Annotated in this window: 54 protein-coding genes and 1 pseudogene; 27 read left to right on the top strand and 28 right to left on the bottom strand. The window is 60.1% G+C overall.

Features of this window, described 5'->3' with window-relative positions; genetic code table 11:
• From BMZ91_RS21845 to BMZ91_RS17300, 3 genes are all read right to left on the bottom strand, one after another.
• On the bottom strand, positions 1-260 hold a 260-nt coding region (locus tag BMZ91_RS21845; RefSeq protein WP_143076381.1), incomplete at its 3' end, for a transposase.
• A gap of 194 nt (positions 261-454) precedes the next feature.
• Positions 455-1,876 carry a site-specific integrase gene (locus BMZ91_RS17295; protein WP_092841544.1) on the bottom strand — a complete coding sequence of 474 codons (1,422 nt, stop codon included), beginning with the start codon at positions 1,874-1,876 and terminating at the stop codon, positions 455-457.
• Between the two features lie 270 nt (positions 1,877-2,146).
• The gene (locus BMZ91_RS17300; RefSeq protein WP_092841546.1) at positions 2,147-2,605 is read right to left on the bottom strand and encodes a hypothetical protein; all 459 of its coding nucleotides are present in this window, start codon (positions 2,603-2,605) and stop codon (positions 2,147-2,149) included.
• Positions 2,606-2,631: 26 nt separating this feature from the next.
• Here BMZ91_RS17300 and BMZ91_RS17305 point away from each other — a divergent pair, with 26 nt between their 5' ends.
• The gene (locus BMZ91_RS17305) at positions 2,632-2,883 is read left to right on the top strand and encodes a hypothetical protein (protein WP_092841548.1); all 252 of its coding nucleotides are present in this window, start codon (positions 2,632-2,634) and stop codon (positions 2,881-2,883) included.
• A gap of 18 nt (positions 2,884-2,901) precedes the next feature.
• On the opposite strand, the gene BMZ91_RS17310 is transcribed toward BMZ91_RS17305, so the two are convergent.
• Positions 2,902-3,081, bottom strand: a complete 180-nt coding sequence (locus BMZ91_RS17310) for a helix-turn-helix transcriptional regulator (RefSeq protein WP_092841550.1) — start codon at positions 3,079-3,081, stop codon at positions 2,902-2,904.
• 50 nt (positions 3,082-3,131) lie between these two features.
• Positions 3,132-4,316 carry a tyrosine-type recombinase/integrase gene (locus BMZ91_RS17315; RefSeq protein WP_092841552.1) on the bottom strand — a complete coding sequence of 395 codons (1,185 nt, stop codon included), beginning with the start codon at positions 4,314-4,316 and terminating at the stop codon, positions 3,132-3,134.
• A gap of 262 nt (positions 4,317-4,578) precedes the next feature.
• On the opposite strand from BMZ91_RS17315, the gene BMZ91_RS17320 reads away from it, so the two are divergent.
• The 11 genes from BMZ91_RS17320 (at position 4,579) to BMZ91_RS17375 (ending at position 16,251) form a co-directional block, all read left to right on the top strand.
• Positions 4,579-5,151 (top strand): helix-turn-helix domain-containing protein, encoded by a 573-nt coding sequence (locus BMZ91_RS17320; RefSeq protein ID WP_092841637.1) that lies wholly within the window; start codon positions 4,579-4,581, stop codon positions 5,149-5,151.
• 12 nt (positions 5,152-5,163) lie between these two features.
• Entirely contained in the window at positions 5,164-5,625 is a 462-nt protein-coding gene (locus BMZ91_RS17325) for a hypothetical protein (RefSeq protein WP_092841554.1), read from the top strand.
• Positions 5,622-6,242: a LysE family translocator gene (locus BMZ91_RS17330; RefSeq protein WP_092841557.1), complete on the top strand. Its 621-nt coding sequence runs from the start codon at positions 5,622-5,624 to the stop codon at positions 6,240-6,242. The genes BMZ91_RS17325 and BMZ91_RS17330 overlap by 4 nt, the downstream gene beginning before the upstream one ends.
• Positions 6,243-6,614 carry a GFA family protein gene (locus BMZ91_RS17335; protein WP_092841558.1) on the top strand — a complete coding sequence of 124 codons (372 nt, stop codon included), beginning with the start codon at positions 6,243-6,245 and terminating at the stop codon, positions 6,612-6,614.
• A gap of 15 nt (positions 6,615-6,629) precedes the next feature.
• Complete coding sequence (locus BMZ91_RS17340; RefSeq protein WP_092841560.1) at positions 6,630-9,077, top strand: GcvT family protein; 2,448 nt, start codon at positions 6,630-6,632, stop codon at positions 9,075-9,077.
• Positions 9,074-9,700: a LysE family translocator gene (locus BMZ91_RS17345; RefSeq protein WP_092841563.1), complete on the top strand. Its 627-nt coding sequence runs from the start codon at positions 9,074-9,076 to the stop codon at positions 9,698-9,700. The genes BMZ91_RS17340 and BMZ91_RS17345 overlap by 4 nt, the downstream gene beginning before the upstream one ends.
• Entirely contained in the window at positions 9,697-10,776 is a 1,080-nt protein-coding gene (locus tag BMZ91_RS17350; RefSeq protein WP_092841565.1) for an alcohol dehydrogenase catalytic domain-containing protein, read from the top strand. Before BMZ91_RS17345 ends, BMZ91_RS17350 begins: the two co-directional genes overlap by 4 nt.
• A gap of 198 nt (positions 10,777-10,974) precedes the next feature.
• Positions 10,975-11,871, top strand: coding sequence for a homocysteine S-methyltransferase family protein (locus BMZ91_RS17360; RefSeq protein ID WP_092841568.1), 897 nt, complete (start codon positions 10,975-10,977; stop codon positions 11,869-11,871).
• Positions 11,872-11,981: 110 nt separating this feature from the next.
• Positions 11,982-14,429, top strand: a complete 2,448-nt coding sequence (locus tag BMZ91_RS17365) for a GcvT family protein (protein WP_092841569.1) — start codon at positions 11,982-11,984, stop codon at positions 14,427-14,429.
• Positions 14,430-14,598: 169 nt separating this feature from the next.
• A complete protein-coding gene (dapD, locus tag BMZ91_RS17370; protein ID WP_092841639.1) occupies positions 14,599-15,426 on the top strand; it encodes a 2,3,4,5-tetrahydropyridine-2,6-dicarboxylate N-succinyltransferase in 828 nt (275 codons plus the stop codon).
• Positions 15,427-15,576: 150 nt separating this feature from the next.
• Positions 15,577-16,251 carry a hypothetical protein gene (locus tag BMZ91_RS17375; RefSeq protein ID WP_092841571.1) on the top strand — a complete coding sequence of 225 codons (675 nt, stop codon included), beginning with the start codon at positions 15,577-15,579 and terminating at the stop codon, positions 16,249-16,251.
• 16 nt (positions 16,252-16,267) lie between these two features.
• Here the strand turns inward: BMZ91_RS17375 and BMZ91_RS17380 are convergent, their stop codons facing one another.
• On the bottom strand, positions 16,268-16,666 hold the full coding sequence (locus BMZ91_RS17380; protein ID WP_092841573.1) for a rhodanese-like domain-containing protein: 399 nt from the start codon (positions 16,664-16,666) through the stop codon (positions 16,268-16,270).
• A gap of 167 nt (positions 16,667-16,833) precedes the next feature.
• Here BMZ91_RS17380 and BMZ91_RS17385 point away from each other — a divergent pair, with 167 nt between their 5' ends.
• Positions 16,834-17,163, top strand: a complete 330-nt coding sequence (locus BMZ91_RS17385; RefSeq protein ID WP_092841575.1) for a hypothetical protein — start codon at positions 16,834-16,836, stop codon at positions 17,161-17,163.
• A gap of 300 nt (positions 17,164-17,463) precedes the next feature.
• Positions 17,464-18,429 (top strand): DUF6236 family protein, encoded by a 966-nt coding sequence (locus BMZ91_RS17390; RefSeq protein WP_143076382.1) that lies wholly within the window; start codon positions 17,464-17,466, stop codon positions 18,427-18,429.
• A 249-nt stretch (positions 18,430-18,678) separates the two neighbouring features.
• Here the strand turns inward: BMZ91_RS17390 and BMZ91_RS17395 are convergent, their stop codons facing one another.
• Together BMZ91_RS17395 and BMZ91_RS17400 are read right to left on the bottom strand one after the other, a co-directional pair.
• Complete coding sequence (locus BMZ91_RS17395; protein ID WP_092841579.1) at positions 18,679-19,776, bottom strand: Hint domain-containing protein; 1,098 nt, start codon at positions 19,774-19,776, stop codon at positions 18,679-18,681.
• A gap of 1 nt (position 19,777) precedes the next feature.
• Entirely contained in the window at positions 19,778-21,358 is a 1,581-nt protein-coding gene (locus tag BMZ91_RS17400; protein ID WP_092841581.1) for a Hint domain-containing protein, read from the bottom strand.
• 346 nt (positions 21,359-21,704) lie between these two features.
• On the opposite strand from BMZ91_RS17400, the gene dapE reads away from it, so the two are divergent.
• The 4 genes from dapE (at position 21,705) to BMZ91_RS17420 (ending at position 27,253) form a co-directional block, all read left to right on the top strand.
• Positions 21,705-22,856: a succinyl-diaminopimelate desuccinylase gene (dapE, locus tag BMZ91_RS17405; RefSeq protein ID WP_092841641.1), complete on the top strand. Its 1,152-nt coding sequence runs from the start codon at positions 21,705-21,707 to the stop codon at positions 22,854-22,856.
• Positions 22,857-22,859: 3 nt separating this feature from the next.
• The gene (locus BMZ91_RS17410) at positions 22,860-23,483 is read left to right on the top strand and encodes a TIGR04282 family arsenosugar biosynthesis glycosyltransferase (protein ID WP_092841583.1); all 624 of its coding nucleotides are present in this window, start codon (positions 22,860-22,862) and stop codon (positions 23,481-23,483) included.
• A gap of 48 nt (positions 23,484-23,531) precedes the next feature.
• Positions 23,532-25,799: a ribonuclease R gene (gene rnr / locus BMZ91_RS17415; protein WP_092841585.1), complete on the top strand. Its 2,268-nt coding sequence runs from the start codon at positions 23,532-23,534 to the stop codon at positions 25,797-25,799.
• 107 nt (positions 25,800-25,906) lie between these two features.
• Positions 25,907-27,253 carry a lytic murein transglycosylase gene (locus tag BMZ91_RS17420; RefSeq protein WP_092841587.1) on the top strand — a complete coding sequence of 449 codons (1,347 nt, stop codon included), beginning with the start codon at positions 25,907-25,909 and terminating at the stop codon, positions 27,251-27,253.
• Between the two features lie 80 nt (positions 27,254-27,333).
• Here the strand turns inward: BMZ91_RS17420 and BMZ91_RS17425 are convergent, their stop codons facing one another.
• Positions 27,334-28,059, bottom strand: coding sequence for a 2-dehydro-3-deoxygalactonokinase (locus BMZ91_RS17425; RefSeq protein ID WP_092841589.1), 726 nt, complete (start codon positions 28,057-28,059; stop codon positions 27,334-27,336).
• Positions 28,056-28,475, bottom strand: coding sequence for a protein tyrosine phosphatase family protein (locus tag BMZ91_RS17430; RefSeq protein ID WP_092841591.1), 420 nt, complete (start codon positions 28,473-28,475; stop codon positions 28,056-28,058). The genes BMZ91_RS17425 and BMZ91_RS17430 overlap by 4 nt, the downstream gene beginning before the upstream one ends.
• Before the next feature lie 283 nt (positions 28,476-28,758).
• Here BMZ91_RS17430 and BMZ91_RS17435 point away from each other — a divergent pair, with 283 nt between their 5' ends.
• Together BMZ91_RS17435 and BMZ91_RS17440 are read left to right on the top strand one after the other, a co-directional pair.
• A complete protein-coding gene (locus BMZ91_RS17435; RefSeq protein ID WP_092841593.1) occupies positions 28,759-29,193 on the top strand; it encodes a universal stress protein in 435 nt (144 codons plus the stop codon).
• A gap of 27 nt (positions 29,194-29,220) precedes the next feature.
• Positions 29,221-30,762, top strand: coding sequence for an alanine/glycine:cation symporter family protein (locus BMZ91_RS17440; RefSeq protein WP_092841643.1), 1,542 nt, complete (start codon positions 29,221-29,223; stop codon positions 30,760-30,762).
• A 147-nt stretch (positions 30,763-30,909) separates the two neighbouring features.
• On the opposite strand, the gene BMZ91_RS17445 is transcribed toward BMZ91_RS17440, so the two are convergent.
• The 7 genes from BMZ91_RS17445 to BMZ91_RS17475 form a co-directional block, all read right to left on the bottom strand.
• Positions 30,910-32,223: a M16 family metallopeptidase gene (locus tag BMZ91_RS17445; RefSeq protein WP_092841595.1), complete on the bottom strand. Its 1,314-nt coding sequence runs from the start codon at positions 32,221-32,223 to the stop codon at positions 30,910-30,912.
• On the bottom strand, positions 32,220-33,551 hold the full coding sequence (locus BMZ91_RS17450) for a M16 family metallopeptidase (protein WP_092841597.1): 1,332 nt from the start codon (positions 33,549-33,551) through the stop codon (positions 32,220-32,222). The genes BMZ91_RS17445 and BMZ91_RS17450 overlap by 4 nt, the downstream gene beginning before the upstream one ends.
• A gap of 96 nt (positions 33,552-33,647) precedes the next feature.
• Positions 33,648-34,169 (bottom strand): DUF3035 domain-containing protein, encoded by a 522-nt coding sequence (locus BMZ91_RS17455; RefSeq protein WP_342741959.1) that lies wholly within the window; start codon positions 34,167-34,169, stop codon positions 33,648-33,650.
• Between the two features lie 57 nt (positions 34,170-34,226).
• Entirely contained in the window at positions 34,227-34,697 is a 471-nt protein-coding gene (gene lspA / locus BMZ91_RS17460; protein WP_092841601.1) for a signal peptidase II, read from the bottom strand.
• Between the two features lie 10 nt (positions 34,698-34,707).
• Entirely contained in the window at positions 34,708-36,297 is a 1,590-nt protein-coding gene (purH, locus tag BMZ91_RS17465) for a bifunctional phosphoribosylaminoimidazolecarboxamide formyltransferase/IMP cyclohydrolase (RefSeq protein WP_092841603.1), read from the bottom strand.
• 33 nt (positions 36,298-36,330) lie between these two features.
• A complete protein-coding gene (locus BMZ91_RS17470; RefSeq protein ID WP_092841605.1) occupies positions 36,331-38,073 on the bottom strand; it encodes a heparinase II/III family protein in 1,743 nt (580 codons plus the stop codon).
• A gap of 102 nt (positions 38,074-38,175) precedes the next feature.
• Positions 38,176-39,444: an RsmB/NOP family class I SAM-dependent RNA methyltransferase gene (locus tag BMZ91_RS17475; RefSeq protein WP_092841607.1), complete on the bottom strand. Its 1,269-nt coding sequence runs from the start codon at positions 39,442-39,444 to the stop codon at positions 38,176-38,178.
• Between the two features lie 67 nt (positions 39,445-39,511).
• On the opposite strand from BMZ91_RS17475, the gene BMZ91_RS17480 reads away from it, so the two are divergent.
• Positions 39,512-39,688: a DUF1674 domain-containing protein gene (locus BMZ91_RS17480; protein WP_092841609.1), complete on the top strand. Its 177-nt coding sequence runs from the start codon at positions 39,512-39,514 to the stop codon at positions 39,686-39,688.
• 94 nt (positions 39,689-39,782) lie between these two features.
• Here BMZ91_RS17480 and BMZ91_RS17485 read toward each other — a convergent pair whose 3' ends face one another.
• On the bottom strand, positions 39,783-40,136 hold the full coding sequence (locus BMZ91_RS17485; protein ID WP_092841611.1) for a dihydrodipicolinate reductase: 354 nt from the start codon (positions 40,134-40,136) through the stop codon (positions 39,783-39,785).
• A 60-nt stretch (positions 40,137-40,196) separates the two neighbouring features.
• Positions 40,197-41,015, bottom strand: a complete 819-nt coding sequence (dapB, locus tag BMZ91_RS17490; protein ID WP_092841613.1) for a 4-hydroxy-tetrahydrodipicolinate reductase — start codon at positions 41,013-41,015, stop codon at positions 40,197-40,199.
• Between the two features lie 198 nt (positions 41,016-41,213).
• Here dapB and rbfA point away from each other — a divergent pair, with 198 nt between their 5' ends.
• From rbfA to BMZ91_RS17510, 4 genes are all read left to right on the top strand, one after another.
• Positions 41,214-41,609, top strand: a complete 396-nt coding sequence (gene rbfA / locus BMZ91_RS17495) for a 30S ribosome-binding factor RbfA (protein ID WP_092841615.1) — start codon at positions 41,214-41,216, stop codon at positions 41,607-41,609.
• A complete protein-coding gene (locus tag BMZ91_RS17500; protein ID WP_092841617.1) occupies positions 41,596-42,351 on the top strand; it encodes a phosphodiester glycosidase family protein in 756 nt (251 codons plus the stop codon). Before rbfA ends, BMZ91_RS17500 begins: the two co-directional genes overlap by 14 nt.
• 62 nt (positions 42,352-42,413) lie before the next feature.
• A complete protein-coding gene (truB, locus tag BMZ91_RS17505; protein ID WP_092841619.1) occupies positions 42,414-43,319 on the top strand; it encodes a tRNA pseudouridine(55) synthase TruB in 906 nt (301 codons plus the stop codon).
• Entirely contained in the window at positions 43,316-43,885 is a 570-nt protein-coding gene (locus BMZ91_RS17510; protein ID WP_092841621.1) for a DUF1643 domain-containing protein, read from the top strand. The genes truB and BMZ91_RS17510 overlap by 4 nt, the downstream gene beginning before the upstream one ends.
• A 120-nt stretch (positions 43,886-44,005) precedes the next feature.
• On the opposite strand, the gene BMZ91_RS17515 is transcribed toward BMZ91_RS17510, so the two are convergent.
• From BMZ91_RS17515 to BMZ91_RS22090, 7 genes and pseudogenes are all read right to left on the bottom strand, one after another.
• Positions 44,006-45,409, bottom strand: coding sequence for a DegQ family serine endoprotease (locus tag BMZ91_RS17515; RefSeq protein WP_245736451.1), 1,404 nt, complete (start codon positions 45,407-45,409; stop codon positions 44,006-44,008).
• A 213-nt stretch (positions 45,410-45,622) separates the two neighbouring features.
• Positions 45,623-45,820 carry a DUF2065 domain-containing protein gene (locus BMZ91_RS17520; protein ID WP_177193905.1) on the bottom strand — a complete coding sequence of 66 codons (198 nt, stop codon included), beginning with the start codon at positions 45,818-45,820 and terminating at the stop codon, positions 45,623-45,625.
• On the bottom strand, positions 45,817-46,695 hold the full coding sequence (hflC, locus tag BMZ91_RS17525) for a protease modulator HflC (RefSeq protein ID WP_092841625.1): 879 nt from the start codon (positions 46,693-46,695) through the stop codon (positions 45,817-45,819). The genes BMZ91_RS17520 and hflC overlap by 4 nt, the downstream gene beginning before the upstream one ends.
• Positions 46,696-46,699: 4 nt before the next feature.
• The gene (hflK, locus tag BMZ91_RS17530; protein WP_092841627.1) at positions 46,700-47,869 is read right to left on the bottom strand and encodes an FtsH protease activity modulator HflK; all 1,170 of its coding nucleotides are present in this window, start codon (positions 47,867-47,869) and stop codon (positions 46,700-46,702) included.
• Between the two features lie 67 nt (positions 47,870-47,936).
• A complete protein-coding gene (gene gor / locus BMZ91_RS17535) occupies positions 47,937-49,292 on the bottom strand; it encodes a glutathione-disulfide reductase (protein WP_092841629.1) in 1,356 nt (451 codons plus the stop codon).
• Between the two features lie 14 nt (positions 49,293-49,306).
• Entirely contained in the window at positions 49,307-50,095 is a 789-nt protein-coding gene (rpiA, locus tag BMZ91_RS17540) for a ribose-5-phosphate isomerase RpiA (RefSeq protein ID WP_092841631.1), read from the bottom strand.
• A 286-nt stretch (positions 50,096-50,381) separates the two neighbouring features.
• Positions 50,382-50,798, bottom strand: a pseudogene (locus BMZ91_RS22090) (NAD(P)/FAD-dependent oxidoreductase); the annotation flags it as partial.
• Positions 50,799-50,874: 76 nt separating this feature from the next.
• Between BMZ91_RS22090 and BMZ91_RS21660 the strand changes: the two are divergent.
• The gene (locus BMZ91_RS21660) at positions 50,875-51,153 is read left to right on the top strand and encodes a hypothetical protein (protein WP_218145686.1); all 279 of its coding nucleotides are present in this window, start codon (positions 50,875-50,877) and stop codon (positions 51,151-51,153) included.
• Entirely contained in the window at positions 51,150-52,163 is a 1,014-nt protein-coding gene (locus BMZ91_RS17550) for an NAD-dependent epimerase/dehydratase family protein (protein ID WP_092841633.1), read from the top strand. Before BMZ91_RS21660 ends, BMZ91_RS17550 begins: the two co-directional genes overlap by 4 nt.
• Before the next feature lie 259 nt (positions 52,164-52,422).
• Here BMZ91_RS17550 and acdA read toward each other — a convergent pair whose 3' ends face one another.
• Positions 52,423-53,646, bottom strand: a complete 1,224-nt coding sequence (gene acdA / locus BMZ91_RS17555; protein ID WP_245736449.1) for a 3-sulfinopropanoyl-CoA desulfinase — start codon at positions 53,644-53,646, stop codon at positions 52,423-52,425.
• Between the two features lie 865 nt (positions 53,647-54,511).
• Positions 54,512-55,381 carry a LysR family transcriptional regulator gene (locus tag BMZ91_RS17560; RefSeq protein ID WP_092841635.1) on the bottom strand — a complete coding sequence of 290 codons (870 nt, stop codon included), beginning with the start codon at positions 55,379-55,381 and terminating at the stop codon, positions 54,512-54,514.
• Positions 55,382-55,549: the final 168 nt, after the last annotated feature.

Below are 55,549 nucleotides of genomic sequence, written 5' to 3' on the forward strand. Positions count from 1 at the left end.
AAAAAATCCCGTTCCACAACAAGCTGGCCGATCTTGGAATGCAGTTTGTCGACATCAGCGGCACTAACCCGTTCAGGCGCTGAACCTTGGCGCGTAAAGGCCGCCGCCATGTTTTCTATCGCCGCGCGTTTCCACGTCCCAATCTGCGTCGGATGCACGCTGTATTTCTTGGACAGCTCGGCAAGCGTCATCTCCTCACGGATCGCTTCAAGAGCAACCTTGGCCTTAAAATCCGGCGAATGGTTCTTTCGTTTCTTCATTTTGGATCGTCACTTTCATCATGCGATCCACCTTAACGTCTGGTCCGAATTTCCGCGACCACCTCTATGTACGTGAAATCGATGAACAGGAACTTGATGCGATCCGGCGCAGTCTTCCAGGTCGAACGGAGCCACTGCATATCCAATGTGAAGAGGCGGCCTTCTAGGGGCTAATCTGCGTTCCGTTTGCTCCGTTAGCTTTTCAATTGAGGCCGAGGATGTTCCGTTGACGGGTAACTTTGCCGCGCTGGCTGGCGCACAGGCGTCGAAGATCTCACTTCAATGACTTGCAGCATGCGGCTTCCAGCGAGGCCGCGCGCGGTATTTGCGCTTCCATAATGCTGCTGCGTTCGTGCGCTCTGATGCCCCAGTGCCCCGGCGAGGTCGCGCGCATCCATCTCATGTCCTCCAGCCTTGAAATCCGATGTGAATGAATGCCGGAACACATATGGGGTAAGCTTATGTCGTAGATGAGGGAAGGCGATTTTCCCCAATCGGGTTATAAGCTTGCCCAGACTGACGGTCACTCGCCGATGACGTTCAGATGGCATCAACAGCTCGCCGGACTGCTTATGTGCCACGGCCGGGAGCTTCAGGAAAATGGGCTTCTGATCCAGCTTCCCCATATGATCAAAGAGCCAGATGGCTTCATCAGTTTGACAGCGCACGTCAATCTGGCGCCAGATTTGACCCTTGCCGGGATGGCCATCGATTTCATCAGAAACTTTCGCCCCGGCGATTTCAAAATGCAGGCATGGGTGGCCGTCTGTATCCGATGTGTGAATGGCCACGCCTAGATCATCACTGAATTCTGATGGTCGGCACCCCGTCAGCATGAGTGTTGCAATGCAGGCACGTCGGTGATCATCCAGATGGTCATCCGGCAAGACCGCCGTCGCCCAAAAATGCGATCGCCAATCGTAGTTCGGAAAGGTTTTCGCTTTGCGTCGTTGATGCCGGTTGAGCGCAAGGAGGGTTGCTTTCTTGGACGCAAGTGTTCGGGACTCGCGATTGGCATCAGCGTCGCCCTCTTCGGAGGAACGTTCACGCAGTGCGGTATGATGTGGGTCAGGCGGCACCTGTAACAGGAAGAGGACGGCGCGGTTAAGCTTATCCACCTTCTTAAAACAAAGGCGTTCTTTGGCACCTTTTATCTGATTGCGCACGTCTTGGTCGAGATTTGGTTTCAGACTTCGAATAAGATGAATTCGGTGATCTTCATTCATTTCATCAGTGATCACTTGGCGCCAGTAGACCGGGGACAACTCCAATATATCACGAGCAGCCATTCTTATCAGCGCAGACCGATAGCTCTGCCTACTGTTGGGGCTGGTCCATCTATTTGCGTGATCGGTGGAAAGATAGCTGATGAAGGGATCGTGAGACGGATGTTTGCGGGCCAGGGAGGCCGCGCGCTGTTCGTATTTGTGCCAGGTTCCGGTGTGCACCAAGTCTTCAAAAGAATGGAGAGCATTCGATTGAACAGCCAGATCGTAAGCCTCAATGCTTTGTTCAAAAGTGATCTGCTTGGACACCCAGATATGTCTGCCGTCAACATCGGTATCTTGGGGGGCTTTGTCTTGGTCCGTAAATGGGGTGCGATCAATTCGGGTCATGTGGGATATCTCGTTGGTTTGAAAATGTTGAGAAAACGAAGTGTGAATGAATGAGCATCCTGAAAATGGAATCGCCGCGCTGTCCGTAGTGATCACCCTGACTACAGGGGTGAGGACGGCTAATTTGCAGCTCTGAAATGCCCTCGGCCTCGCTACCTGATCGCGCCAAAAGTCGGATGCGCAGGTAACGGTCGGCTCGCATGCCGACGCAGAATTGTGGAAAATGGTAACGTTTTTGTTGAGGTTTCGAAGACGATAAAACCATGCGCTTCAGCCTTCAGGTCGCAGGGTTTCGAGAACGCATATCCAAGGATTGAAGCCATGTGCAGTGTAATGGGGCAGCACAGTCATCACCAGCTGTGTTGCGCCGAGGTCCATCACTCCTTTTAGGCACGCACGTTCATTTTTGGGATTGTGCTCAAAGAGATCGAATGGACCTTGATTCAAAGAAAACCGTAGACCTTGGATCGTTGCCATATATCGGTGTCGGATGTTCTCTTGGTCAACTTCGCGCGCTTCCATCTTCAGACGAATGGTCAGATTGCGTTGATGGCCGTCAAGGATCAGGTCGCAAATGTAGGTCGGTATTTTTGTGCCCGCGAGTCTCTGAAAATCACCGGCGTAAGCGGGCCTTCGCACCCCTGCCAACGCAAGCCCTGCGAAGGCCTGCCTTGCCTGTTCCCTCGATCTACGTCGCAAATCATGGACGTCGCCCGGTGTGAAAGTCATATCTGTCTCCCGTCATTGGGGAAGACATGGGCTGCGCATCTTTTCTAAAAGTTAAAGGGAGACAATTCGACAAGAAAATCTTCTTGGGAAGAGAGCACAAAGCCCTACATCTGCGCCTTCGGCGCCAAGAGGACCTTACTGGTATCAAAATTGAAATGGCCTTCGGCACGCGTCGCGACCAAAAATCAGAAGACGGCGGCACCATTAAAGATGATATGATGCAGAAATTCTGGGCCACAGAAATGTGTTGCCCAGAAAAATTATCAAGAATGTATTGATGAAAGGCCAGCGCCCGCTCAAAGCTCAGCGCGGCTATCCATCCAGCCCGAGATCGCACTCGCCCGCCAGCCAATCAACCGCTCTGTCAGCTTGACGGGCGCCGGAAATGTCCCGGCATTCACGTGGCGATAAATCGTTGATCGGCTCAAACCCGTCAGTTGCTCAACATCCTTGCGTCTTAAAATCCTGTCACTCATGAAAACATCCTCATTTTTATGTTTATGTTTTCATATTAACAGCCAACTATTTAAGCAGCGTTTACGATTTGTTCAGACCTTCCGATTACATGACTTGACCACATGCGCATGTAAACGGACCGCTTCATCAGGTAATCTGTTCGGTTATATGCATACTCAACCTCATCATGTTTGAAGTGGCCAATGCAGGCTTCTGCAACTTCCTGCGCGCAATCGGTTTGCTCCGATAACCAAGTGCGCAGAGAAGACCGAAAACCGTGCGGTCGGGCCGTAATCTGTTTGTTGACCAGGAAATTCCGCATCGCCATTTTATCCAAACTTCCTCCCCGCGCATTGGGAAAGAGATAGCCGTTTCTTTCGACCTTTTTGGCAAGATCAATGACATGCAGTGCCTCCTCGCAGAGTGGAACGCGGAAGCCAGCTGTATTTGTAACCCGCCCTTTGACAAATAGGGGCGGGATCGTCCATGTCTCGCCATCGATCTGCTCAAACCGCATGTTGTTGATCGAGTCTGAGCGTACTCCAGTCAAAATCAGCATCCGCAAGGCAAGCTGGCTTGGGTCCAAGCCATCAAGCGTTGCATAGAATGCTGGCACCTCTTGCCACTTCATGGCCTCGATCCGTTTCGCTGGCTTGTTATTCTTGCCCAAAAGGATGCGCGCCTTTGAAATGGCGCTCATATCTACCATGAACCCGGCAGCTACAGCATACTCGAACACCGTGGTCAGGCGCGACAGTGCCTTTCTGGCGGTCTCATTCTTTTCATGCCAAATGGGTGCCAAGGCTGTCTTGATGTCGCCTTGATCAATCTTGACGATGGGCATCTTGCCAAGCGTGGGCAAAATGTGAAGTTGTAGCGGGCTGTACCAGCGACCGTCACCGCCATTACGCTTCAGCTGTTTTCTGTGTGCTGCAAAGGTGGCTTCCGCAAGATATGTCAGGCGCCCCTCCTTGCGATCGGATTGCTGCCGTTCCAGTTTGCGTGCCTTGATCGGGTCTTCACCCTCTTGGACTTGTTTGCGGGCGCGATCTGCGGCCTGCCGCGCCTCTGCAAGGCCAACTTTGGAAAGCGGGCCCAAGCCCATCTCACGCTGGCGCCCCCAAAGATTGAACCTGAAGAGCCATTGGGCTCCGCCATCAGCTCGCTTGTAGAGCCACAGCCCCCTGCCGTCACAATGCTTTCCCACCGGTAGAGCTTTCACCCCAGCCACAGTAAATGCGTTCGATTTTGCCATTGATATATCTCCTTTATTATCTACGATCTCAATTGACACTGCCCGGAATTTCCCGGAACACTGTGACACCTTAAACCGCTGACATTTAAAGAACTTTAAAGCGGATTGAGACGTCTTGAGAACGCATGACACAAGGAGGATATCCCCCGCGCGGGAGTATTTTGGGAAAGATGAAAGTGCGGGGGTGTGAAATTTTGGTTGATTATTTCACAGAATCGGCGCAGCGTGAAATTAGTTGGAATTTTTTCACGATCCGGTGACCATGCATCAAAGCGATATCAGACAGGCACAAAGCCTTGGCGCCGATCTGCGGGCGCTGCGCAAGGCGCGCGGGCTGACGCTGAGCGACCTCGCCGACAGGCTTGATCGTTCGGTGGGCTGGCTGAGCCAGGTGGAGCGCGATCTGTCCGAGCCTTCGATCAGCGATCTGCGCCAGATTGCAAAGGTGCTTGGCGTGCCGATGTCGCTTTTGTTCAGCCATGCGAGCGCGCCCGCCGAAGAACAGGGATATGTCGTGCGCGCGGGCGCGCGCCGTCCGATGGGGGCCGACGAAGAGGGGCTGGTCGAGGAATTGTTGTCGCCCGATCTGACCGATGACTTTGAGGTCATCCATTCGACCTTTCGCCCCCGCTCGAAAATGCAGAGTCCGGCGCAGCGCCCGACCCAGGAGGTCGGTTATATCATCTCGGGGCAGCTTGAGCTTGCGATTGCAGATCGCCGCTTTAGCCTCGGCCCTGGCGACAGTTTCCGCTTTCGTGGCGAGCCCTATGCCTGGGCCAACCCTTATGATGAACCGGTTGTGGCGATCTGGGTGATCGCCCCGCCGGTCTATTGAGGGGGGGGCGTCATGCGTTTTAGCGTAAAAGGCTTCAGTTGGTTTGCCTTTGTTTTCCTGGTGTTTTGGGCCTTTGGAATGACGACTGGCTTGGCGAGTAGTGCTTGTAGAAATGGGTTGAGTACACCTTTGAAAACAGCGCGAGCCTGCGCCATTAGCCTTACGGGGCTAAAACTGATTCGTGTCGTCGAGAACCAGAAGCCATCGGATGGGTTGCTCTACCTCTCGGCAGTGATAGCGCGATGGCAAAACGGGAACACGAAAGGTGCGGAAAAATATCTTGTTCTGGCATATGACCGTGGGCGCCTGAGCCGACATGACATAACGCTGGTCTCTGGTCATCGCGTTCCCGAAGGGCTGTTTGACGTGATGGCGCGGATTGAACAACCGGATGTTCCCGCACCGTTGAGTGAGATGTGGTGGAACGTGGTCCAAGAGCGCGATCCGGCGTTCATTCATGAGGTGGGCGGATGAACTGGGAAAGCTGGACGGTTTTCGCGCTGTTCTGGGCGGTGTTTGTCACCACGCCGGGGCCGAATGCGGTGAATTGCATCACCAATGGCATGACCATCGGATTTCGCCGCGCCCTTTGGGGGGTGTTGGCGATCCTGACGCAGGCGGTGCTGTTCCTGTCGCTTTCGGCGGCGGGGATAACCGCGCTTATCGTGGCCTCGCCCGAGGCGTTTCATCTGGCCAAACTGGCAGGCGCAGGGGTGCTGATCTATCTTGGCGTTCGCGGCTGGATCAACGCGAGGCGGCCTGTCAGGGCCGATGAGCGCCCCGGCGGATCGGTCTATTGGCGCGCCTTTGCGATTGCCACGATCAACCCCAAATCGGTGGCCGGATATCTTGCCGCCTTCAGCCAGTTCGTGCAGACCGATGTGCCGATCGCAAGCCAGATGTGGGTGATTTTCCCCACTGCGCTTACGCTGACCTGCCTGAGCTATGTCACCTACACCGCGCTTGGCGCCGGAATTGGCCGGGCCGCCCTTGGCGCGGTGTTCAACGTCTGGCTGCGCCGCGCGCTTGCGGGGTGTTTCATCCTCTACGGCGTCCTTCTTGGCAGCGCCGCCACACCGGGGAGAGTGTAGATGCACCAGGGATCATGCCTTTGCGGGGCTGTCCGCTTTGCCATGAATGCAGCCCCCAAGGGCCCGTCGATCTGCCATTGCGGGCAATGTCGCAAGCAATCGGGGCATCTGTGGGCCTCGGCTTATGTGGCCATGGCGGATTTGAGTATTTCAGGAATGGTGAAATGGTATGCGGCGAGCGCGACGGCCAAGCGCGGTTTTTGCCCCAAATGCGGCGCGTTCCTGTTCTGGAAGGCGCACGCCGAGGACACGATAAGCTTTGCCCTTGGCGCGCTGGACGGGCCAACCGGGATCACACTGGAGAAGCACATCTTTGTCGCCGACAAGGGCGATTATTACGACATCGCGGACGGGCTGCCGCAGAAAGACTGACAGGGAGAGAGACGAATGGCGGATTTTCCAACCACGGCAAGGATTGTCATCATCGGGGGCGGAGTGGTTGGCACCTCTGCGCTTTATCATCTGGCCAAGGCGGGCTGGAGCGATTGCGTGCTGCTTGAAAAGAACGAGCTGACGGCCGGCAGCACCTGGCATGCGGCGGGCAATGTGCCCACCTTTTCGACCAGCTGGGGCGTCATGAACATGCAACGCTATTCGACCGAGCTTTATCGCGGGCTGTCCGAGGCGGTGGATTATCCGATGAATTACCATGTCACCGGATCGCTGCGGCTTGCCCATTCACGCGAGCGTATGCAGGAATTCGAGCGCGCCAAAGGCATGGGCCGCTATCAGGGCATCGACATCGAAATGCTGTCGCCAAAAGAGGCGCAAGAGATGTATCCGTTCATGGATCTGCATGACCTCAAGGGGGTGCTCTATGATCCGCATGATGGCGATATCGACCCGAGCCAGCTAACGCAGGCGCTGGCCAAGGGTGCGCGCGACATGGGCGCGCGGATCGAGCGGTTCTGCCCGGCAACCGGGATACGCCGGGACAACGGCGAATGGATTGTCCAGACCGACAAGGGCGATATCCGCTGCGAATTTGTGGTCAATGCGGCGGGCTATTATGCGCAAAAGGTTGGTGAGTGGTTCAAGCCTTTTGGCGGGCGGACGGTGCCGATGATGGTGATGAGCCATCAGTATATGCTGACCGATGAAATCCCAGAGATCGAGGCCTGGTGCAAGGACACCGGCAATCACAAGCTACCGCTGCTGCGCGATGTCGATACTTCGTATTACCTGCGTCAGGAAAAGACCGGTCTGAACCTTGGCCCCTACGAGCGCAACTGCAAGGCGCATTGGATAACCCCGGATGATCCGTTCCCGGAGGATTTCAGCTTTCAGCTTTACCCGGACGATCTTGACCGGTTGGAGTGGTATATCGAGGATGCCATGGCGCGTGTGCCGTTGCTGGGCAAAACCGGCATCAGCAAGGTGATCAACGGCCCAATTCCCTATGCGCCCGATGGTCTTCCGCTGATCGGTCCGATGCCGGGGGTTCCGAATGCCTTCGAGGCCTGTGTCTTTACCTTTGGCATCGCCCAGGGCGGCGGGGCCGGCAAGGTGCTGGCCGAGTGGATCACCGAGGGCCAGACCGAGTGGGATATGTGGAGTTGCGATCCGCGCCGCTATACCGATTACACCGATACCGATTATTGTATCCAGAAGGGGATGGAAGTGTACGGGCACGAATACGCCATGCATTTCCCCTGGCACGAATGGCCCGCCGGGCGCGACAAAAGACTGTCGCCGGTGCATGACCGGGTCAAGGAGCTTGGCGGCGTGCTGGGCGCCTATAATGGCTGGGAGCGGGCGAATTGGTTCGCCAAACCCGGCGATGATACCTCCGAGGAAAGCACCCATACCTGGAACCGCGAGGGGCCGTGGTCGGCGCGCATTCGCGAAGAATGCGAAGCGGTGCGCGATGCCTGCGGCGTGCTGGACCTGCCGGGTTTTACCCGGCTCTGGGTGCAGGGCGCGGGGGCCGATGACTGGCTGCGCGGTTTCGTGACCGGTGGTCTGGCCAAGATCGGGCGGATCAATCTGGTCTATGTCGCCGACGCCCGTGGCCGGATCGTGACCGAGTTTTCCTGTATCCGGCTGGAAGAGGACAGCTTTGTGCTGATCACGGCCGCCACGGCGCAATGGCACGACGGTGAACTGGTGCGCAATGCCGTGCCCGAGGGCGTGACCGTGACCGAAACCACGACCGAGCGGGATGCGCTCCTGGTGGCTGGGCCAACATCGCGCGAGGTGCTTGCGGGCCTCACCGATGCCGATCTGGATATGGGGTGGTTGACGCATCAGCATTGCACCGTGGCGGGGCAAAAGGCGTTTCTGGTGCGGGTTAGTTTCACCGGCGAGCTTGGCTGGGAGGTGCATGCAGAAAATGCCGCGATCCCCGCGATTTATGAGGCGCTCCTGGCAGCAGGCGCAAAACCCTTCGGGATGTATGCGCTTAATTCCCTGCGCATCGAAAAAGGTTATCGCGCATGGAAAGGCGACCTCAGCACCGACTATTCGATGCTTGAGGGCGGGTTGGAGCGGTTCGTGAAATTCGACAAACCGCAGGAGTTCACTGGTAAGGCGGCACTTCTGGCCGAGAAACAGCAGGGCCGCAAAAAGGCCTTTGTTACGCTGATCGTTGACGCAAACGAGGCCGATGCGCCCTATATGTCGACGCTCTGGCATGATGGCGAAATCGTCGGCGAAACCACCAGCGGCGCCTGGGGATATCGGGTCAATGCCTCGGTCGCTCTGGCGATGGTCCGCGCCGATCTTGCGGTGCCGGGCACCGAGATCGAAGTGGAAATCTACGGCGAGCGGTGTCGCGCCGTGGTGCAAGCCGACGCGCCGCTTTGGGACCCTGAGAACGAACGGCTCAGGGGATGAGCATCGACACCTATCTGATCTATCTCGGGGTTTTGGCGGCCTTCTTCGCAACGCCGCCGGACACGAGCCAGCTTCTGGTCATCTCCAACAGCCTGCGCCACGGGTTGCGAAAATCCATGATGACGGTGGTGGGCGATCTGAGCGCCAATACGGTCCAGATGACACTGGCGGCTTTTGGGCTGACCGCAGTGGTGGCCGCCAATGCCGATGCGCTGTGGCTGGTGAAATGGGCGGGGGTGGCCTATCTCGCGTGGATCGGGGCGCGGCTGATGCTCTCGAAACCCCAAAACCGCGAGGCTGTTGCCGCTGCCGGTGGCAGGCTTTTCCGGCGGGGTTTTGTCACCTCTTCCGCCAATCCCTATGCGGTTGTGTTCTTTGCCGCGCTCTTTCCGCAATTCATCCACCCCACACGGCCGGTGATGCCGCAGCTCTTGATCCTTGGGGTCACATATCTGGTTGTGGACGGGGCGATCCTGATCCTTTGGGCCTGGGCTGCGACGCGCACATTGGGTCGCATAAAGCGCCTGTCCGGGGTCTGGATGACCCGCGTGTCGGGGGCGCTGATGATCGCGGCGGCGGTGCTTCTGGGGCTGAAGGATATTGCGCAGGAGCCCGCGAAATGAGCCTGCCCACCACCATGTCCGGCGTCACCCTGACCCGCCACGGCGGGCCAGAGGCGTTGGAATGGCGTGACGACCTGCCGGTGCCGGTGCCGGGGGTCGGCGAGGTTCTGGTCAAGGTTCTGGCGGCAGGGGTCAACAACACCGATATCAACACGCGCATCGGCTGGTACGCGCCCGAGGTGACCGGGGCCACCGCCGAGACCGGCGATGAGGTCGAGGTCGGCGGTTGGTCGGGGGTACTGAAATTTCCGCTGATACAGGGCGGTGATGTCTGCGGGCGGGTGGTGGCCGTTGGGCCGGATGTGACCGCATTTGCACCCGGCCAGCGGGTGACCTGCCCGATCAACCAGCCGCGGCCCACCGCCGACAATCCGGTCGACTTTATCGCGCTCGGCTCGGAATATGACGGGGCCTTTGCGCAATATTGTCTGGTCTTCGCGCGTGATCTTTATGACGTGACGCCCTCGCCCCTGAGCGACGTTGAAATCGCCGCCATCCCCTGCGCCTTTGGCACTGCGGCGGGGCTTTTGCATCGCGCGGGTGTTGCCTCTGGCGTGCAGGTTCTGATCACCGGCGCCTCGGGCGGGGTGGGTCTGGCGGCGGTGAAACTTGCCGCTAAAATGGGCGCAGAGGTGACCGGCATCGCCTCGGCCAGCAAGGCCATGATAGTGCGCGATCAGGGCGCCGCAGCGGTGATAGAGCGCGGCGCACCAATCCCCGAGGGCCGGTTCGATTGCGTGATCGACGTGGTCGCGGGCGCGATCTGGCCCGCGCTGATCGAGGCGCTCAAACCGGGCGGTCACTACGCCGTGGCGGGGGCGATTGGCGGTGCGATGGTTGAGGCCGATCTGCGCCGCATCTATCTGCGCGACATCACCATCCATGGCTGTACCTTTCAGCCGCCTGAGGTCTTTGCCGACCTGATTGCCCGCGTCAATGCCGGACAGCTTCGCCCGCTGGTGTCAAAGACCTATCCAATGACAGAGATCAAAGCGGCGCAGGCCGACTTTCAGAGCAAACGCTATGTCGGCAAGCTGGTCTTGCTGCCCCCGGAGGACTGCCGCGATGGTTCTTAATGATGCCGCCAAAGAGACGATTGCCCACTTTCCCCTTGGGGTTGTGGCCACGGTCATGCCCAAAGCCACGTTTCCAGTGCGTGACGACGCGACCACCGGATTTGGCGAAATCCGCTCGCGAGGCCCCCGTTCTGGTGATGGGGTGAGCGCGGCCAGGATGATCGCATTTTATAAACTCAAACTCGCGGAGATTTACCCATGACCGCAATCACCCTTCTGGACGGGTCCATCGGACAGGAACTTGTCAAACGCTCGGGCGATCGGGCGACGCCACTCTGGTCGACACAGGTGATGATGGAGCACCCCGAGCTGGTGCGCGAGGTGCACGACAGCTATTTCGCCGCCGGCGCCAGCGTCGCGACGACCAACACCTATGCGGTGCTGCGTGACCGGCTGGCGCGGGTTGATATGGAGCATCGGACCGCCGAGCTGAGCGATGTGGCGATCACCGCCGCCTGCGCGGCACGCGATGCGCATGGCGGTGGCCGTGTGGCGGGGGCGCTTGGACCGCTGATCGCCTCCTATCGGCCTGATATCTGCCCGCCCGCCGAAAAGGCCGCCGCGCTTTATGCCGAGCCGGTGCGCCTGATGGCCAATCGGGTCGATCTGTTGCTCTTGGAAACCATGTCATCCGTCGATCAGGCCGAAGGTGCGTTGCGCGCGGCCATGGGGCAGGGCGTGCCGGTCTGGCTCGCGGTGACGGTCATGGACGGCGATGGCACACGCCTGCGCTCCGGCGAAGCACTGGCCGATCTTGCCCCGGTGGTGGCGCGCCATGCCCCGGATGCGGTCTTGATCAACTGCACCCGCCCCGAGGCGGTCGCGCTCGCCCTGGATATCATCGCCGCCTTTGGCAAACCCATTGGGGCCTATGCCAATGGTTTTACCCGGATCAGCGATGGCTTTCTGCAAGACGCCCCGACCGTCGATGCCCTGGAACAGCGCGACGATATGAGCCCTGCGGCCTATGCCGATATCGCCATGGGCTGGCTTGATCAGGGCGCCACGATCTTGGGCGGCTGCTGCGAGATCGGCCCTGACCATATCGCCGAACTGGCGCGGCGCCTTACAACGGCGGGTCATACGATTGTCTGACACCCGGTCTTCTTCTTGGCTCAAATACTCAATCGCGAGGGGCAAAGCCCCTCGCCCCGGTCGGACGCGCCAGCGTTCGAAACTTTAACCCTTGAAACGCGAGGTTGATCATGACTGACATTCCGCAAAAGGCCCGTGTGGTCATCATCGGCGGCGGCGTGGTGGGCTGTTCGGTGGCCTATCACCTGACCAAACTGGGCTGGCAGGATGTCGTTCTGCTGGAACGCAAACAGCTGACTTCGGGCACCACCTGGCATGCCGCCGGCCTGATCGCTCAGCTCCGCGCAACCGCCAATATGACCAGGCTGGCGAAATACAGCCAGGAACTCTACGGTGCTCTCGAAGAGGAAACCGGTGTCGCCACCGGCTTCAAGCGGGTTGGCTCGATCACCGTTGCCCTGACCGACGAGCGGCGCGAAGAGATATTCCGCTCCGCCGCCATGGCCCGCGCCTTCGGCGTTGATGTCGAAGAAATCAGCCCCGCCGAGGTCAAGGCAAAATACCCCCATCTCAACACCGACGACGTGATTGCGGGGGTCTACCTCGACAAGGACGGCCAGGGCGACCCGGCCAATATCGCGCTTGCCCTGGCCAAGGGCGCGCGGATGCGCGGTGCGCTGATCAAGGAGCGCGTCAAGGTCACCGGCCTTGCGCGCAAGGATCGTCGCGTGACCGGCGTCGACTGGGCCGCAGAGGACGGCAGTTTGGGCCATATCGAGGCCGAGATGATCGTCAATTGCGCCGGCATGTGGGGTCATGAGGTGGGCCGCATGGCGGGCATCAATGTGCCGCTTCAGGCCTGCGAACATTTCTATATTGTCAGCGAACCGATTGCCGGGCTGACCCAATTGCCGGTGCTGCGGGTGCCCGATGAATGCGCCTATTACAAGGAAGACGCCGGCAAGATGATGCTTGGCGCCTTCGAGCCGAACGCCAAACCCTGGGGCATGGCGGGCATCCCCGAGAGTTTCGAGTTTGACCAACTCCCCGAGGATTTCGATCATTTCGAGCCGATCCTCGAATGGGCCGTCAACCGGATGCCGATGCTGGGCGAGGCGGGGATTCACACCTTTTTCAACGGCCCCGAAAGCTTTACTCCCGATGATGCCTATCACCTGGGTCTCGCGCCCGAGATGGATAACGTCTGGGTCGCGGCCGGATTCAACTCGGTCGGTATTCAATCGGCGGGCGGGGCCGGCATGGCGCTTGCGCAATGGATGGAGGATGGCGCAAAGCCGTTTGATCTTGGCGATGTCGACATTTCCCGGATGCAGCCGTTTCAGGGCAACAAACGCTATCTCTTTGAGCGCTCCCGCGAAACGCTGGGGCTGCTTTATGCCGATCACTTCCCCTATCGCCAAAAGGCCACCGCGCGCGGTGTGCGGCGCACGCCGTTTCACGCCCAGCTTCTGGAGCAGGGTGCGGTGATGGGCGAGATTGCCGGATGGGAGCGCGCCAACTGGTTCGCCAATCCCGGTCAGGCGCGCGAATACCAGTATTCGTGGAAACGCCAGAACTGGTTTGAAAACGCCGCCGCCGAGCATCACGCGATCCGCAATGGGGTCGGGCTTTATGACATGTCGTCCTTTGGCAAGATCCGGGTGGAGGGCCCGCAGGCCGAGGCGTTCCTGAACCACATCGGAGGCGGCGATTACTCGGTGCCGGTCGGCAAGATCGTCTATACGCAATTCCTCAACGCGCGCGGCGGCATCGAGGCGGATGTGACCGTGACCCGCCTGTCTGAGACTGCTTATCTGGTGGTCACCCCGGCGGCCACACGGCTGGCCGACCAGACATGGATGATGCGCCACAAGGGCAACTTCAACGTGGTGATCACCGATGTCACCGCAGGCGAAGGCGTGTTGGCGGTGATGGGCCCCAAGGCCCGCGAGGTGATGCAGGCGGTCTCGCCGAATGATTTCAGCAATGCTGTCAATCCTTTCGGCACCGCGCAGGAGATTGAGCTGGGCATGGCCCTCGCGCGGGTGCATCGCGTGACCTATGTGGGCGAGTTGGGGTGGGAAATCTATGTCAGCGCCGATATGGCCGCGCATGCCTTCGAGACGATCCTCGCCGCCGGGCAGGCGCATGGCATGAAACTTTGCGGCATGCATATGATGGATAGTTGCCGGATCGAAAAGGGCTTTCGCCATTTCGGCCATGACATCACCTGTGAGGACCATGTGCTTGAGGCCGGGCTTGGCTTTGCGGTCAAGACCGACAAGCCCAATTTCATTGGCCGCGACGCGGTGCTGCGCAAACGCGAGACCGGGCTTGAGCGTCGCCTTGTGCAATTCCGCCTGAGCGATCCCGAGCCGATGCTTTACCACAACGAGCCGGTTTTGCGCGATGGCAAGATCGTCGGCTTCCTCAGCTCTGGCGCCTATGGGCATCATCTTGGCGCGGCGATGGGTCTTGGCTATGTGCCCTGCAAGGGCGAGAGCGCGGCAGAGGTGCTAGCGTCCAGCTATGAGATCGACGTGGCGGGTAGGCGGGTGCGCGCCGAGGCGAGCCTCAAGCCGATGTATGATCCCAAATCCGAGCGCGTGAAAGTCTGAGCCGCGATCCGGCGGGCATCCGGCTGCGGCGGGATGCCTCCGGCGGGAGTATTTCTGGAAAGATGAAAGCCCAGGCATATGTCGCGCATTTGTGAGCGTCTGCATTGATCCTGTCCCGGCTTGCGCATATAGCCGGGGCAACCTGTTTGTGAAAGCCGAGGAATGGACCATGTCGAACGCACAACTCGAAACTGCCATCGAAGCCGCCTGGGAGGCACGTGATACCATCACCCCGAGCACCGGCGGCGAAACCCGTGAGGCGATCGAGGACACGCTGAACGCGCTCGACAGTGGCAAGTTGCGCGTCGCCGAGCGCGGCGCAAACGGTGACTGGCATGTCAATCAATGGGCGAAAAAGGCGGTTCTTCTGGGGTTCCGCATCAAGGATATGGAAATCCATGACAACGGCCCGCAGGGTGGCGGCTGGTGGGACAAGGTTGACAGCAAATTCAAGGGCTGGGGCGACAACCAGTGGAAAACGGCCGGGTTTCGCGCGGTGCCCAACTGTGTGGTGCGCAAATCGGCCTTTATCGCGCCCGGCGTGGTGTTGATGCCGTCGTTCGTCAACCTTGGCGCCTATGTGGACGAGGGCACCATGGTGGATACATGGGCCACGGTCGGCTCTTGCGCGCAGATCGGCAAGAACGTGCATCTGTCGGGCGGCGTCGGCATTGGCGGCGTTCTAGAGCCGATGCAGGCGGGGCCGACGATCATCGAGGACAACTGTTTTATCGGCGCGCGCTCCGAGGTGGTCGAGGGCTGTATCGTCCGCGAAGGCTCGGTGCTTGGCATGGGTGTTTTCATCGGCAAATCCACCAAGATCGTCGATCGTGAAACCGGCAACGTGAGCTATGGCGAAGTGCCTGCCGGGTCGGTGGTCGTGGCCGGTTCGATGCCGAGCAAGAACGGTATTCACCTCTATTGTGCCGTCATCGTCAAGCGGGTGGATGCGCAGACCCGCTCGAAAACCTCGATCAACGAGCTGTTGCGCGACTGATATCCGCGCGCCTTTTGCCAATGAAACGCCCCTTTCGCGAGGGGCGTTTGCGTTTGGGGCGAGGTGTTTGCCCAAACCGAGCGGGTCTGATATATGTCAGGGCCGGTTGCGGTGCGATGTGATGGCAAGGCTCTGGCAGTGGGGTAATACATGCGTGCGCTGACCTTCCAAACCGCCACTTTAATGCTGCTGTCCTGGCCTGTGCATTCCGAAACCCTGTCCTGCGCGGGGTCAAAGGTCACCGTGACCGCCCTACGGGCGCACGACGCGCGGCTGGCCTGTGATGCGGCAGCGCATGCAAAGACGCTTTTTGAAAGCTGCAACATTCCGGCGATCACGCGGCCTTTGCGTATCAGCGTGGTTGAAGACCTCAAGCCCAATTGTTTTGGGCAATATCATTGCGGTGAAGACCGGATCGAGCTGCTTGCGCCCCCGGCGATGCAGGCACGGCTTTCGCCCGACAGCGCCTACGGCGAGCTGTCAAACGATGCCTTTTTCAAGAGTATCGCCGTGCATGAGCTGACCCATTCGGCACTTGATGATATGCCATGCCCGTTCAAAGCGTGCCTTGTTGCGCATGAATATATTGCCTATGTCATGCAGGCCATGTCGCTGTCGCCCGAGGCGCAGCGTCAGTTCGTCAAAGGCGTTGATCTTGAACGCAAGGTTTCACGCGATGAGTTGAACCCGTTCATATATTTCATGGCGCCCGATCTTTTTGCCCGCAAAGCCTGGCTGCATTTTTCACAGCGCGATGATCCCTGCGGGTTTGTTGGCCAAATTGTCGATGGGGCCGTGCTGCTGGATTATGAACGGTTCGAGTGAGCGCGTGCCGCAGGTTTTAACCGGCGGATTTTTGCGGCTTGTCGCCCACCGGGCCACCGGCCTTTTTCCAGCCGGAAAACCCGTCTTCGACGTGGCTGACGTTTTCAAGCCCCATATCCTGAGCGGTGCGCGCCGACAGCGCCGAGCGCCAGCCAGAGGCGCAGTAGAACACAAACCGGTTGCCGGACTGGAACTGGGGCTTGGCATAGGGGCTTTCGGGGTCGATCCAGAATTCAAGCATGCCGCGCGGACAGTGAAAGGCGCCGGGGATCATGCCGTCGCGCTCCAACTCGCGCGGATCGCGCAGATCGACGAATGTGACGCCGCTTTGGCCATGCAAATCCAACATCTCGGTTGCCGGGGCGTGATCCACCACTGTATTGGCCTCGGCTACCATATCCTTGATGTGTTTCATCGGGGTATTCCTTTGTGCGATCGGGGTCGGCGCAGCCTAGAAGCCAAAGCGCGAATTGAAAAGCCCGGACCGCGGGGGCCACGGGTTTGGCTATACACTGAACGATTTGGCGTACGGCCTGCCTGCTATGGCTTGTCAAAAGACGTGGGGCGGGGTACGGCGGGCGGATGAGCAAAGAGCAAAAACCCTCGCGCCAGCAGGTCTATACCCTGCTTGTGGAAATCGGCCGCAAAGACGGCGACGGCTTGCCCGAAAAGGCAACCGGCGCGGCGCTCATGATCTATGCCAGTGGCGTGGATGAGGCCGAGGCGGTGCGCGAAACCGTGGCGATCCTGAAGCAGGCCGATACCGCGCCGCTTGATGTGTCGGGCTATGGCACGCTCAGCGAACGCGAGGCCGAAGGCCATGACATCACCGACGAAGAGCGCCACCTGATGCAGCGCGCCCGCGACGAGAATGCCGTGATCGTCGCACAGGTCACGCCGTTTTTCGACTAAGGCCCTGTTTGCAAGGTCTGCGCCGCCTTGACGCGCACAAGGTTTGAGGTCAAAGCCCACGTCGATCCCAAACCCAGAATTTGGCCCTGAGGGCGGTGAGTGCTTGTTGGCTGCGATCTGGCCCTACGACAGCTATGCGGACAAAGCGGCCTTCTATTGCACGTTCGTCAATGTCCGGTTTGGCGGACCCTTCCAAAAACGGTGGTTTTTGGAAGGGTGTGCAAATGTGGCAAAATACGGCTAGGCTCTCTTAAAGAGATGGTTCTATAAAATAAATTGAATTCGTATGAGGGTATTAGTATGGGCGAAGCGAAGCGCCGTAAAAGATTAGATCCATATTTTGGAATGAGGCCAAAAAACGGGCGAGGAATATTGCTGAGTGCGCCCATTGTTTATGACGGCAAGGTAATATTGGCTAAGTCCAGTAGCGTTGACCCCGCGGAACTGAGACGTGCGACGCTTTTTTGGGACAGACTTGTTTGGCCGGACAGCAAAATAATAAGCCTTGGTTCCAATAGCGACGAAAAGCTCCTTGAGGCAGAAGGATTGCTTATCCGACCGCGACCAACTCGGCACAACGATGCTGCGGGCATAGGCAATATGAATTCGCTTATGAGGACCACTGAATCATACGATATAACTCTTGGGATTGAACAAGCTAAACACTTCATTCAACAGCATGTTGATGAATTCATTGATCTAGAACGCGATGAACCTGGACAATGGACAATGTCTCAAGGCGATGATTCATTTGTAATGAAGAACGACAATTTTGTTGCAGGGCGAGGGCAACTGATGACCCTTGTTAGGTCGATCCCATTACCCGCGCCTGACTATCCGCTGCACGATCTCCTTGAGTTCAAGCAAAAACGTAGTGATGAGATTGTTGCGCTGACGCAGGAGTTAGACAAGTTTTTCTCTCAGATCGCCAATGCAAAGGACGCCGACTTCGAGATGTCCAGATTGCTGCGTGTTGTGGATAAGCAGTGTAGTGACATGATTAAGGTGGCAAAGGAAAGCAAACGCAAATTCTACGTGGGCGATTTAAGCTTCTCACTATCGCTCGATAGTATTGAGAGCGCCGCAAACAGAATTGTCGCTTGGGAGGCTGCTGGTACGGTCGCAACAGGGTTACCATTGGTAGGCGGCCTTCTGGGTGGAGCTACGTCGCTTGTTTCTTTTTCGCGCGGTATCGGCGCAAAAAACCTTATTACCCGTAACAGCCCTTTCAAGGTGGTCAGTTCTCTACACAAAGAGTTGGTGTAATCAAGTATCAGATTGATGTAACTGAACCTCTGATTTGCTTACACGAGTAGACATTAAGATTACTCCCAAAACGCCCTGATTGGCGCTGCCAAAAAACCAGTTCAAAACCTAAGTGGTTGTTGAAGGTTTTTGGTCGCTCGCATGATACTGGACATTCGTCCAACGCGCAGCATTGGTCAGTCTGGGCTCGAAGCGGGCCTTTGCCGCGTCAATCGCCATGGTCGGCAGGACCGACACTGCGTAAAAGCCCTATGCGGCGCGGTTGAGTGCTAGGGTGATCGCCTCAAAGGGTTTGAGAACCGGCCAGACCGGCTTGGGGTGTTCGGGCAGCCGGGCGCGATCACATCCCGACAGGATGCCCGCGTCAAAAAGATCAGGATTGCGCCGCAACCGGCCGATATAAAGGCTCTCGGTCGCGGTGCCGGCGGCGATGATCGCCTCATGTCCCGGCAGCAACAGATGATGATAGGTCACCACATCCGGGGCCTCTGCGTAAAGCGCCGAGAACCCGTTCACAAGGTGGCGCGCCGGGACAAGGACCGCCTCTGAGCCAAACAGATATTCCACCTCGGAGCCCCGGATCACCAACCGCTGTTGCGGGGCGACGGTGATATCACGGCGCAGGCCGAAATAGGGCGCCCGAAGGCGCACCGGGCGAAAGCTGCCGAATGCGGGCACGCTGCGGCTTACGGTTTGCAGGACCGGCACGATCTGCCCATCATCGGTATCCACGCAATCGCCGCGCCGAAGCGCGCCTGCGGGCACAAAGCCGGTCGGCGTGCAAACCGGCACATTGGCGCTTAGCCCTGCCATCGGGCCGATTGGCTCGATCTGAGTCGAGAGGGCAATAAAGATGACGTCTGGGTCAAGCTGTCGCTGGCGCGGATCGGTGATGATGGTGCGCATATCCGCAAGCGGCATCGGGTGCGGCGGCGGCAGGGAAATCGCATGCACGCGGTCGCTTTCGGGCCGTTCCAGCGACAGCCGCCCCCATTTGGCAGGCGCATCCCAGCTATAGGTCAAACGCAGCGTATCGGTGCGATCATTGGGGCGATATGGCAGGGTGGCGTGACGCACATCCCCGGCTTGTGTCTCGACAAGAACGATGCCGCCACCCGGCAGCGCCTGAAGCGAAAAGCCACCGCTCCAGGGGTGGCTGCGGCTAAAGGCCAACAGGGTTTGCGGGCGCCCCTCGGACGACAGGCGCGTTTCGATCATCAAGGTGCCACGTGGCATCAGCGCGCAATCATCCGGCATCGCGGCGTCAGCGGCGCAGGGATCACCCGGACGAAGACCGCCAAGGGCAAAGCGCCCTTCGCTCTGATCAGAGATGCCGATCCATCCCATCCTAGGCGGCGCGCCCCTGTGCCAGCAAAAGGCGCGCTTCATAGCGTTTCAGGGTCCGCCGTGCCGCCGGGCTATAGCCCGCGCCGGTTTCCGGGTCGATTTCGGGGAAGAGAGTACAGATTTCCTGAACGATATCGGCCTCAAAGCTGTTGCTGATCTGCGGCCCCGGCAAAAAGCTTTCGGTCGCGAGGCCCTCTGAGAAGACCACCTGATGGCGATCAAACAGGATATGGACATAGTTGACCGTGCCGCCCTCGATCCGGCGTACCGAGAGGTCATTGACCAGATCGCGTGCCGCCACCAGAACCTCGCCCTCGCCAAACAAAAGCTCTGCAAGGCTGTCGCGGATCAAAACCCGATGCAGCGGCGACAACAGCAATTCGCGATGGCTGCCAAAGGTGTCGGGCGCAATGCGGATCGGGGCAAAATTACCCTGCGCCGCGACCCGGCGCTGACCGATCCAGCGCAGGGGCTGGGCCCCGTCATCCTGGGTCATGACCAGATCACCGGGGGCAAGCGTCTCGACCGCGACTTCGCCGGTCGGCGTTCGAATAAGGGTGCCTGCCACGAAACAGGGCACGGAATCGACGGTGACAATGCCGACGTCGGTCTCGCCGGTGCTGCTTTGCACGTCATAGGTAAAGTTGAATACCTCGGTGTCGCCATCGCCGACGACCTCGATTGTGCCATCGGCGTTCAACTGAAGCTGCTGGCCCGAATTGAGCGTCACGATATCACCCGCCACCACCGCCTGTCCGTTGAGGTGGGTGATCGTCAGCGTGCCCGCAGTGCCGTTCAGGTCGTTGCCCAGCACATCAAGCGTGCGGGTGCCATCGGGGAACAGCGTGGTGCTGTCATCCATCGCCACCAGCGTGGTCTGCACGCTGTTGCCGGCAATCAGAACGGTTGAATCGTAATTGCTGTCAGTGACATCCGCGATGCCGATGCGGATCGAGTTCAACTCACCCGCATTCACCGGAATGGTAAGGGTCAGGGTGGCGGTAAAGCCGTCCATTTCTGTGTTGAACTGATCCTGGGTGTTGTCGATGAACAGGTTGCTGGCCGAGCCGGCGTTGAGGTTGTTGGGGTCGATGTCGCCATCGCCCACGCCAAGCGGCACAAGGTTGCCGTTGATCCAGACGCCGACGAAATCCTGAAACGAGCCGACGGCGTATTCCGGGTATTCCTCTGACGCAAAGACAAATTGCATCGTCATCACATCGCCCGTCGGGATGAAGTCAACATCCATATAAGACGCATCATAGGTTTGCGCCCCGGCGGCGGCGTTAAAGGTCGGGTCGCCGTTTGGCCCGCTTGAGTTTGTCGTGGTTGACGAGCTCTGGTTGGATTGAAAAAAGTTGTTGTTGGTAAAGCCGCGCAAATCCCCGGTCGAGAACATCACCCCGGTGTCGGAGGGCGTGACGCCGGGCGAGATCGTATCGCCGTTGGTATAGATGCCGGATGAATCCCGATCACCGGTATAGGATGCGCTGATGATCTGCACGCCATCGCCAAAGATGGTCTGGGCCATCTCGGTCGCGGATGCGAAGCGATCAATCGGAATTTCTACGCCTGAAACCATCTTTGCCTCGACCTTGGGTCAGAGGCAGCGCAACGTATAAACCAACCACGGGGTTTCCCCACGTTGGTCGTGACCTGCAAAGGCGCTTTATGATGTGCCTGATGGCGCCTTGCTGCTCGTGTCGGGGCCGGTGTTGTCCTTTGCGGATCTGCTGGCCCTGGTTCGTTTTGCCCTGCCTCGGGTGTCTTTTTATTACACATTCGATAGCAAAATATTTTGCTCTTGTTAAGGTTTAATATGCTTTGCCCCAGGGTATCTTGGGGTGTGTGGCTTTGTGCGATGTTTGCGCTTGGGCGCGATCCGCGCTAGGGCGCTTGAAAACGCGCTGAAACCAAGTGAGAAACCGATGCCCCATAGCCCTGTTGACCCCGTAGACCTGACCGCAAAACTGGTGCGCTGTGCCTCTGTGACGCCCGAGGAGGGCGGCGCTCTGAGCCTGTTGGAGGGGGTGCTGAGCGCGGCGGGCTTTGCCACAACCCGAACTGATCGTGGCGGTGTCTGCAATCTCTTTGCCCGCTGGGGCGACAAGGGGGCCGACCGCGCCTTTGGCTTTAACGGGCATACTGATGTGGTGCCCGTGGGCGATGCCGAGGCCTGGAGCGTGCCGCCCTTTGGCGCGGTGCAAAAGGACGGCTGGCTTTGGGGGCGGGGCGCCACCGATATGAAATCGGGGGTTGCGGCCTTTGTCGCGGCGGCGGTGGATTTCGTGCGCACGACCCCGCCCGAAGGCGCCGTCATCGTCACAATCACCGGCGACGAAGAAGGCGACGCGGTTGATGGCACGGTGGCGATCCTTGACTGGATGGAGGCAGAGGGCGAGGCGATGCGCGTCTGCCTTGTCGGCGAGCCGACCTGCCCCGAAGCCCTTGGCGACATGATCAAGATCGGGCGGCGTGGATCGCTTTCGGCGTGGTTCACCATCACCGGCGTGCAGGGCCACGCGGCCTATCCGCACCGCGCGAAAAATCCCTTGCCTGCGATGGCGCGGCTGATGGATCGGCTGGCCAGTCACGAGCTTGACCAGGGCACCGAGCATTTTGATGCCTCGACCCTTGCGGTGGTGACCATCGACACCGGCAATCCGGCAACGAATGTGATCCCGGCCAACTGTCGCGCCACCGTGAACATCCGCTTTAACGATGCCCATGACAGCACCTCCCTGATCGCCTGGTTGCAAGGCGAGCTTGACCGCGTTGCCGGTGAATTCGGCGTGACCGGAGAGATGACGGTCAAGGTGTCGGGCGAAAGCTTTATTACCCCGCCGGGCGCGCTCTCCGATCTTGTGGCCGCCGCGGTCGAGGCCGAAACTGGCCGTGTGCCAGAGCTTTCAACGACCGGCGGCACATCGGATGCGCGGTTTGTCAAAAGCCATTGCCCAGTCGTGGAATTCGGCCTTGTCGGGCAGACCATGCACCAGGTCGATGAACGCGCCGAGGTGGCTCAGATTCATGCGCTCAAGGCGATTTATGGCCGTATCCTGCGCGACTATTTCGTCTAGATCATGCAACGTCAGCTTATCGTCATGCTCAAAGAGCCACGTCCCGGTCGGGTGAAAACCCGGCTTGGGCGCGATATCGGCATGACCAGCGCGGCCTGGTGGTTTCGCCATCAGGTGACGCGGCTTTTGCGCCAGATCGACGATCCCCGCTGGCAGGTGACACTGGCCGTCAGCCCCGATGCCGAAGGGCTGCAAAGCCGAGTCTGGCCCGCGCGCTTTGCCCGTATGGCGCAGGGGCAGGGCGATCTCGGCGACCGTATGGGGCGGATCATGCGATCGCGCCCGCCGGGGCCGGTCTGTATCATCGGGGCCGATATTCCAGAGGTCAGGGCGGCGCATATCGCGCGCGCCTTCAGTGCGCTTGGGCGCAATGACGCGGTCTTTGGCCCGGCGCCCGATGGCGGGTTCTGGCTTGTGGGAATGACGCGCATGAACGTGCCCGCAACGCTGTTTCAGGGCGTGCGCTGGTCAAGCGAGCATGCCCTGGCCGACACGATCCAGAGCCTTGGCGGCGCAAGGGTGGCGCTTGTGGACCAACTTCGCGATGTCGATACCATCGCGGATCTGGGGGCGGCTCGTCGCGCCCTTGCGTGCGCACCTCGCGAGGTCGGCCGAGAGGCCGGATGAGCGGTTTTCCCGGATGACGGCGGGTTTGCTTCGTGATAGGGCAAACCCATGAGCCATTTGCCAGATAAAACTGAAATCCTGCAATGGATTTCGGATAACCCGACCCTCACCTCGAAGCGCGACATTGCCAAGGCTTTTGGCATCAAGGGCGCGGCGCGGATCGACCTTAAACGCATCCTTAAAGAGCTTGCGGAAGAGGGCCATCTTGAAAAGCGCCGCAAAACCTATAGCGACCCTGACCGCCTCCCGCCTGTAAGTGTGTTGCAGGTTCAGGGCCAGACCGCCGATGGCGAGCTTTTGGCCAAGCCGCTGGAATGGCAGGGCAAAGGCGTCGAGCCGGTGGTTTTGCTCATCCCGCGCGCAAGTGATCCGGCTTTGGGCGAGGGTGACCGCATTCTGGCGCGCTTGCAAGAGGTCAAAGGCGAGGCGCATCATTATGAGGCCCGCCTGATCCGCCGCATCGGCACCAACCCGCATAAGGTCTTGGGGATTTATCGCCAGGGTTCGGACGGCGGGCGGATCGTGCCGATCGACAAGGGCGACGGCAAGGAGTGGCTGGTGTCAAACGATGCCACCGGCGGCGCCAGGGATGGTGAGTTGGTCGAGGCAGAACAGGCCGGACCGGCCGGGCGCATGGGCCTGCCGCGTGCGCGGGTCGTGGCACGCCTTGGCGATCCTTCGGCGCCCAAGGCGGTGTCGCTGATTGCCATTCACCAGCACGGCATTCCCGACGATTTCCCCGACGAGGTGATCTCCGAGGCCGACGCGATGACGCCTGCCGGTCTTGACGGGCGCAAGGACATGCGCGACATGCCCCTGATCACCATTGATCCGGCCGATGCGCGCGATCATGACGATGCCTGCTGGGCGCACGGCGATGACGACCCCAAGAACGAGGGCGGGCATGTGATCTGGGTCGCAATTGCCGATGTGGCGCATTATGTGCGCCCCGGCACCGCGCTTGACGCCGAGGCCCGCAAGCGCGGCAATTCAAGCTATTTCCCCGACCGCGTCGTGCCGATGCTGCCGGATCGTTTGTCGGGCGACCTCTGTAGCCTGCATGAGGGCGTGCCGCGCGCCTGCATTGCGGTGCGCATGCAGATCAACGCCCAAGGCGACAAGATCGGCCATCGGTTCGAGCGGGGATTGATGCGCTCGGTCGCCTCGTTGACCTATCAACAGGTGCAGGCCGCGATGGATGGCGCACCCGATGATCAATGCGCCCCCCTGATGGACGAGGTGATCAAGCCGCTTTACGCCGCGCATGACGCGCTCAGGAAAGCCCGCCACCGGCGCCAACCGCTTGATCTTGAACTGCCCGAGCGCAAGGTCGTGCTGAGCGACGAAGGCAAGGTTCTGTCGGTCAATTTCACCGAGCGGCTTGAGGCGCATAAGCTGATCGAGGAATTCATGGTGCTGGCCAATGTGGCCGCCGCAGAGGCGCTGATTTCGCGCAAATCGCCGCTGCTGTTCCGGGTCCATGAAGAACCCGCACCCGAAAAGCTTGAAACCCTGCGCGACGTGGCCGAGGCGGCGGGGCTTGTGCTTGCCAAGGGGCAGGTCCTCAAGACCGCGCATCTCAACGCGCTTTTGCATGCCGCGCGCGACACGGATCATGCCGAGGTGATCAATATGTCGACCCTGCGCTCGATGACGCAGGCCTATTACGGGCCGCAAAATTTCGGGCATTTCGGCCTTGCCCTTCAGGCCTATGCGCATTTCACCTCGCCGATCCGGCGTTATGCCGACCTTGTGGTGCACCGCGCGCTGATTTCGGCGCATGGCTGGGGCGATGACGGGCTAAGCCACGAGGAGGAGGCCCGCCTTGAGGCCACGGGCCAGCATATTTCGGAAACCGAGCGCCGCTCGATGGTGGCGGAACGCGACACCAATGACCGCTATCTTGCGGCCTTTTTGTCCGAACGGCTTGGCGAGGAATTCACCGGCCGGATCAGCGGCGTGGCCAAGTTCGGCGTCTTCGTGCGACTTGATGAAACCGGCGCCGATGGTCTTATTCCGGTGCGCAGCCTTGGGCGTGAGTTTTTCCATTTTGACCGCGAGGCGGGCACTCTGATGGGCTCTGACACCGGCCTTACGATCGGGCTTGGGCAGCAGGTGACGGTCAAATTGTCCGAGGTCGCGCCGGTCACCGGCGGGATCGCGCTTGAGCTGATCAGCCTTGAGGGCAAGACCATGCCGCGCGGGCCACGTGGGGCACGGGGCAGCGCACGTGGCAAGCCCGCGCATCGCAAATTGGCCAGCGCCAAACGCAAGGCAGCAAAGGTGAAACGCAAAACCGCGCGCGGCAAGCGATAGATTGCCTAAATAGTGGCAACGGTTTGCCCGGTCTCGGCAAGATTGCTTTTGATTCGTCGACAATCACGCTATGATCCAGCAAAGCCAATCTCAAAAAGGGCTAGGGCATGCAGGCGTCGATCTTCGGGTTTTCAGGTGTTTTTCTAATGGTCAGCACCGCTTTGGCGGGTGCTGTCGAAGTGTCTTTAAGGCCGCAGATGCGCCCCGGATCGGGGCTTGTCACGGCGGCGGCGGTGGTTTCGGTCGATGTGCCGATCAGGTCTCTGCGCCCCCAGATGCGGCCCAGCGATCTGGCCGAGGGCGAGGCGCGGATCATTCCGGCAAGCGCCAATAAAGCGTTTGACCGCTGGATTTCAGGGTTTCGGGGCCGTGCGGCACAGCAGGGCATCCGCACAGCGGTTTTCGACCGCGCCTTTCGCGGTGTGCAATATAACACCTCGGTCATCCAAAAAGATCGCAATCAGTCCGAATTTAAAAGCCAAATCTGGGACTATCTGGATAGCGCTGCTTCACCGGTGCGGGTCAGGAACGGACAGGCGGCCCTGCGCAAGCATCGCCGCACATTGACGCGGATCGAACAGACATATGGGGTTGAAAAAGAAGTCGTCGCGGCCGTCTGGGGGCTTGAAAGCACCTATGGCGAACGGCGCGGGGACATCCCGCTTATCGAGGCGCTTGCAACGCTGTCGTTTGACGGGCGGCGCGGGAAGTTCTTTGAAAGCCAGCTGATTGCCGCCCTCAAGATCTTGCAGGCGGGGGATGTAGACCCGGGCGACATGAAGGGATCTTGGGCGGGCGCAATGGGCCACACCCAGTTTATCCCGACCTCTTATCTGGCCTATGCGGTTGATTTTACCGGCGATGGCAAACGCGATATCTGGTCGGATGACCCAAGCGATGCGCTTGCCTCGACGGCCGCCTATCTCAAGCGGTTCGGCTGGACCAAGGGCCAGCCCTGGGGGGTTGAGGTGCGTCTGCCGCGCGGGTTCAACCATGCCACGGCGAGCCGCAAGAACAAGAAGTCACCGGCGCAATGGGCGGCGCAGGGGGTTGTCGGCCTCAATGGCAAGCCGGTGCCGAATTATGGCAAAGCCTCGATCCTCTTGCCTGCGGGTGCGCAGGGGGCGGCCTTCATGATCTTCAACAATTTCGCGGTGATCGAGCGCTATAACAAGGCCGATGCCTATGTGATCGGGGTCGGGCACCTGTCGGATCGCCTGAAAGGCGGGCCGGAGATCCAGGCCAGCTGGCCGCGCGGGTACAAGCCGCTGTCATTCGATCAGAGAATGGAAATGCAGCGGCGTTTGCAGCGCAAGGGTTTTGGCATCGAAAAGATCGACGGGATCATCGGCCCCAATACGGTCGAGGCGATCCGCAGCTTTCAGAACTCGGTCGGCGCGACGCCGGACGGCTTTCCCTCGCAGGATCTTTTGGCGTTGTTGAAACGGTCCTGAGGCAGGCAAGATCGAGGCGCCGCCGCAGCCTGGGTTTGCGGTCAGGGCGGAGGTGAGTATTTTTGGAAAGATGAAAGTGGTTAGTCGGTGAAGCCCAAGACCTGTGCAAGGGTTGCAAGGGCGTCGGGCAGAAGGGTTTCGGAATCCTGCTGCGTGATCGGCACGCCCTGTGCGGCGAGGGCTTTGGCATAGCCCGAGGCGTCCCCGTCAAGGGCGATGAGGGCAACGTTCTGACCCAGCCAATAGGGCCGCGCGGCGGCAAGTTCAGCGCCGAGGAGATGCCCGGTCAGGGCGGCGGGAATGCCGGTGACCTGCGCGCGGCGCAGATCGGCGGCCAGACGTTCGGGGCGGCTCAGGCTGTCGGCAATCGCGGCGCTGTCGGGAGGCGTGGTGCCGCCAAGGGATGAGATCAGCGTCGGGGTCAGAAAGCTTTGACAACTGACGGCCTCATCCGCGCTGAGATGTACCCAATGGTTCAGCGTGTCGGAGAGAACGCAAGCGACCCCATCCCAATTTGGATGACGCGCGACAAAGCCAAGCAGGATCAGCCGCGTCCAGCCGTCGATCACATCCGCAGGGCTATCCTGGGTCAAGCCGACAAGCCCACGACCGGGGCCGGGCAATAGCGCGCAGGGCAGGGTGTCAGGCAGGCCCTCGCCAATCCGATAAAGTTGTGGCATCGGGCCAAGCCCGGCAAGCGCCGCCGCCTCATCCGCACCAGAGCCTTGATGCGTCAAAGTGGCGCCGGACAGGGCAAAGGCACGGTGGCACTGCCCGTCATGGCCGATGACGGCCCAATCGCTCATCGGGTCTGTTGCATCTGGCGCATGAGGCCGGACATGTCATACCCCGCCGCCGAGGTTGCCCTGACAATCTCATCCGCGTCCAGATCGCCGAAGTTTGTCATGCTCCAAAGCATGGTGCAGCGCGTGCCGCTTCGGCAATAGGCGAGGATCGGTTTGGGCATCTCGTCAAGCGCGGCGCGAAACGCCGCAAGATCGGCCTCTGAGAGCATGCCCGACACGATCGGCACCGAGCGCACGGCAAGCCCGGCCGTCTCTGCCGCCTTGGCCACCGCGTCATAGGCGCATTGGCCGAACTCTTCGCCGTCGGGCCGGTTGCACAGGATCGAGCGAAACCCGGCCTCGGCGATGTCGGCGACATCTTCACATTCGATTTGCGGGGAGACAGAGAAATCATCGGTAATCTTGCGCAGGTCCATCGGGCCCTCCTTGCCACGGTTTGCCCAGCATATGCGCGCAAATGCGGCGAGTTTCAATGGGGCCGGACCGCACAGTGAGGGCCGCAGAACTGGCAAACCTGCGCCGGTCCTGATCTGTTGGCTGCGAAGATTTGTGCTCTATTTGTCGAAATAGGCCAAAATTTGGCGCGAATGCGCTGGCAAATTCGAAAATCCGGGACAAACGAAAAAGAAACCTCTGGTAGAGTAATTTATCGGGCCCCGCCAAGAAGGCTCGCAATATCAAGAGAGAGGGAAAACCATTATGTCTGGAAAATTCGTCGTCGGTTACGACGGCAGCGCGTCATCGCAGCGCGCGCTTGAGTTTGCGGTCGACCGCTCCAACGCGCAGGGGGGGACAATTGTTCTGGCCCACGTGCTGGAATGGTCGCCCTATTCGTTTCTGACACCGAACGAGCTTGAAGAGCGCCACAAGCGCCGCGAAGAAGAGCTTCACCGTGCCGAAACCGCGATCATGACGACCGTGGTCAAGGATCTCAAGGACAAGGGCGTGACGGTCGAGACCGTGATCAAATACGGCAATATCCCGGACCTTCTGGCGAAAATCGCCAAAGACTTTGGCGCGATCCAGATCATCATCGGGCGCAGTGGCCATTCCAGCCTTGGCGCGCGTGTGTTCGGCTCGGTTGCCGGGGCACTTGTTCAGGCGGCGCCAGTGCCGTGTACCATCGTTCCATAAATGAATATTCTGACAGGGATAAAACATATGCATCGAAAGAATTTCCATGCGGCAATCGCCGCAGCCGGGCTGCTGATGGTCAGCGCGCCGGCCTATGCGCAATCGATTGACGAAAAGGTCAATCAGATGTTCGCCAGCTCGACAGGCTGGTTCGTAAACCTTATCTTTTCCAACTTTCCGGGCACGTCCTTTCCGTGGATCGTGGCCTGGCTGGTGATCGGCGCCACGGTGTTCACGCTGTATTTCGGCTTTGTCCAGTTTCGCTCGGTCGGGCACGCAATCGCGCTGGTGAAAGGGGATTATTCCGATCCCAATGACGCCGGTGAGGTCAGCCACTTTCAGGCCCTCGCGACCGCGCTTTCGGGCACGGTGGGTCTTGGCAACATCGCCGGTGTGGCGGTTGCCGTCAGTATCGGCGGGCCGGGCGCGACGTTCTGGATGATCCTGGCGGGCCTGATGGGCATGGCGTCAAAATTCACCGAATGTACGCTTGGTGTGAAATACCGCAATGAATATCCCGATGGCCGGGTGTCGGGTGGCCCGATGTATTACCTGACCAAGGGCTTTGCCGAGCGCGGTCTTCCGGGTGGCAAGATCCTGGCTGTGATGTTCTCGATATTCTGTATTCTGGGCGCACTTGGCGGGGGCAACATGTTCCAGGCCAACCAGGCGCATCAGCAGATTTCGGGCATCGTGGGTGCGTACCCGGGTTGGATCACCGGCGTGATCTTTGCCGGTGTGGTCTTTGCCGTGATCGTCGGTGGCCTTAAATCCATCGCGCGGGTGACCGAAAAGGTCGTGCCGTTCATGGGCATCCTTTATGTTGGCACCGCGCTGATCATCATCTTGATGAATGCCGGGCAAATCGGCTGGGCTTTTGGACAGATCTTTGATGGGGCCTTTACCGGTCTTGGCGTTGCCGGCGGTATGGTTGGCGCTCTGATCCAGGGGTTCAAGAGAGCGGCGTTTTCGAACGAGGCGGGCGTTGGTTCGGCGGCGATCGCGCACTCTGCGGTTCGCACCAAAGAGCCGATCACCGAAGGCTATGTCTCGCTGCTTGAGCCGTTCATCGACACCGTCGTGATCTGTACCATGACCGCGCTTGTGATCATCATCACAGGTCAGCTGGTGGCCGGGCCCGATGGCAATTACCTACTCAATGAGGCAGGCACGGCCATTCAGACCGTCGGCGGCACCTCGGGTGTGGGCCTCACATCCGCGGCCTTTGGCAGCGCGATCAGCTGGTTCCCCTTCGTGCTGGCGATTGCGGTGGTTCTGTTTGCCTTCTCGACCATGATCAGCTGGTCCTATTATGGCCTCAAGGCCTGGACCTATCTGTTCGGCGAGGGCGAGACCAAGGAACTGGTGTTCAAGGTGATCTTCTGCATCTTCGTGGTGATCGGGGCCGCGGCCAACCTTGGGCCGGTGATCGACTTCTCGGATGCGGCGATCTTTGCGATGGCGGTAGTCAATATCATCGGGCTCTATTTCCTGATGCCGATCGTCAAGCGCGAACTCAACAGCTATGTCAGCCGTCTGAAATCGGGTGAGATCAAGAAGTTCGAATAACGGGGTTTCCGACCCTGGTCTTTGGGCTACTGGAAAGGGCCGGTGCATCACGCACCGGCCCTTTTTGCATTTGAATGTGGCTCGGGAAAGCTGGACCTGATCAATCACCGTTGCCCGTAGGGTGGGTGAAACCCACGCGCCGCCGTATCAATTGATGGTGCTCTCAAGCCCTTGCGGCTTGCCCACTACGACAAATGTAAGCTTGGCCGGATCCAGAAGATCGCGCGCCACGCGGTTTACATCCTCAAGCGTGACGGCATTCACCTTGTCGTTGCGGGTGGTGATGTAATCGGTCGGCAGGCCTTCCATCTGCATCCCCACGGCGATATCGGCAATCGGGCCGTTGCCCTCGAACCGAAGCGGATAGGCCCCGGTCAGATAGGTCTTGGCATCCTGCAATTCGGCCTCGGTGACGCCGGTTTCGCGGATTTTGGCCCATTCATCGCGAATGACCGACATCGCCTCGGCAATACGATCATTGGCCGAGGCCACAGACCCCATCCAGAGCGCGGCCCCGTCCTTGTCCATCAGGTAGGAATAAACCCCATAGGTCAGCCCGCGCTTTTCGCGCACTTCGTTCATCAACCGGCTTTCGAACGACCCGCCGCCAAGGATGTGATTGAGCAGATAGGCGGCAAAGAAATCGGGATGATCGCGGTCAATGCCCGGCTGGGCAAAGGCGGCGATGGATTGCGGCGTGTCGAACTCGACAACCTTGACCCCGCCGGGCAGGTTGAGCGTTGCCTCGCCCGCAAGCGGTGCGCCGGTGGCGGGCAGATCACCCAGCAGGCCGTCAAGCAGCGCCGACAATTCATCGCCGGTGATATCGCCCACCGCGCTGATATAAAGCCGGTCGCGCGTCAGGGTCGCGCGCTGTGCGGCGATGATATCCTCGCGGGTCAGGGCGGCGACGCTCTCAAGCGTACCGTCAAGCGAGGTGGCATAGGGATGATCGCCGTAAACCAATGCGTCAAACGCCGTGCCCACAAGATCGCGCGGGTCTTTCTGGCTTGACTGGATGATCGAGATGATCTGCGCGCGCACCCGCTCGATCGCATCGGGATCAAAGCGCGGGTCAAGCAGGCTTGCGCGCAACAGCGCCGCCGCCTGATCGCGGTTCTCGGTCAGAAAGCGGGCCGAGACGTTGATCGCGTCGTCGTTGACGCCATAGCTGAAATTGGCGGCAAGCGATTCGGTCGCGCGGGCAAAGCCCTGTGCATCCATCTCTCCGGCGCCCTCTTCAAGCAGCCCGACCATAAGATTCGTCGCGCCGCGTTTGCCCGGCGCATCCAGCGACCCACCGCCGCGAAAGCGAAGCTCAAGCGCCACAAAGGGGATCGAATGATCCTCGACCAGCCAGGCGTTCAGCCCGCCGGGCGTGGTCAGTTCCTGCACCTCGACACCGGCCCGTGCGGGCAGGGCGGCAAACAGCATCACAAAGGCAAGCACAAAGCGGATCATTGGGTCACCTCCGGCGCCACAAGCCAGCCGGTGACGGATGTGTTGCGATCAAAAACCTTGCGTGCCGCAGTCATGATATCGTCCTCTGTGGTGTTTTGCAGAATCTCGGGCCAGGCCTGCACATCGGCCACGTTCAACCCCTGGGTCAGAGCCCGACCATAGCGGTTGGCAAGCCCGCCGGCATCGTCGCGCGCATAGATTTCCGCAGCGCGCATCTGCATCTTGATCCGCGCAAGCTGATCGGCATCAATGCCGGTTTCAAGAAAGCCGGTCAAAACGTCGTCCATCGCCGCCTCGGCCTGTTCAAGGGTCACGCCCGCTGCGGGCACGACCACCAGGCTGAATGTGGTGTCATCCAGCGACAGGCCCGAATAATAAACCCCGGTCTGCACCGCGATACGGCTGTCAAACTGAAGCTTCTCGGTCAAGACCGAGGTGCTTCCACCACCAAGGATTTCGGCCAGAAGGGTAAGCGCCGCCGCCTCTTCCTGCGCGCCGCTGTCGCGCTCCGGTGCCAGATAGGAGCGGCTCAGATAGGGCTGCGCGACGCGCGCGTCGCGAAAGGTCATGCGCCGTTCGGCCATCTGGCGCGGCTCTTGCGCGCGCGCCCGTTCGGGCAGGTCTGGGTTGGCCGGGAGCGGGCCATAATAGGTCTCGGCCAGCTTGCGCACATCCTCGGGGGTGACATCGCCCGCAATCACAAGAATGGCGTTATTGGGCGCGTAATAGGTGCGGTAATAGGCAAGCGCATCCTCCAGCCCCAGATCATACATCTCATGCTGCCAGCCAATAATCGGCACACCATAGTGATGATTGAGATACTGCGCCGCATTCTTTTGTTCCCGGAACAGCGCCGCAGGGTTGTTTTCCACCCGTTGGTTGCGTTCCTCGATGATCACGTCGCGCTCGGTGGCGATATCGCCTTCGCCCAGTTGCAGATTGACCATGCGGTCGCTTTCCATCCGCATCATCAATTCAAGGCGGTCCGCCGCGATGCGCTGAAAGTAAGCGGTGTAATCATAGCTGGTAAAGGCGTTGTCAGAGCCACCATTGCGCGACACGGTGGCCGAGAATTCCCCCGGCTCAAGGGTCTTTGTGCCCTTGAACAACAGATGTTCCAGAAAATGCGCCACGCCCGAGGCGCCCGGCGGTTCATCCGCCGATCCGGCGCGATACCAGACCATCTGCGTGACAACCGGTGCGCGGTGATCTTCGATCACCACCACCTCCAGGCCGTTCTCAAGGGTGAAACTCGTCACCTGACCCTCGGCCATGGCAGGCGCAAGCGGGGTGATGGCAAGCAGAAAGCTGACAAAAAGGCTACGCATCTGGTGTCTCCGGTCCATGCTTGGCGTCTGACCAGTAGATACGCTTTCGCTTTGATGTTTCAAGCGCTCTGACGGGATCGTCAGCGGCCAAAGGGGCTATTTGGGCGGTGGCGGGCTTGACGGGGTGATCGTGCCATTACGGCGCAGGCGGCGCTCTTCGCTGTAAGGATCAAGCCACTGGCGCTTGTAGGAGTTGGTATAATCGTCAGTCGGCCCGAGGCGCAGGATGTTCACGCGGCCATGGCGGCGGCGTATTTCCTTGTCCTCTGCGGCCAGGGTCTGGCGGATATTCTCTGGTGTGCCATAGCGATTGGCGTGGTTGACCAGCGCACCATCACGCGCATTTGGCGCGCCAATGTTCAATGCAGCGGGATTGCCGCCAAGGGCCGCCACACCATCGGCCAGCGGGTTTTGATCGGTAAGATTGGCGCCGCCGGGGGTCGGGCTTGGCAGGCTGGCATAATCCTCCGGGGCTTGCAGGGGTTTACCCGGCATGATCGAAAACTCGTCCGGGCCGTTCCCGGTATGGCGAATGCGGGTCAATGTCACGTCATCACGACCGCCGCAGCCCGCAAGAACGGTTGCCACAAGACACGCCAAAACTGTTTTATGCGGCATCGCCATCGCCACTCTCCTGCAACTTTCGATCAGCCTTATCGCATAGCCGCGCCAAGGTCACGAGGGGTTTTTGCCCGAAGGCAACAGTACCATGCCAAAAGCGCCGATGAAAACCGCGATATCGGCGATATTAAAGGCAAACGGGTTGTTGATGCCACAGCACGACAGATTGATGAAATCCGCCACCGCGCCATAGATCAGCCGGTCAACCACATTGCCAAGCGCGCCGCCCACCAAGAGCCCGGCTGCGATCTTCTGCCAGCGGCCCGCCGGATCGCTGTGCACCCACCACAGAACCGCGCCGGAAATTACGACGGCCACCGCGATCAAAACCCACCGCGTGAGCGGATTATCCCCCGCCATCAGGCCAAAATTGATCCCGTAATTCCAGGCCATGCGCAGGTTGAAGAACGGCGGCCAGACGTCAATCGCGCCAAGCTGGCGCAGGTTGAGGCTATGGACCACAAGGTACTTGGTAAGCTGATCCAGCAGGAAAACCCAGAACCCTGTCCAAAAGACGATGCGCATGCCCCGGCCCCTAGTGACGGAAATGGCGCATGCCGGTCAACACCATGGCAAGGCCCGCCGCATCCGCCGCTGCAATCACCTCGTCGTCGCGCATCGATCCACCGGGATGGATCACGGCGGTCGCCCCGGCCTCGGCGGCGGTCAAAAGACCATCAGCGAAGGGAAAGAACGCATCCGAGGCCACGACACTGCCCTTGGTCAGCGGCGCGGCCAAGCCAAGCGCCTCGGCCATGTCCTCGGCCTTGCGCGCGGCAATCCGACAGCTGTCAACGCGGCTCATCTGGCCGGCCCCCACGCCCACGGTGGCGCCGTCCCTGACATAGACGATGGCGTTGGATTTTACGTGCTTGGCCACTTTCCAGGCAAAGAGCATATCGGCAAGCTCCCGGTCGCTCGGCGCGCGCTTGGTCACCACCTTGAGGTCATCGGCGGTGATATGACCGTTGTCCTTGTCCTGCACCAGATAGCCCCCCGAGACCTGGCGAAGCGTGCGCGCCGCCTGTCGCGGATCGGCCAGACCTTCGGTCACCAAAAGCCGCAGGTTCTTCTTCTTGGCAAAAATACTCATAGCCTCGGCATCGGCCCCCGGCGCGATCACAACTTCAGTGAAAATCTGGCTGATTTCTTCGGCGGTGGCCCCGTCAAGCGGCTGATTGAGCGCGATAATCCCGCCAAAGGCCGAGGTGCGATCGCAATCGAACGCGCGGCCATAGGCCTGCGTCAGGGTCTCGCCCCGCGCCACGCCGCAGGGATTGGCGTGTTTGATGATCGCACAGGCCGGGCCGTTCTCGGGGGCAAATTCACTGACCAGCTCAAAGGCCGCATCGGTGTCGTTGATGTTGTTATAGCTCAGTTCCTTGCCTTGGATCTGGGTCGCGGTGGCGACACCGGGGCGTTGGCTGCCATCGGTGTAAAACGCCGCCGCCTGATGCGGGTTCTCGCCATAGCGCAGGGTCTGCGCCAGCGTGCCGGCCACGGCGCGGCGGCGCGGCGCGGCCTCAGCCAAGGCATCGGCCATCCAGGTCGACACGGCGGCATCATAGGCCCCGGTGCGCGCATAGGCGGTGAGCGCAAGACGCTGGCGAAAGGCGTAGGTGGTTTGCCCGTCATGGGCGGCAAGCTCTGCCAGAAGTGGGTCGTAATCCTCGACATCGACCACGACGTTGACAAAGCCGTGGTTCTTGGCGCCCGCGCGGATCATCGCGGGGCCGCCAATGTCGATATTCTCGATGCAGGTCTCGTAATCGGCGCCTTTGGCGACGGTTTCCTCGAAGGGATAGAGGTTGACCACCAGCAAATCTATCGCGCCGATGCCGTGTTGCTGCATCGCGGCGGTGTGATCGGCATTGTCGCGCAGCGCCAACAGGCCGCCATGCACCATCGGGTGCAGGGTCTTGACCCGGCCATCCATCATTTCGGGAAAGCCGGTAACCTCGGCCACATCGCGCACCGCCAGGCCCGCCTCGCGCAGGGTCTTGGCGCTTCCGCCGGTGGACAGCAATTCGATCCCGCGCGCCGCGAGGGCACGTCCAAGATCGACCAGTCCGGTCTTGTCGGATACAGAAAGAAGGGCGCGGGTGACGGGCGCGAGATCGGTCATGATAGGGCAGTCCTGCGTTTGGCTTTTGCCAGGTTAGTCGTCAGTCGCGGGCTCAAGCGCATCTTCTGTCAGATCGCGGATGCCAATCGGGGTATCCTGCGCCTTGGCCAGTGACCATCTAATAGGGGTCGCATACTCCATCGCGCGGCCAGAGAGAACGATCTGTTTGGTCGCACGTGGTTTGAGGCGCGTTTTTTCAAGATACACACTGGGTTGCAAGGATAAAGCGGCCCGTCCGTCATTGCGGAAGATCCAGATTTCACCGCTGCGCAGCGCAAGCGAGACCGCCGCGCCGCCCAAATCGACCGAGGCATCGACATCCGGGTGCAGGTGAAACCGGATATCAAAACTGATGCCATGCAGGCGCACCTGATCCATCGCCTGATCAAAGCGGCGCCTGTCGCTCGTCTCGACCGCCAGGAGCATGTCCTCACCGGCAAGGCCGCGCCCGTCGGTGGTCAGCTCGAGTCGGCGAACATGCGTGAGGCCGTGACCGCGCAAATAACCGTCATGTGCGCCCTCGAACCGCAGGCCATCCGGTGCCTTCGAGAGTTCGATCGGCACGCGGCGCGGCGCCTCGACAAGCCAGTCACTGTGGCGTGGATCATTGCTCAGACGGGCACTTGACCCGGTCGCAAGCACAAGCGTGGAATGCGAGGGCGTGGCCCGCCCCGCGCGCCGCCATTCGGGGCCAAAGCTCTGCCCCGAGCCGCAGTTCACAATCAGCGGTCTGCGCCCCGAGGTCAGCTCGAACGCCAGTGTCGAGGCGTGCGCCCCGACCGATGCCGCGCCCGTGGGCGGCGGGCTTGCGTCGATGATCACGCTGGTGCGTCCGGCGCTGAGTCGGGCAAAGCCCATGGCAAGCCCATCCGCATGCCGCCCCTTGACGCCGCTGGTGGCCAGGGCGTTGTCAAGCCGCCCCTCAAGACCGCGCCCGCCACCATGAAACCGCGCCAACCCGCCATCGGCGTGGCGCAGGGTGCGCAGGGTGGGGGCAATTCTCTCGATGGCCCGCCAATGGGCCTCGCCGGCACTCTGGCCTGATTCGCTGAGGGCGACGGCGGCCCATGTCAGCAGGGTGAAGACCTCAAGCAGGTCCTCGGGGTTGCGCGTGGGCAATCCGCCCATCGCGTCAATCTGGCTGTCGCATTCGCGCGCCAGCGCGGCCATCGCCGGGCCGACATGCGCCTGCATTCCCTCCAGTGAAAGCCCCGCATAAATCAACCCGGTCAAGGCCTCGAACCGGGGCAGGCCGGGGCTTGCGCTTGGCCAGCGGCGTGCCAGAAAGGTGGTTTGCTGCGCCAGTGAGCGCAAAAACGGCACCGAGGCATCATGGGGCGATCCGCTTAGCATGAACAGCGCGTGGTTGATCCAGCGAATCAGCCGCCGCCCGGTCAGGTCCGGCGTCCAGCCGGGCCCACGCCCGTTGCCATAGCGCGCGATCCAGTCCCAAAGCCAGTCCTGCGCCCGCGCCCGCGCGGCGGCGTCGCCGACGGCGGCCAGATCGTCAAGCCAGCCAAAGCCGTGCTGTTCCTCGGCAAAGGCCGGACCGCTGACCTCGATCTCCCAGATCGATGTCTCCGGGGCGGGCACAAGCCGACCGGCAAAGACGAAATTTCCGGCGCAAAGCTGGCGGCCTCGGGCAAAGCTGCCGATGGTGCGCGGTTCGGGTTGCGACAGAAAGGCCGTCGCCGGGCGGCTCAGCGCCGCGCGCCGTGCCGCGATACGGTTCAAAAGGCGCGTCCAGCGCGCCGACAGGTTTTCGGGTTTCGACATATGCCGTGCCTCTGGACGCTCTTTGCGGCGTTGATGCGGGCAATATAGACCGGGCGCGCCGTCAAGTCACCGCCTGATTGGCGTGCCCGGCCGTTGCGGCGTTTATCGGCGCAGACAGGCGATATAGAACCCGTCCATGCCGCCCAGATCGGGCCAGTAATCAGGCCGCAGGCGCAAGCCGCCCTCAGGGGTGATCCAGGCCGGGTCGATGCCGGGGCGCTCAAGGGCGTCGCGGTCGGTCACAAGGCCGGGATGGCGCGCAAGCGCCTCGTCGATCTGGCATTCGCCTTCGTCGGGCAACAGTGAACAGGTGCAAAACACCAGCCGCCCGCCGGGTTTCAACAGGGTCAGCGCATGGTCGATCATTGCCGCCTGCAAGTCGATCAGCGCGCCGAATTCCGAGCCATCCTTGGCATGGGGCAGGTCCGGGTGACGCCGGATCGTGCCGGTGGCCGAACAGGGCGCATCGAGCAGGATGGCATCAAAGGGTCCGCCCGTATGGTCCAGCGCATCGCCAACCACGCAATTGGCGACAAGGCCGGTACGGGTCAGATTTTCATGCACCCGCGCCATGCGTTTTTCCGACAGATCAAGCGCCGTGACCTCGGCCCCCGCAGCCGCCAGTTGCAGGGTCTTGCCGCCCGGCGCGGCGCACAGGTCAAGCACGGTCTCGCCCGGGCGTGGCGCAAGCACCTTGGCCGGCAGGGCGGCGGCGGCGTCCTGTACCCACCAGGCGCCGACGTCAAAGCCGGGCAGGGCCGAGACCTGACCCTGATGCCCAAGGCGCAACGTGCCGGTGGGCAAGAGCGTGCCGTTCAGCTCTTTGGCCCAATGCTCTGCGTCGGATTTGAGCGTCAGGTCAAGCGCGGCCCCGGCGAAATGCGCCTTTTCCATCTGCCCGACAGCGGCGCCGCCCCAAGCCTGCACCAGCGGATCGCGCAGCCAGCGCGGCAGACGCGGCAGGCGCAGATCGTTCCACGAGCGCGGCGCCTCTTCGGCGGTCTTGCGCAGCACCGCGTTGACCAGACCCTTGTGGCGGCCATAGCGCGGGTGGTTGGAGATGATGGCGACGGCCTCGTTCACCACGCCGTGCGGCTCGCCGCCCTGAGCCAGCTCGGCCGTGGCAAGGCGCAGGATATTGTGAACCGCCAGCGGTGGCGCCTTGCGCAAATGACGCCCCAAAAGACGATCGGCGCGGTCAAGCCCGCGCAGAGTGTCGCTGGCCAGACGCTGCGCGCGGGCGCGATCGGGCGGCGCGAGGCGATCCAGAACGCCGCCCGCGATAAGATCGGACATCAGGCGGCCCTCGCCCAACACCTGATCGAGCAGGTAAACCGCGCTTCGGCGGGCAGACGAGGGGGGATTTTTCATGGCATGTCCTTGGCGGCGGGCTCGGAGCGGCGTATATCAAGGGCAACACGACAAAGGAAGCCCGAGCATGAGCCAAGAAACGCCAGACCTGCCGCCCGCCGCGCAACGCGCCCTCGCCGAGGCCGAAGAGCGCCGCCAAAAGGCCGAGGCCATGGACCTGCCGAAAGAGCTTGGTGGGCGCAAGGGGCCCGAACCGGTGCGCTATGGTGATTGGGAGAAAAAGGGGATCGCGGTCGATTTCTGATCGCAAACGGCTGTCGCGCGGGCGCGCTCATCCGCCCTTGCAGGCGGCCTCGCGAGGCGGGCCATCAGGCCTGACGAGCCTTTGGCGTGGCGGATCAGCGCAGATAAAGATCGGCAAACTGCCCGCTGCCCTGGTCCGAGATGAAGCGCACCGTGCTGCCCTGTACCCTGACGGCCTGACAGTTCGGCCCGAGATCGCGCGCTCCCCAATAGAGATCGCGGCAGAAATATCCCTCGCTCCAGCGCCAGGCGCCAGACACGTCCCTGCCAAAGGCGCGGCCGGTGATCTGGCCGTCGGGCCGAACAGTCAGGGTGATGCCAAAGCGGGTCAGGTCGCGGCCCTGAATGAGGGACACAAAGCTGTCACGCTCTGTGATCTGATCAAACCCTTCGGCCAGCGCCGGGCTGCTAAGGGCCACACTTAGGATAAGGGCAAGGGTGGTGCGCATTGGGATCAACTTTTTCAGGTTTAAATATACTCCCAAATACGCGCCCGCCGACCGTTTGGATCAGTTTTCGTTCAGCCCCAGTACATCCACCATGTCATATTCGCCGGGCCTGCGGCCCTGCCCCCAGAGCGCGGCCTTGAGGGCGCCACGGGCAAACACCGCCCGGTCGGTTGCAATATGGCGCAGGATGATCCGCTCGCCGGTGGCGGCAAAGATCACATCATGTTCGCCCACGATATCGCCGCCGCGAATGGCCGAAAATCCGATATGGCCACGCTCGCGCTTGCCGGTGATGCCATCGCGCGCCCGGTCAGACACGTTATCGAGCGCCACGCCGCGCCCTTCGGCTGCGGCGTCGCCAAGCATGAGAGCGGTGCCCGAGGGGGCATCGACCTTTTGATTGTGATGCGCCTCGACGATCTCGATATCGAAATCCTCGTCGAGGGCCGCAGCCACCCGTTTGGTGAGCTGTGTCAAAAGGTTGACCCCAAGGCTCATGTTGCCCGCCCGGACCACCACCGCATGGCGCGCGGCGGCACTGAGATGTTTGAGGTCGGCCTCGCTCAGCCCGGTGGTGCCGATCACATGCACACAGCGGGCCTGGGCGCAGAGCGTGGCGAAGTCCATGGTGGCGGCGGGGGCTGTGAAATCAATCACCGCTTGGGCGCGGGCGATCAGTTCCAGCGGGTCGTCGGTGACGTTTATGCCGACCTCGGCGCCGCCCATGACCGCCCCGAGATCGCGACCGATCCAAGTATGGCCGGGGCGTTCAAGCGCGCCGACAAGCCGGGCGCTGTTGCTGTTCAGCACGGTGTTGACAAGCATCTGGCCCATCCGTCCCGAGGCCCCGGTGATCACGATACCCGGCAGATCGGTCATGTCTGTACTCCTTTTCGCGTGGGGCCGTTCTTAGCGTGGGGTGCAGGGCACAGCAAGTGGCCGGGCTCTTTGACCCTGCCCGCGATGTTGATTGGGAGCCAGCCCCCAAACCCCCGGAGTATTTGGCGGAAAGATGAAAGCATGCAGAGTTGGATTTCTATGCTTGGAAAACGGCGCCCGAGCGATTAAGTGCGAGGCATGGCAAAGAACAAGTTTCATGACGGGCCCGGCCCGTCGCAACGGCAGCTGCGTGTGGGCGAGCTTATTCGGCGGACCCTGTCGGAAGTGCTGTCGCGCGCAGAAATTCATGACCCTGACCTGAACCGGATTTCGGTGACCGTGGGAGAGGTGCGCACCTCGTCAGATCTCAAGATCGCGACCGCCTATGTCATGCCCCTGGGGGGCGAGGGAAGAAACGATGTGATAGCGCTTTTGGCTCGCAACAAGGGCGAGCTGCGGCGGTTGATCGGCAAGCGGCTTGAGCTGAAGTATGCGCCGGACCTGCGGTTTCGGCTGGACGAGACCTTTGATCAGATGGACGAGACCCGCCGCCTGTTTGCGCAAGAAAAAGTACGCCGGGATGTCGAGGATTAAGGGCCGTCTGGTCGGCCTGGTTTTGTTGGCCTTTGGCTCGCCCGCTATGGCCGCAACATGCGGCGCCGAGACATACGCCGGGCAAAGCTATACCCTGTGTGCGGTTGATCTCGATCGGGATGATCTTCGGCTGTTCCTGAATGATGCCAAAACCGGCGAGCCGCTTGGCAGTTTTGCAAATATCGACAGACAGTTGGCGCCCGAGGGGCGCGCGCTTGTGTTTGGCATGAATGCGGGCATGTATCATGCGGATCGCCGCCCTGTCGGGCTTTATGTCGAAGATGGCCAGGTGGGGGCCTCTTTGGTGAAGCGCGCGGGGCCGGGGAATTTCGGCTTGCTGCCCAATGGTGTGTTTTGCATCCGCGAGGGGCGCGCCGATGTGATCGAGACCCTGCAGTTCGAGCGAGAGGCACCGGCATGCCGCTATGCCAGTCAGTCGGGGCCGATGTTGGTGATCGACGGCGCGCTTCACCCGCGATTTTTGCAAGACAGCGACAGCCGCTATATTCGCAACGGCGTGGGCACCTCGGCGGATGGGCGCAAGGCGTGGTTCGTGATATCCGACAGCCCGGTCAACTTTTACACGTTCGGCTCGTTCTTTCGCGACCACCTCAAGCTGTCGCAGGCGCTTTATTTCGATGGCAAGGTGTCGCGGCTTTATGCGCCGGGGCTTGAGCGGTTTGATCTTGGTTTTCCGCTGGGGCCGATGGTGGGGGTTGTGGCCCCGCGTGCGGCGCAGTGATTGACGCGGGCGCGCGGGTCTACTAGGGGCTGACGCCTCAGAGGCATTACAAAGGGCCGGGCATGGCACGCAAACGCAAGGGACGCGACATTTCGGGCTGGTTGGTGGTGGACAAGCCTGCGGGCATGACCTCAACCAGTGTTGTCAATAAGGTGAAATGGGCGCTTCAGGCCAAAAAAGCCGGGCATGCCGGCACGCTTGACCCGGAGGCGACCGGCGTTTTGGCCGTGGCCCTGGGCGAGGCGACCAAGACCGTGCCCTATATCACCGACGCGCTCAAGGCTTATGAGTTTTGCGTGCGTCTCGGGCAGGCCACGAATACCGATGATACCGAAGGCGAGGTGATCGCGCAGAGCGAGACGCGCCCGGATGATGCGGCGATCAAGGCGGCGCTTGGGGCCTTTGTCGGCGACATCATGCAGGTGCCGCCGAAGTATTCCGCCGTCAAGATCGACGGTCAGCGCGCCTATAAACTGGCGCGCGATGGCGAGGATTTCGAGGTCGAGGCGCGCCCCTTGTGGGTGGACGAGCTTGTCATGACCGGGCGCCCCGACGCCGATCATGTGCTGCTTGAAATGATCTGTGGCAAGGGCGGCTATGTGCGCAGCATTGCCCGCGATCTGGGGAAGACATTGGGTTGTTACGGGCATGTGGCCTGGCTGCGCCGGCTTTGGTCGGGGCCATTTGAGGCCAAGGATGGGGTGAGCATCGAGCAGATCAACGAGATGGCCCATAGCCCGGAGCTTGATACCTATATCCGCCCGCTGGAGGAAGGTTTGGCCGATCTGCCGATGGTGAGCGCCACAGCAGAAGGCGCGGCGCGGCTGCGCAACGGCAACCCCGGCATGGTGATCGCACAGGGCGTCGAATATGGCGATGAATGCTGGGCCGCCTTTGACGGGCATGCGGTTGCGGTGGGCCGATTCAAGGCCGGTGAATTGCACCCAAGCCGGGTTTTTAACCTATGAGTGGCGGAGCGGCCCCTGACCACCTGCATGATCCGGGGGGCAAGGTGCGCCTTCGCCTGCCCGACGGGGTGATAGGCGGGGCGTCCTATTCGGACTGCGGGCGCTATCGGCAAATGCTGTCGCGCGACTGGACACCCGAGGGCACCGCGCCACGCACGGTGCTGTTCGTGGGCATGAACCCCTCGGTGGCAAGCGCCGAGGTGTCCGACCCGACCTGTCATCGCGAGTTGAGCTTTGCCAGGGATTGGGGCTTTACGCGCTATCTCAAGGGCAATGTGCTGGATTGGCGGGCGACCTCGCCCAGGGATATCCCGCGTGATCCTGGCGAGGCCTGTAGCGCGCTCAATATTCCGACGCTGGTGGATATGGCGCAAGAGGCCGAGTTTGTCGTGCTCGCCTATGGCAAGCTTCATGCGCGCTATCAGCCGGTGGTAAGTGCGGCGTTGCGCGCGATTGCCGAGACGGGGCGACCGCTGAAATGCCTGGGGCTGAACAAGGACGGATCGGCCAAACACCCGCTTTACCTGCGCAAGGATACACCGTTGAGGGACTATCCCGGACTGTGAGGCAAGGGCAGAAAATTAGAAGAATTTTCTGAACCATTTTTTTCGCAGAAAAAAATGCCCCCGCGACGTAAAAGGGCGCTCAACTTGAGCGCCCTTTAATTCTGAACAAGGGTTCAAGGCCTATTTATTCTCTTCCAGCGGAAGTGCCACGAAACGCGGCTCGCCGGCGCGACGTACAAGCAGCAGAAGCGATTTGCGCCCTGCGTCCTTTGCCTCTGCGATGCGCTCGTCAAGATCGCTGATCGAGGTCAGCTTTTGCTGGCCGGCCTCGGTGATCAGATCACCGGCGCGCATGCCTTTTTCATAGGCGTCCGACATCTCATCGACGTCGGTCACCACAAGACCGGTGGCATTGCTGTCAAGTTCCAGCGTGCCACGCAACTCGTCGGTCAGCGGGCTGAAGGTGAGGCCGAGCATGGATTTCTCGACCGGCGCGTCGCTTCCATCCGGGCCCGGCTGGACAACAGGAATCGCGCCTTCGGCCTCTTCGCGGCGGCCAAGGGTGATCTTGAGGGTCTGGGTCTTGCCTTCACGGTAAACCAGAACGCGGACAGTCTTGCCGACCTGGGTGTTGCCCACCTGACGAACAAGCCCGCGCGTATCGGCGACCTCTTTGCCGTCAAACGACATGATTACGTCCCCTGCCAGCATGCCGCCCTCTGCGGCGGGGCCTTCGGGAACATCGGTCACAAGCGCACCGGCGGCTTTTTCAAGCCCGATGGCCTCGGCCACATCCGGGGTCACATCCTGAATGCGCACGCCAAGCCAGCCACGACGGGTTTCGCCGAATTCCTGCAACTGGTCGACCACGCGCTTGACGACATTTGATGCCATCGAAAAGCCGATCCCGATCGAGCCGCCTGTGGGGCTCAGGATTGCGGTGTTGACGCCGACAACCTCGCCGTCGAGGTTGAAGAGCGGCCCGCCAGAGTTGCCGCGGTTGATGGCGGCATCGGTCTGGATATAGTCGTCATAGGTGCCCGAAAGGGCGCGGTTGCGGGCCGAAACGATACCGGCCGAAAGCGAAAAACCCTGGCCAAGCGGGTTGCCCATGGCCAGAACCCATTCTCCGACGCGCGCGGTATCGCTGTCGCCGAAGCTGACGAAGGGCAGCGATTTGTCGGTCTGCACTTTCAGCAGGGCAATATCGGTCTTGGGGTCGGTGCCGATCACCTTCGCCGGAAGCTCTTCGCCGGTGAAAAACTCGATGATGATCTCATCGGCGCTTTCAATGACGTGGTTGTTGGTCACGACATAGCCATCCTCGGAAATCACAAACCCCGAGCCAAGCGCCGAAGACCGGCGCGGGCGCTGTTCGCCCTCGCCCTGACGCTCGCGGAACTGGCGAAAGAAATCCTCAAAGGGCGAGCCTTCGGGCACGATCGGGCCGGGGCCAGTGCCCTGGGCCACCACGGTCGAGGTGGTGATGTTCACGACGGCGGGGCTGATCTTTTCGGCAAGATCTGCAAAACTGTCCGGGCGCGCCTGCGCGGCGATGGCCTGTGCCAAAAGCATGGCCACCATCAGCGCGATAAGCCAGAGGCTGCGCAATGGTCCGGCCTGTTGTCGTGTTGCGGAAATGGTCTGGGCGTTCACACCGAAATCTCCTTTGGTTGGTCTGACCTGGTCAAAGCGCCTTTGGCGCTTGCCTTGCCTATAGATGTAGGGGCGCTCGGGCGGATCGCCAAGGGCGCAACATGATGTCACGCCCATGTGAACCGTTTTGCACCGGATAATTCAAGCGCCAAGGGTCTTGGCGGCCCAAACAAACAGCAGGCCGATCACGATGGCAATCAGCCCCAAAACCCGCCGGGCATCGACGGGCAGGGCGCTGAGCGCGATCAACAGCTGGTCAATAAGCGAAGGGGCCAGTGCGTACACCAGCCCCTCGACAATCAGCACCAGCCCAAGAGCCAGAAGCGCTGTTTCGATCATTCCGGGGCTGTTCCCGAGCGAAGGTAGTCGAAAAATTCGCTGTCCGGGGTCATGACCATCGAGGAATTGCTGCCTTTCAGCGATTTCTCATAGGCTTCAAGCGACCGGTAGAAGGCAAAGAACTCGGGGTCGGCGCCAAAGGCCTCGGCAAAGATCGCGTTGCGTTCGGCATCGGCCTCGCCTCGGATTACCTGCGCCTGACGTTCCGCATCCGAGAGGGTCTCGGTTACGGTCCTGTCGGCGAGGGCGCGCACGCGCTGTGCGGCCTCGTTACCACGCGCGATCTCGTCAGCGGCTTCCCGCTCACGTTCGGCGCGCATCCGGGCAAAGGTGGCCTCAAGGTTCTGCTCGGGCAGGTTGGTCTGTTTTAGGCGCACGTCAATCACGTCAAGCCCAAGACCTGCGGCGCTGCGCTGTGCGGCGGCCTGAATGCGACGCATCAGTTCGCGACGGTCCTCGGACAAGATCGTGTCGGAGGTGACCTGATCGGCACCCAGAACCTCGCGGATTTGCGCGTTGAGGATCGACGACAGCCGATCCTCGGCAACCCGCAGGCCGCCAACACCAACCGCCTGACGGAACTGCACCACATCGGCGATGCGGAACCGCGCGAAGGCGTCGACCACAAGGCGGCGATCGTCCGACGGCGTAACCTCAATCGTGTCGGTGTCAAGCGACAGGATGCGGTCGTCATAGCGCACGACCTCCTGGATGAACGGGATCTTGAAGGACATGCCCGGCTCTTCTTTCACCGATCTGATCTGACCGAATTGAAGCACAAGCGCCTTTTCACGCTCGTCCACCACAAAGATCGACGACAGGCCAAGAAAACCTGCAATGGCAAGGATCGGAATAAGGAATTTTGTTTTACCCATGGTCTTAGTTCCCCTGTCCGGAGGTCGAGGTGTCACGACGCAGTTCATTCAATGGCAAATAGGGCACGACATTGTTGCCGCCCTCGCTGCCGACGATGGAGCTGTCGAGGATGGTCTTGTCGATTTCGCCCAGAACACGTTCCATGGTTTCAAGGTAAAGCCGCTTGCGGGTCACCTCGGGGGCCTTGGCGTATTCGGTCAGAACCGAAGTAAAGCGGCTGGCGTCACCGGCGGCCTCGTTCACGACGCGGGCGCGATAGCCTTCGGATTGCTCAAGGTTTTGCGCCGCTTCACCACGGGCCTCGGCGAGAACGCGGTTGGCATAGGCATCGGCCTGACGTTGCAGGCGATCACGTTCCTGTTCGGCGGCCTGCACTTCGCGAAAGCTGTCGATGACTTCGCGCGGCGGATCGGCCTTGTCGAGGTTGACCCGGACAATGCGAATGCCGCTGTCATATTCGTCAAGCGTGGCCTGAATGTTTTCCATCGCGGTATCGGCAATGATCCCACGGTCACGGTTGAGGATCGGTGCCAGGTTCGAGGCGGCGATAATTTCACGCATCACCGATTCCGACACCGCCTGAACGGTCTGTTGCGGGTCGCGGATGTTGAACAGCAATTTCGACGGGTCGGAAATGTTCCAGACCACCTGAAAGTCAATATCCACGATATTGGCATCCGTGGTCAGCATAAGGCCGTCGTTGCGCGCGCCCTGACGGCGACCGATTTCCTCGGTGCGTTCCGAGGTGACATTGATCACTTCGGCGCTCACGAGCGGCCAAGGGGCAAAGTTCAGGCCGGGATTGCCGGTCTGGTAATACTTCCCGAGGAAAAGCTCGACCGATTGTTCTTCGGGTTTGACGGTGTAAACGCTGGCAAATACCCAGAGCGCCGCAGCACCAAGAACCGCAAGGCCAATCGTGCCCTTGCCAATGCCCGGGCCGCCATCGCCGCCACCTGAGCCGCCGCGATTGGCTCCGTCGCCACCGCGACCGCCCATCAGAACGCGAAGCTGATCCTGGCCTTTGCGGACAAGTTCGTCAATCTCGGGCAGTTGCGGTCCACCTTCCGGCGGACGTCGCCCACCACCGTTGTTGCGGTTGCGGTCGTCATCACCGCCACCCCCGCCCGAGTTTCCGCCGCCGCCCCATGGGCCGCCAGAATTTCCAGCCATGCATCTCTTCCCTTTTTGTCTCGTCTCACACGACGTTGTTATCTACCTGTGCAGTACAGGCAAAAAATCAACCCGCCCGGACCGGTGTTTTCAGTGTAACAAGCTCTTCCGACATGGTCGGATGCACCGCGACGGTGCGATCGAAATCTTCCTTGGTGGCGCCCATCTTGACCGCAATACCGGCCAGCTGAATCATTTCGCCCGCCCCCGGCGCGACAATATGACAACCCAGAACCTTGCGGGTCTCCTTGCTGACGATCAGTTTCATCAACACCCGATCGGGGCGATCGGCAAAGGCGGACTGCATCGGGCGGAACGAGGTCGAATAGACCTCGACCGGTTCTTGCCCGCGCGCCGCCTCCTCGGAAAGGCCGACGGTGCCCATCTCGGGCTGGGTGAAAATCGCGGTCGGGATAAGGTCGTGATCGACCGGCGTCGGATTGCCGTTGAATACGGTTTCGACAAAGGCCATGCCCTCGCGGATCGCCACCGGCGTCAGGTTGACCCGGTCGGTCACATCGCCAATCGCATAGACCGAGGGCACGCCGGTCTGGCTATATTCGTCAACCAGGATTTCGCCACCGCGCCCGGTTTTCACACCCGCCGCCTCAAGGCCAAGATCCTCGGTGTTGGGGGCGCGCCCCGTCGCGAACATGACCTTTTCGAACACCTCTTCCGAGCCATTGGTCGAGGTCACGCGATAGCCGCCCTCATCTTCGACCATATTCTCGATATTGGTGCCAAGGTGCAGGTTGATGCCCGATTGGATCATTTCTTCGGAGACCAGCCCGCGCGCCTCTTCATCAAATCCCCGCAGGATTTGCGCGCCGCGATAAAATTGCGTGACCCTGACGCCCAGCCCATTGAGAATGCAGGCGAATTCACAGGCGATATAGCCGCCGCCGATGATCAGCATGGATTTCGGCAACGTCTCCAGATGGAAAATATCGTTGCTGGTGATGGCATGCTCGGCCCCCGGAAGATCGGGTTTCACGGGGCGCCCGCCGGTGGCGATCAGGATGTGCCTGGCGCTTTTGCGGCTGCCATCCGAGAGCTCGACAGTATGCGGATCAACCAGTCTTGCGCGGGCATCAAAGCTCTCAACTCCGTTGGTTTTCAGGATTCCGCGATAGACATTTTCAAGCCGGTCCAGCTCTGCATGAAGCTTGTCGCGAAACGCCAACCAGTCAAAGCCACCGGCATGCACGGTCCAGCCATAGGCCTGGGCATCGGCAATCGCACCGGGGTATTCGCTGGCAAACACCATCAGCTTTTTGGGCACACAGCCCCGGATCACGCAGGTGCCACCATAGCGGTCCTCTTCGGCCAGAGCCACGCGGGCACCGCCCTGTGCCGCCACCCGTGCGGCGCGCACCCCGCCCGAGCCGCCGCCGATCACGAAAAGATCATAGTCGAATGTCATGTTGCCCTCGATATTCAGTCGTTCATGTCGGTGAAAAGGTTGTCGGTTTCGACGAAATCAAGACGATCCTCTTCGACGGTGCCCTCATTGATGTCACGCGTTTCCACCCGGCCATCGCCAAAGCCGAGGATCACCACATCGCAGATATCCAGAAACAGCCCGTTTTCAACCACCCCCGGCATTTGGTTCATTGCCATCGACAATTGATGCGGATTGCCAATCCGGCCCAGATGCAGGTCAATGATGTAATTGCCCTCATCGGTGATGAACGGGCGCTCGCCATTCATTCGAAGCGTGGTGTCGCGCCCCAGCACATCCATCGAAATCAGCAATTCCTCGACCAGCGATTTGGTGGTCTGCCAGCCAAACGGGATCACCTCGACCGGCAGCGGAAAAGACCCGAGGCTTTCCACCTCTTTGCCGACATCGGCGATCACGATCATCTGGTCGCTGGCGGTGGCCACGATCTTTTCCTGCAAAAGCGCGCCGCCGCCGCCCTTGATCAGGTTCAGATTGCCGTCAAACTCATCCGCCCCGTCAATCGTCACATCAAGCCATTTGGCCTCGTCGAGACTGATCACCTCGATGCCAACCTCGCGGGCAAGCTCGGCGGTGCGTGTCGAGGTCGGCACGCCCTTGATCCTGAGCCCGTCATTGCGCACCATTTCCCCCAGACAGCGCACCATCCAGGCCGCCGTCGAACCGGTCCCAAGGCCGACGCGCATTCCGTCTTCGACATAATCGACGGACCGCTTGGCAGCGACGAATTTTGCCTTGTCGATGGGCGACAATTCTCCGGTCATGAGGCGACTCCTATGCATGTTTGCCCGGGTTATATGAGACTTGACGATAAGGTGCGAGGGCGAATTGCCCGGCTTTTTGCACCTGTGGCTTCTTCTTGGAAAAAATACTCCGGGGGACTCCCAGAAAATTCAGCGAATTTTCTGGGATGGGGGCAGCGCCCCCCTTTTTTGACCGGACCTGTCCGCCTGCGTGACGGATAATTGCCTGAACCCGCGCATTCAGGCTCTGTTGGTAAAAAATCAAGCCGCGCGTTTGCAGGATTTCGAACAATGCCAGGGGGCTTGCCTAACCGAGATGGCTAACCTTGGGGATGCCATAAACCGGGGTATCCAGCCCCTCCATTCGCGCCTTGAGTTGCAGGGACAGGAATTGAGAATAGTGCCGCGATTGATGCAGGTTGCCGCCGTGAAACCACAGCGCCTCCTGCCGGGTGGGTTTCCACATATTGCGCCGTTCGCCCTCCCAAGGGCCGGGGTCTTTGGTGGTGTCCGAGCCAAGCCCCCAGCATTTGCCAACCTTGTCGGCCACGTCTTGACCGATCAGATCGGCTGCAAGTTTTGTGCCGCCATCCAGGATCACGCCATCAGGGGCGATTTCGGTCACTGACCGTGGGCCAGCTATCACCGGCGCGGGGGGCTCGACGATGATCGTGGGCACACCCAATCGCCGCAGGCGCGCGACAAGGCCGATGCCGCCCTGACCGCCGCCGATAATGACGACATAGGGCTGTTTGATATAGCCAAGTTCGCCAGCCGGTAGGCCTGGTCGCGGCAAGCTGATGGGTGAGCATATCGGCGATCTCGGCGCGCCCCTCGACGGTTTTTATGTTCCAGGTGAAGGTGACCAGATCGCGCCAATAACAATCCTCTTCGAACATATCCGTGACGCGCGCAATATCGCCTGCCTCAAGCGCTGCGCCGAACGCATCAAGAAGTTGCGTGACCTGATCACCGTATCCAGCATGTCATCCTCCCCGATGTGGGTAGGAGTATGGCATGGCTTGCACGGCGGCGGTTGCAAGGTTATCGCTTTGATGAAAAAGGGCGCGTGTAAATGACCAGGGTTTTCATCACCGGAACGGCCGGTTTTATCGGCTATCATCTGGCCAACCTGTTGCTCGATGAGGGGATCATCGTGCATGGCTATGACGGGATGACCGATTACTATGATGTGGCCCTGAAACATCGGCGTCATCAGATGCTGTTGCAAAAGCCGGGTTTTGTCGCCACCGAGGCGATGCTTGAGGATCAGCACGCGCTGGATCGCGCGATGGATGCCTGCGCGCCCGATATCATCGTGCATCTGGCGGCGCAGGCCGGGGTGCGCTATAGCCTTGAGAACCCGCGCGCCTATCTGGATGCCAATGTGATCGGCACGTTCAATGTGATGGAGGGCGTGCGTCGCCACGCGGTCAGGCATTTGCTCATGGCCTCGACATCCTCGGTTTATGGCGCAAACACCGAGATGCCCTACGGCGAGACCGACAAGGCCGACAGCCAGATGACGATCTATGCCGCCACCAAGAAGGCGACGGAATCGATGGGCCATGCCTATGCGCATCTGTGGAACATCCCGACCACCATGTTCCGGTTTTTCACGGTTTACGGGCCGTGGGGGCGCCCGGATATGGCGCTTTTCAAATTCGTTGATGCGATTTTGGCGGGGCGCCCGATTGATGTCTATAATCACGGCGAGATGTATCGCGATTTCACCTATGTCGAGGATCTGGTCCGCGGTATCCGTTTGTTGATGGATGCGGCGCCGGTGCGCCCTAAGAGCGCGCAGGAGATTGCCGAAGGCGACAGCCTGTCGCCGGTGGCGCCTTACCGTGTGGTCAATATCGGCAATTCCGACAAGGTGCGGCTGCTGGATTTCGTCGATGCGATCGAAGCCGAGTTGGGGGTGCCCGCGATCCGCAACATGATGGAGATGCAAAAGGGCGACGTGCCCGCCACCTGGGCCGATGCGCGCCTGCTTGAGAGCCTGACGGGATATCGCCCAAAGACCGATGTGCGCGACGGCATCGCCCGGTTCGTGGCGTGGTTTCGCGAGTATTACGGAAGGTAGCGGATTTTCGCAGGTGTCGGAATTCGAGTATTTTCGCCAAGAAGAAACAGTAATCGTGCCATCGGCTTGCGCAGCGATCTGCGACGGCCTGGGCTCGGGTAGCGCACAATCACCATAACCCGGTTTGTCCACGGCTCCGCACAGCTTCGTTGCTCTGTGGGGGTACTCCGCCGTGCGGGGCCGTGGACAAACCTAAATTCAACAAAGTGGCGCACTTTTGCTCCGGCGGCTGGTGCAGTTTTGGTCCGGCCTTAACAGCTTACGCGTTAGGCAAGTATCCGCCGCGCTTTTGTGGAGTTTTGATGTTCAGAACGGATCCGGCGACCTGCGTCTTGAGTATCTGCGCGGTGCCGCCACCGATAGTAAACATGCGTACATCACGGTACATCCGTTCAATCGGTTCCTCATTTCCATAGCCGCGTGCACCAAAAATCTGAAGGGCATCATTCACCACCTTGATTGACTGTTCCGAGGCAAAAGCCTTTGCCCTTGCCGCCATCATCATGTCGGGGAACCGATTATTCCCCCACTCGGCGGAACCAGCCGCCTCGAACAGCATCAGACGAGAAGCATGAACCGCGGCTTCCATATCCGCGATCATCCATTGCAACCCTTGGAATTCGGCCAGAGGACGGCCGAACTGTTGCCGTTCCAAAAGATAGCGCTTGGCATGTTCCAGCGCGCCTGCGGCCACGCCCATTGAGATCGTTCCTGCGCCGACACGTTGGCTGTTATAGGCGTTCATCAGATCCGCAAAGCCGCGTTTGAACCCCGAGGGCGTGCGCAGCACCATATCGTCAGCCACTTCTAGGTCGGTAAAGTGCAGCTCGGCCTCTGGCATACCACATAGGCCCATTGTGCGTTCGATCCGAGCAACAGAAAAGCCCTTGGGGTCGATGCCATTTTTCTTGTCTACATGCACAAGAAAACCGCCGATCCCAAGTTCCGTGCCATCTTCGTCCACCGCACGGGCAAAGATCAGATGCAGTTTGGATACACCGCCGCCGGTAATCCAATGCTTGCAACCGTTCAGAATCCAACGGTCCCCTTTCTTGTGAGCCGTGGTGGTCATTTCGGTCGCAGCGCTGCCAGCAGTCGGCTCAGTGATGCAGATGGCGGGTTTGTCACCCGCAAGGACGATCGGGGCGGCAAATTCGCGCTGCGCATCCGTGCCAAAAGCCATCACTGCACTAATAGCTCCCATATTGCCCTCAACCAAGATTCGAGCGGTCAGGGTACAGGCACGAGCAGCCTCTTCGACCACTTGCGCGCATTGCAAAAATGTAGCGCCTCCGCCACCAAACCTTTCAGGAATAGTCATCCCCATCAGGCCTGATTGGGCAAGCTCCTGTATGTTTTGCCAAGGATACTGGCGCTCACGGTCCCAGTGTCCTGCACGCTCGGCGATCGCGGGGCTAAGTGCTCGCATTCGATCAAGATAAGTGTTCTGCGTGGCTGCAAACATGTCATTTTGAATATTCATTTTTTGTCCTTCGAATGGTCAACGTTAGATTTATGGCCGTAGCCCAGTCGGTCGGTATCATTCGTTGTCCAAAGCATGTGTTTCGCTAAAAGGTCTCTTGAAACGTCCGAAGTATCGGCCCCCATATAGGCCAATAACTGAGTGCAATACGCACCTCCCCAAATACGGCTCATGCCCACTATGCGAAGACCTTGAAGAGGGGCGCGGGACATGGGTGAAAGTTCCTACTGCTGCGTAGCTTTCAGCTTAAGCGTTGCAAATACCTTTAACAATTGAGAAATATCCGATATTATCGTGAGGTTTTTTAACGCATAAAGTGCTAATGGATTTGGCTTTTTACAGAGTGTTGTTGCCGATTTGATAGTGTTTAGACCGCACCTATTGTTGATGGGCATGCCGCTTTTTTCGCTCGACAAAAAACGGCACAATCGAATGCGGATAGAATTGCACTGCTTGCACGAAAATTTGGCATGACAGTCGTGGAAAGCAACGTCGATGAAAGGAGCGGTCGCGCGTAATGTTCAAAAGAAAACCGATGGCACAAGAGACCCTGCTGAGTGGCGGTGACCTCTTGAGGCGATGCTATATGCTTGGCGCGAAGATGTGGCGCAAATTGGTCAACCACGTAAACGGCGGTTTGTCGGCGCGCACCTTGACCAGGATGCCCTCACGGGCCGAAAGACGCGCGCCATCCGGGGAAAGATCAGCTTGGGCGCATTGGGAACGACCTGAAAAACAGCGTCGCGCCCGGTAAGGCGGTTCACTGGAGTGTGCTAATTATCGTATTCGTACAAGTGGGAAATTTTATTTTGGCGCTTTGGGGAAACGTTCGAACGGCTTGGGCAACAACATCCTGCAGTTTTTACTATTTACCCTCAAGTATTGACTTCAATACGTCTGCAAAGGCGGCAGCAAATAGCCGCCGCGGGGACGCCGCCCGGGTGGCAAGCACGACACTGCGCTCCAACGGAGTTGGATCAAGCTTTAGGCCAACGAGGTTCGATGCTTCCATTGAGCGGGCACTTTTGGGTAATATGGAAACCCCTAGGTTATGTGAAACCAATGCCTCAACCGCGTCAAAGCTGTCGACTTCCATCGCTTGTTGAACATAGATTGCCCTGTCTTGCAGATGTTTTTCGATTTGTTGCGAAGGCGAGCTTCGGCGGTTAAACCATATAAACGGCCGAGACGTCAGCAATTCGACAGGATCGTTCATCGGTTCGTTTCGGGATTTGATCAGATGAAACGGCTCTGTGTTAATGTGTGTTATCGACAGATCCTTGTCCTGATTTCCAGGCTCGGTCACTAAGGCGACGTCAATATCCCCATCCTTAACCTGAGCTAGGAGACTGTGGGACAGTCCGGTGACCAGCTTTATTTCAAGGCGGGGATGCTGTGCGTAAATCGCCGCTAACGCAGGGGCCGCGAGATGGGATATGGTCGATGGCACGGCGCCGACGGCAACCCGGCTATACAGGCTGGAGCCATCCGCCAGAGCACGAATGTCCCCGGCAATTCCTTCCATCCGCTTCGCGTGTTCTACTAAGGCGTGCCCCTGAGAGGTCAACATCGGAGGGCGCTTTGATCGGTCAAGAATTGGGAACTGAAGCTCTTCTTCTAGCGCCTTGATCTGAAGGCTGACAGCGGAATGGCTCAGCCCCAATGTCTGCGCCGCCGCGTTCAGCGTTTGATGCTTTGAAAAGGCGACAACGGTTGTCAAAAATCTAAGATTCATTGGCGCTCTATATGTTTAAAAATCTCACCCTAATATCAATTATTTCTCGCTGTCAAAAGAATTTATATTACTTAAGCTGAAACTTACGCAGCGGGAGGAGTTTGCGCCAATGTTCAACCGTTCTCGTCACAGTCTTCACATATTGGGCTTGGACCGTATTTTGGCGAG

Source organism: Roseovarius lutimaris, from assembly GCF_900115165.1.
Classification (GTDB): Bacteria; Pseudomonadota; Alphaproteobacteria; order Rhodobacterales; family Rhodobacteraceae; genus Roseovarius; species Roseovarius lutimaris.

Excerpts from the sequence above, each read along its gene's own strand:
- BMZ91_RS17295 (WP_092841544.1), bottom strand. The coding sequence starts at position 1,876 with ATGACCCGAATTGATCGCACCCCATTTACGGACCAAGACAAAGCCCCC.
- BMZ91_RS17300 (WP_092841546.1), bottom strand. The coding sequence starts at position 2,605 with ATGACTTTCACACCGGGCGACGTCCATGATTTGCGACGTAGATCGAGG.
- BMZ91_RS17305 (WP_092841548.1), top strand. The coding sequence starts at position 2,632 with ATGGGCTGCGCATCTTTTCTAAAAGTTAAAGGGAGACAATTCGACAAG.
- BMZ91_RS17310 (WP_092841550.1), bottom strand. The coding sequence starts at position 3,081 with ATGAGTGACAGGATTTTAAGACGCAAGGATGTTGAGCAACTGACGGGT.
- BMZ91_RS17315 (WP_092841552.1), bottom strand. The coding sequence starts at position 4,316 with ATGGCAAAATCGAACGCATTTACTGTGGCTGGGGTGAAAGCTCTACCG.
- BMZ91_RS17320 (WP_092841637.1), top strand. The coding sequence starts at position 4,579 with ATGCATCAAAGCGATATCAGACAGGCACAAAGCCTTGGCGCCGATCTG.
- BMZ91_RS17325 (WP_092841554.1), top strand. The coding sequence starts at position 5,164 with ATGCGTTTTAGCGTAAAAGGCTTCAGTTGGTTTGCCTTTGTTTTCCTG.
- BMZ91_RS17330 (WP_092841557.1), top strand. The coding sequence starts at position 5,622 with ATGAACTGGGAAAGCTGGACGGTTTTCGCGCTGTTCTGGGCGGTGTTT.
- BMZ91_RS17335 (WP_092841558.1), top strand. The coding sequence starts at position 6,243 with ATGCACCAGGGATCATGCCTTTGCGGGGCTGTCCGCTTTGCCATGAAT.
- BMZ91_RS17340 (WP_092841560.1), top strand. The coding sequence starts at position 6,630 with ATGGCGGATTTTCCAACCACGGCAAGGATTGTCATCATCGGGGGCGGA.
- BMZ91_RS17345 (WP_092841563.1), top strand. The coding sequence starts at position 9,074 with ATGAGCATCGACACCTATCTGATCTATCTCGGGGTTTTGGCGGCCTTC.
- BMZ91_RS17350 (WP_092841565.1), top strand. The coding sequence starts at position 9,697 with ATGAGCCTGCCCACCACCATGTCCGGCGTCACCCTGACCCGCCACGGC.
- BMZ91_RS17360 (WP_092841568.1), top strand. The coding sequence starts at position 10,975 with ATGACCGCAATCACCCTTCTGGACGGGTCCATCGGACAGGAACTTGTC.
- BMZ91_RS17365 (WP_092841569.1), top strand. The coding sequence starts at position 11,982 with ATGACTGACATTCCGCAAAAGGCCCGTGTGGTCATCATCGGCGGCGGC.
- dapD (WP_092841639.1), top strand. The coding sequence starts at position 14,599 with ATGTCGAACGCACAACTCGAAACTGCCATCGAAGCCGCCTGGGAGGCA.
- BMZ91_RS17375 (WP_092841571.1), top strand. The coding sequence starts at position 15,577 with ATGCGTGCGCTGACCTTCCAAACCGCCACTTTAATGCTGCTGTCCTGG.
- BMZ91_RS17380 (WP_092841573.1), bottom strand. The coding sequence starts at position 16,666 with ATGAAACACATCAAGGATATGGTAGCCGAGGCCAATACAGTGGTGGAT.
- BMZ91_RS17385 (WP_092841575.1), top strand. The coding sequence starts at position 16,834 with ATGAGCAAAGAGCAAAAACCCTCGCGCCAGCAGGTCTATACCCTGCTT.
- BMZ91_RS17390 (WP_143076382.1), top strand. The coding sequence starts at position 17,464 with ATGGGCGAAGCGAAGCGCCGTAAAAGATTAGATCCATATTTTGGAATG.
- BMZ91_RS17395 (WP_092841579.1), bottom strand. The coding sequence starts at position 19,776 with ATGGGATGGATCGGCATCTCTGATCAGAGCGAAGGGCGCTTTGCCCTT.
- BMZ91_RS17400 (WP_092841581.1), bottom strand. The coding sequence starts at position 21,358 with ATGGTTTCAGGCGTAGAAATTCCGATTGATCGCTTCGCATCCGCGACC.
- dapE (WP_092841641.1), top strand. The coding sequence starts at position 21,705 with ATGCCCCATAGCCCTGTTGACCCCGTAGACCTGACCGCAAAACTGGTG.
- BMZ91_RS17410 (WP_092841583.1), top strand. The coding sequence starts at position 22,860 with ATGCAACGTCAGCTTATCGTCATGCTCAAAGAGCCACGTCCCGGTCGG.
- rnr (WP_092841585.1), top strand. The coding sequence starts at position 23,532 with ATGAGCCATTTGCCAGATAAAACTGAAATCCTGCAATGGATTTCGGAT.
- BMZ91_RS17420 (WP_092841587.1), top strand. The coding sequence starts at position 25,907 with ATGCAGGCGTCGATCTTCGGGTTTTCAGGTGTTTTTCTAATGGTCAGC.
- BMZ91_RS17425 (WP_092841589.1), bottom strand. The coding sequence starts at position 28,059 with ATGAGCGATTGGGCCGTCATCGGCCATGACGGGCAGTGCCACCGTGCC.
- BMZ91_RS17430 (WP_092841591.1), bottom strand. The coding sequence starts at position 28,475 with ATGGACCTGCGCAAGATTACCGATGATTTCTCTGTCTCCCCGCAAATC.
- BMZ91_RS17435 (WP_092841593.1), top strand. The coding sequence starts at position 28,759 with ATGTCTGGAAAATTCGTCGTCGGTTACGACGGCAGCGCGTCATCGCAG.
- BMZ91_RS17440 (WP_092841643.1), top strand. The coding sequence starts at position 29,221 with ATGCATCGAAAGAATTTCCATGCGGCAATCGCCGCAGCCGGGCTGCTG.
- BMZ91_RS17445 (WP_092841595.1), bottom strand. The coding sequence starts at position 32,223 with ATGATCCGCTTTGTGCTTGCCTTTGTGATGCTGTTTGCCGCCCTGCCC.
- BMZ91_RS17450 (WP_092841597.1), bottom strand. The coding sequence starts at position 33,551 with ATGCGTAGCCTTTTTGTCAGCTTTCTGCTTGCCATCACCCCGCTTGCG.
- BMZ91_RS17455 (WP_342741959.1), bottom strand. The coding sequence starts at position 34,169 with ATGCCGCATAAAACAGTTTTGGCGTGTCTTGTGGCAACCGTTCTTGCG.
- lspA (WP_092841601.1), bottom strand. The coding sequence starts at position 34,697 with ATGCGCATCGTCTTTTGGACAGGGTTCTGGGTTTTCCTGCTGGATCAG.
- purH (WP_092841603.1), bottom strand. The coding sequence starts at position 36,297 with ATGACCGATCTCGCGCCCGTCACCCGCGCCCTTCTTTCTGTATCCGAC.
- BMZ91_RS17470 (WP_092841605.1), bottom strand. The coding sequence starts at position 38,073 with ATGTCGAAACCCGAAAACCTGTCGGCGCGCTGGACGCGCCTTTTGAAC.
- BMZ91_RS17475 (WP_092841607.1), bottom strand. The coding sequence starts at position 39,444 with ATGAAAAATCCCCCCTCGTCTGCCCGCCGAAGCGCGGTTTACCTGCTC.
- BMZ91_RS17480 (WP_092841609.1), top strand. The coding sequence starts at position 39,512 with ATGAGCCAAGAAACGCCAGACCTGCCGCCCGCCGCGCAACGCGCCCTC.
- BMZ91_RS17485 (WP_092841611.1), bottom strand. The coding sequence starts at position 40,136 with ATGCGCACCACCCTTGCCCTTATCCTAAGTGTGGCCCTTAGCAGCCCG.
- dapB (WP_092841613.1), bottom strand. The coding sequence starts at position 41,015 with ATGACCGATCTGCCGGGTATCGTGATCACCGGGGCCTCGGGACGGATG.
- rbfA (WP_092841615.1), top strand. The coding sequence starts at position 41,214 with ATGGCAAAGAACAAGTTTCATGACGGGCCCGGCCCGTCGCAACGGCAG.
- BMZ91_RS17500 (WP_092841617.1), top strand. The coding sequence starts at position 41,596 with ATGTCGAGGATTAAGGGCCGTCTGGTCGGCCTGGTTTTGTTGGCCTTT.
- truB (WP_092841619.1), top strand. The coding sequence starts at position 42,414 with ATGGCACGCAAACGCAAGGGACGCGACATTTCGGGCTGGTTGGTGGTG.
- BMZ91_RS17510 (WP_092841621.1), top strand. The coding sequence starts at position 43,316 with ATGAGTGGCGGAGCGGCCCCTGACCACCTGCATGATCCGGGGGGCAAG.
- BMZ91_RS17515 (WP_245736451.1), bottom strand. The coding sequence starts at position 45,409 with ATGGTGGCCATGCTTTTGGCACAGGCCATCGCCGCGCAGGCGCGCCCG.
- BMZ91_RS17520 (WP_177193905.1), bottom strand. The coding sequence starts at position 45,820 with ATGATCGAAACAGCGCTTCTGGCTCTTGGGCTGGTGCTGATTGTCGAG.
- hflC (WP_092841625.1), bottom strand. The coding sequence starts at position 46,695 with ATGGGTAAAACAAAATTCCTTATTCCGATCCTTGCCATTGCAGGTTTT.
- hflK (WP_092841627.1), bottom strand. The coding sequence starts at position 47,869 with ATGGCTGGAAATTCTGGCGGCCCATGGGGCGGCGGCGGAAACTCGGGC.
- gor (WP_092841629.1), bottom strand. The coding sequence starts at position 49,292 with ATGACATTCGACTATGATCTTTTCGTGATCGGCGGCGGCTCGGGCGGG.
- rpiA (WP_092841631.1), bottom strand. The coding sequence starts at position 50,095 with ATGACCGGAGAATTGTCGCCCATCGACAAGGCAAAATTCGTCGCTGCC.
- BMZ91_RS21660 (WP_218145686.1), top strand. The coding sequence starts at position 50,875 with ATGGGTGAGCATATCGGCGATCTCGGCGCGCCCCTCGACGGTTTTTAT.
- BMZ91_RS17550 (WP_092841633.1), top strand. The coding sequence starts at position 51,150 with ATGACCAGGGTTTTCATCACCGGAACGGCCGGTTTTATCGGCTATCAT.
- acdA (WP_245736449.1), bottom strand. The coding sequence starts at position 53,646 with ATGAATATTCAAAATGACATGTTTGCAGCCACGCAGAACACTTATCTT.
- BMZ91_RS17560 (WP_092841635.1), bottom strand. The coding sequence starts at position 55,381 with ATGAATCTTAGATTTTTGACAACCGTTGTCGCCTTTTCAAAGCATCAA.